This is a genomic window from Cellulophaga omnivescoria (genome assembly GCF_001999725.1).
In the GTDB taxonomy this organism is placed as follows: Bacteria; Bacteroidota; Bacteroidia; order Flavobacteriales; family Flavobacteriaceae; genus Cellulophaga; species Cellulophaga omnivescoria.
This window is the reverse complement of the sequence record NZ_MDDP01000018.1, coordinates 57,672-106,793: the sequence shown is the minus strand read 5'-3', so window position 1 is coordinate 106,793 and position 49,122 is coordinate 57,672. Positions and strand designations below refer to the sequence as shown.

51 protein-coding genes (1 of these 51 cut by a window edge) are annotated in these 49,122 nt (G+C 32.3%); 29 read left to right on the top strand and 22 right to left on the bottom strand.

Annotated features, from left to right (window positions below; all coding sequences use genetic code 11):
• Window positions 1-245 precede the first annotated feature (245 nt).
• A complete protein-coding gene (locus BFJ87_RS10255) occupies window positions 246-794 on the top strand; it encodes a hypothetical protein (protein WP_077403756.1) in 549 nt (182 codons plus the stop codon).
• 1 nt (window position 795) lies between these two features.
• Here BFJ87_RS10255 and BFJ87_RS10250 read toward each other — a convergent pair whose 3' ends face one another.
• From BFJ87_RS10250 to BFJ87_RS10235, 4 genes are all read right to left on the bottom strand, one after another.
• Window positions 796-1,173: a hypothetical protein gene (locus BFJ87_RS10250; RefSeq protein WP_139344231.1), complete on the bottom strand. Its 378-nt coding sequence runs from the start codon at window positions 1,171-1,173 to the stop codon at window positions 796-798.
• Window positions 1,174-1,225: 52 nt separating this feature from the next.
• Window positions 1,226-1,987: a peroxide stress protein YaaA gene (gene yaaA, locus BFJ87_RS10245; protein ID WP_077403750.1), complete on the bottom strand. Its 762-nt coding sequence runs from the start codon at window positions 1,985-1,987 to the stop codon at window positions 1,226-1,228.
• Window positions 1,988-2,077: 90 nt separating this feature from the next.
• Entirely contained in the window at window positions 2,078-3,112 is a 1,035-nt protein-coding gene (locus BFJ87_RS10240; RefSeq protein ID WP_077403747.1) for an RluA family pseudouridine synthase, read from the bottom strand.
• A gap of 27 nt (window positions 3,113-3,139) precedes the next feature.
• A complete protein-coding gene (locus BFJ87_RS10235; RefSeq protein ID WP_077403770.1) occupies window positions 3,140-3,694 on the bottom strand; it encodes a PASTA domain-containing protein in 555 nt (184 codons plus the stop codon).
• 102 nt (window positions 3,695-3,796) lie between these two features.
• Between BFJ87_RS10235 and BFJ87_RS10230 the strand changes: the two genes are divergently transcribed.
• The 3 genes from BFJ87_RS10230 to BFJ87_RS10220 all read left to right on the top strand — a co-directional run bounded on the left by BFJ87_RS10230 (window position 3,797) and on the right by BFJ87_RS10220 (window position 7,083).
• Window positions 3,797-4,771, top strand: a complete 975-nt coding sequence (locus BFJ87_RS10230; protein WP_077403744.1) for a D-alanine--D-alanine ligase — start codon at window positions 3,797-3,799, stop codon at window positions 4,769-4,771.
• Between the two features lie 73 nt (window positions 4,772-4,844).
• On the top strand, window positions 4,845-5,300 hold the full coding sequence (gene coaD, locus BFJ87_RS10225; protein WP_077403741.1) for a pantetheine-phosphate adenylyltransferase: 456 nt from the start codon (window positions 4,845-4,847) through the stop codon (window positions 5,298-5,300).
• 37 nt (window positions 5,301-5,337) lie between these two features.
• Window positions 5,338-7,083, top strand: a complete 1,746-nt coding sequence (locus tag BFJ87_RS10220) for a M14 family metallopeptidase (RefSeq protein ID WP_077403738.1) — start codon at window positions 5,338-5,340, stop codon at window positions 7,081-7,083.
• A gap of 1 nt (window position 7,084) precedes the next feature.
• On the opposite strand, the gene BFJ87_RS10215 is transcribed toward BFJ87_RS10220, so the two are convergent.
• Window positions 7,085-7,672 (bottom strand): NUDIX hydrolase, encoded by a 588-nt coding sequence (locus BFJ87_RS10215; protein ID WP_077403767.1) that lies wholly within the window; start codon window positions 7,670-7,672, stop codon window positions 7,085-7,087.
• 7 nt (window positions 7,673-7,679) lie between these two features.
• On the opposite strand from BFJ87_RS10215, the gene pyrE reads away from it, so the two are divergent.
• Together pyrE and BFJ87_RS10205 are read left to right on the top strand one after the other, a co-directional pair.
• Window positions 7,680-8,321 carry an orotate phosphoribosyltransferase gene (pyrE, locus tag BFJ87_RS10210; protein WP_077403735.1) on the top strand — a complete coding sequence of 214 codons (642 nt, stop codon included), beginning with the start codon at window positions 7,680-7,682 and terminating at the stop codon, window positions 8,319-8,321.
• Between the two features lie 4 nt (window positions 8,322-8,325).
• The gene (locus tag BFJ87_RS10205; RefSeq protein WP_077403732.1) at window positions 8,326-8,718 is read left to right on the top strand and encodes an orotate phosphoribosyltransferase; all 393 of its coding nucleotides are present in this window, start codon (window positions 8,326-8,328) and stop codon (window positions 8,716-8,718) included.
• Here the strand turns inward: BFJ87_RS10205 and BFJ87_RS10200 are convergent.
• Entirely contained in the window at window positions 8,715-9,446 is a 732-nt protein-coding gene (locus tag BFJ87_RS10200) for a biotin--[acetyl-CoA-carboxylase] ligase (protein ID WP_077403729.1), read from the bottom strand. The two genes, BFJ87_RS10205 and BFJ87_RS10200, sit on opposite strands and share 4 nt — an antisense overlap.
• Before the next feature lie 93 nt (window positions 9,447-9,539).
• On the opposite strand from BFJ87_RS10200, the gene rsfS reads away from it, so the two are divergent.
• From rsfS to BFJ87_RS10170, 6 genes are read left to right on the top strand one after another with little or no spacing between them, the layout of a single operon-like run.
• Window positions 9,540-9,917 (top strand): ribosome silencing factor, encoded by a 378-nt coding sequence (gene rsfS, locus BFJ87_RS10195; protein WP_077403726.1) that lies wholly within the window; start codon window positions 9,540-9,542, stop codon window positions 9,915-9,917.
• A 9-nt stretch (window positions 9,918-9,926) separates the two neighbouring features.
• Window positions 9,927-11,909 carry an ATP-dependent zinc metalloprotease FtsH gene (ftsH, locus tag BFJ87_RS10190; RefSeq protein WP_077403723.1) on the top strand — a complete coding sequence of 661 codons (1,983 nt, stop codon included), beginning with the start codon at window positions 9,927-9,929 and terminating at the stop codon, window positions 11,907-11,909.
• A 31-nt stretch (window positions 11,910-11,940) separates the two neighbouring features.
• A complete protein-coding gene (locus BFJ87_RS10185) occupies window positions 11,941-12,552 on the top strand; it encodes an LUD domain-containing protein (RefSeq protein WP_077403720.1) in 612 nt (203 codons plus the stop codon).
• A gap of 2 nt (window positions 12,553-12,554) precedes the next feature.
• Window positions 12,555-13,358 carry a phosphatidate cytidylyltransferase gene (locus tag BFJ87_RS10180; protein WP_077403717.1) on the top strand — a complete coding sequence of 268 codons (804 nt, stop codon included), beginning with the start codon at window positions 12,555-12,557 and terminating at the stop codon, window positions 13,356-13,358.
• Window positions 13,348-14,013 (top strand): phosphatidylserine decarboxylase family protein, encoded by a 666-nt coding sequence (locus tag BFJ87_RS10175; protein ID WP_077403714.1) that lies wholly within the window; start codon window positions 13,348-13,350, stop codon window positions 14,011-14,013. Before BFJ87_RS10180 ends, BFJ87_RS10175 begins: the two co-directional genes overlap by 11 nt.
• A complete protein-coding gene (locus tag BFJ87_RS10170) occupies window positions 14,006-14,272 on the top strand; it encodes an acyl-CoA-binding protein (protein ID WP_077403711.1) in 267 nt (88 codons plus the stop codon). Before BFJ87_RS10175 ends, BFJ87_RS10170 begins: the two co-directional genes overlap by 8 nt.
• Here the strand turns inward: BFJ87_RS10170 and BFJ87_RS10165 are convergent, their stop codons facing one another.
• On the bottom strand, window positions 14,273-15,541 hold the full coding sequence (locus BFJ87_RS10165; RefSeq protein WP_077403708.1) for a sterol desaturase family protein: 1,269 nt from the start codon (window positions 15,539-15,541) through the stop codon (window positions 14,273-14,275).
• Window positions 15,542-15,657: 116 nt separating this feature from the next.
• A complete protein-coding gene (locus tag BFJ87_RS10160) occupies window positions 15,658-18,291 on the bottom strand; it encodes a valine--tRNA ligase (RefSeq protein ID WP_077403705.1) in 2,634 nt (877 codons plus the stop codon).
• A 194-nt stretch (window positions 18,292-18,485) separates the two neighbouring features.
• Here BFJ87_RS10160 and BFJ87_RS10155 point away from each other — a divergent pair, with 194 nt between their 5' ends.
• Window positions 18,486-18,884: a DUF1573 domain-containing protein gene (locus BFJ87_RS10155; protein WP_013620163.1), complete on the top strand. Its 399-nt coding sequence runs from the start codon at window positions 18,486-18,488 to the stop codon at window positions 18,882-18,884.
• A gap of 49 nt (window positions 18,885-18,933) precedes the next feature.
• Here the strand turns inward: BFJ87_RS10155 and BFJ87_RS10150 are convergent, their stop codons facing one another.
• Window positions 18,934-20,262 carry an aspartyl protease family protein gene (locus tag BFJ87_RS10150; protein ID WP_077403702.1) on the bottom strand — a complete coding sequence of 443 codons (1,329 nt, stop codon included), beginning with the start codon at window positions 20,260-20,262 and terminating at the stop codon, window positions 18,934-18,936.
• A 146-nt stretch (window positions 20,263-20,408) separates the two neighbouring features.
• Between BFJ87_RS10150 and BFJ87_RS10145 the strand changes: the two genes are divergently transcribed.
• From BFJ87_RS10145 to BFJ87_RS10105, 9 genes are all read left to right on the top strand, one after another.
• Window positions 20,409-21,599 carry a pyridoxal phosphate-dependent aminotransferase gene (locus BFJ87_RS10145; protein WP_077403699.1) on the top strand — a complete coding sequence of 397 codons (1,191 nt, stop codon included), beginning with the start codon at window positions 20,409-20,411 and terminating at the stop codon, window positions 21,597-21,599.
• Entirely contained in the window at window positions 21,599-22,615 is a 1,017-nt protein-coding gene (gene murB / locus BFJ87_RS10140; protein ID WP_077403697.1) for a UDP-N-acetylmuramate dehydrogenase, read from the top strand. Before BFJ87_RS10145 ends, murB begins: the two co-directional genes overlap by 1 nt.
• A gap of 206 nt (window positions 22,616-22,821) precedes the next feature.
• Complete coding sequence (locus BFJ87_RS10135) at window positions 22,822-23,385, top strand: RNA polymerase sigma factor (protein WP_077403694.1); 564 nt, start codon at window positions 22,822-22,824, stop codon at window positions 23,383-23,385.
• The gene (locus BFJ87_RS10130) at window positions 23,382-24,146 is read left to right on the top strand and encodes an anti-sigma factor (RefSeq protein WP_077403691.1); all 765 of its coding nucleotides are present in this window, start codon (window positions 23,382-23,384) and stop codon (window positions 24,144-24,146) included. The genes BFJ87_RS10135 and BFJ87_RS10130 overlap by 4 nt, the downstream gene beginning before the upstream one ends.
• Window positions 24,147-24,202: 56 nt before the next feature.
• Window positions 24,203-24,412, top strand: coding sequence for a hypothetical protein (locus BFJ87_RS10125; protein ID WP_013620169.1), 210 nt, complete (start codon window positions 24,203-24,205; stop codon window positions 24,410-24,412).
• Window positions 24,413-24,436: 24 nt separating this feature from the next.
• Entirely contained in the window at window positions 24,437-25,006 is a 570-nt protein-coding gene (locus BFJ87_RS10120) for an RNA polymerase sigma factor (protein WP_077403688.1), read from the top strand.
• 57 nt (window positions 25,007-25,063) lie between these two features.
• Window positions 25,064-25,939 carry a lipoyl synthase gene (gene lipA / locus BFJ87_RS10115; protein WP_077403685.1) on the top strand — a complete coding sequence of 292 codons (876 nt, stop codon included), beginning with the start codon at window positions 25,064-25,066 and terminating at the stop codon, window positions 25,937-25,939.
• Window positions 25,940-26,002: 63 nt separating this feature from the next.
• Window positions 26,003-27,013 carry a type I glyceraldehyde-3-phosphate dehydrogenase gene (gap, locus tag BFJ87_RS10110; protein WP_077403682.1) on the top strand — a complete coding sequence of 337 codons (1,011 nt, stop codon included), beginning with the start codon at window positions 26,003-26,005 and terminating at the stop codon, window positions 27,011-27,013.
• Window positions 27,010-29,217, top strand: a complete 2,208-nt coding sequence (locus BFJ87_RS10105) for a response regulator (RefSeq protein ID WP_077403679.1) — start codon at window positions 27,010-27,012, stop codon at window positions 29,215-29,217. The genes gap and BFJ87_RS10105 overlap by 4 nt, the downstream gene beginning before the upstream one ends.
• On the opposite strand, the gene lpxK is transcribed toward BFJ87_RS10105, so the two are convergent.
• Entirely contained in the window at window positions 29,210-30,208 is a 999-nt protein-coding gene (gene lpxK, locus BFJ87_RS10100) for a tetraacyldisaccharide 4'-kinase (protein ID WP_077403676.1), read from the bottom strand. The two genes, BFJ87_RS10105 and lpxK, sit on opposite strands and share 8 nt — an antisense overlap.
• Before the next feature lie 50 nt (window positions 30,209-30,258).
• Here lpxK and BFJ87_RS10095 point away from each other — a divergent pair, with 50 nt between their 5' ends.
• Both BFJ87_RS10095 and BFJ87_RS10090 read left to right on the top strand, forming a co-directional pair.
• Window positions 30,259-31,353, top strand: a complete 1,095-nt coding sequence (locus BFJ87_RS10095) for a Nif3-like dinuclear metal center hexameric protein (protein ID WP_077403673.1) — start codon at window positions 30,259-30,261, stop codon at window positions 31,351-31,353.
• 4 nt (window positions 31,354-31,357) lie between these two features.
• The gene (locus tag BFJ87_RS10090) at window positions 31,358-32,137 is read left to right on the top strand and encodes a zinc ribbon domain-containing protein (protein WP_013620176.1); all 780 of its coding nucleotides are present in this window, start codon (window positions 31,358-31,360) and stop codon (window positions 32,135-32,137) included.
• 50 nt (window positions 32,138-32,187) lie between these two features.
• Here the strand turns inward: BFJ87_RS10090 and BFJ87_RS10085 are convergent, their stop codons facing one another.
• Both BFJ87_RS10085 and BFJ87_RS10080 read right to left on the bottom strand, forming a co-directional pair.
• On the bottom strand, window positions 32,188-33,531 hold the full coding sequence (locus BFJ87_RS10085) for an FAD-dependent oxidoreductase (RefSeq protein WP_077403670.1): 1,344 nt from the start codon (window positions 33,529-33,531) through the stop codon (window positions 32,188-32,190).
• A 163-nt stretch (window positions 33,532-33,694) separates the two neighbouring features.
• Window positions 33,695-34,243 (bottom strand): ClpP family protease, encoded by a 549-nt coding sequence (locus tag BFJ87_RS10080; RefSeq protein ID WP_077403667.1) that lies wholly within the window; start codon window positions 34,241-34,243, stop codon window positions 33,695-33,697.
• Window positions 34,244-34,362: 119 nt separating this feature from the next.
• Here BFJ87_RS10080 and BFJ87_RS10075 point away from each other — a divergent pair, with 119 nt between their 5' ends.
• Window positions 34,363-35,061, top strand: a complete 699-nt coding sequence (locus BFJ87_RS10075) for a hypothetical protein (protein WP_077403665.1) — start codon at window positions 34,363-34,365, stop codon at window positions 35,059-35,061.
• On the opposite strand, the gene kynU is transcribed toward BFJ87_RS10075, so the two are convergent.
• Window positions 35,062-36,336 carry a kynureninase gene (gene kynU / locus BFJ87_RS10070; RefSeq protein ID WP_077403662.1) on the bottom strand — a complete coding sequence of 425 codons (1,275 nt, stop codon included), beginning with the start codon at window positions 36,334-36,336 and terminating at the stop codon, window positions 35,062-35,064.
• Window positions 36,337-36,396: 60 nt separating this feature from the next.
• Here kynU and BFJ87_RS10065 point away from each other — a divergent pair, with 60 nt between their 5' ends.
• Window positions 36,397-37,038, top strand: coding sequence for an O-methyltransferase (locus tag BFJ87_RS10065; protein ID WP_077403659.1), 642 nt, complete (start codon window positions 36,397-36,399; stop codon window positions 37,036-37,038).
• On the opposite strand, the gene BFJ87_RS10060 is transcribed toward BFJ87_RS10065, so the two are convergent.
• The 9 genes from BFJ87_RS10060 to BFJ87_RS10020 all read right to left on the bottom strand — a co-directional run bounded on the left by BFJ87_RS10060 (window position 37,016) and on the right by BFJ87_RS10020 (window position 44,661).
• The gene (locus tag BFJ87_RS10060; protein ID WP_077403656.1) at window positions 37,016-37,576 is read right to left on the bottom strand and encodes a phosphatase PAP2 family protein; all 561 of its coding nucleotides are present in this window, start codon (window positions 37,574-37,576) and stop codon (window positions 37,016-37,018) included. The genes BFJ87_RS10065 and BFJ87_RS10060 overlap by 23 nt on opposite strands.
• Window positions 37,577-37,579: 3 nt before the next feature.
• Window positions 37,580-37,861 (bottom strand): Sec-independent protein translocase subunit TatA/TatB, encoded by a 282-nt coding sequence (locus BFJ87_RS10055; RefSeq protein ID WP_034646275.1) that lies wholly within the window; start codon window positions 37,859-37,861, stop codon window positions 37,580-37,582.
• A gap of 99 nt (window positions 37,862-37,960) precedes the next feature.
• Complete coding sequence (locus BFJ87_RS10050) at window positions 37,961-40,270, bottom strand: M1 family metallopeptidase (protein WP_077403653.1); 2,310 nt, start codon at window positions 40,268-40,270, stop codon at window positions 37,961-37,963.
• A 59-nt stretch (window positions 40,271-40,329) separates the two neighbouring features.
• Window positions 40,330-40,830, bottom strand: a complete 501-nt coding sequence (locus BFJ87_RS10045) for a DUF6702 family protein (protein ID WP_245799620.1) — start codon at window positions 40,828-40,830, stop codon at window positions 40,330-40,332.
• Window positions 40,831-40,913: 83 nt separating this feature from the next.
• Entirely contained in the window at window positions 40,914-41,672 is a 759-nt protein-coding gene (locus BFJ87_RS10040; protein ID WP_077403646.1) for a carboxypeptidase-like regulatory domain-containing protein, read from the bottom strand.
• Window positions 41,669-42,409, bottom strand: a complete 741-nt coding sequence (locus BFJ87_RS10035; RefSeq protein ID WP_077403643.1) for a carboxypeptidase-like regulatory domain-containing protein — start codon at window positions 42,407-42,409, stop codon at window positions 41,669-41,671. The genes BFJ87_RS10040 and BFJ87_RS10035 overlap by 4 nt, the downstream gene beginning before the upstream one ends.
• A 7-nt stretch (window positions 42,410-42,416) precedes the next feature.
• Window positions 42,417-43,136, bottom strand: a complete 720-nt coding sequence (locus tag BFJ87_RS10030; protein ID WP_077403641.1) for a carboxypeptidase-like regulatory domain-containing protein — start codon at window positions 43,134-43,136, stop codon at window positions 42,417-42,419.
• Window positions 43,137-43,152: 16 nt separating this feature from the next.
• Window positions 43,153-43,884 carry a carboxypeptidase-like regulatory domain-containing protein gene (locus BFJ87_RS10025; protein WP_245799619.1) on the bottom strand — a complete coding sequence of 244 codons (732 nt, stop codon included), beginning with the start codon at window positions 43,882-43,884 and terminating at the stop codon, window positions 43,153-43,155.
• 39 nt (window positions 43,885-43,923) lie between these two features.
• A complete protein-coding gene (locus BFJ87_RS10020; protein ID WP_077403636.1) occupies window positions 43,924-44,661 on the bottom strand; it encodes a hypothetical protein in 738 nt (245 codons plus the stop codon).
• A 149-nt stretch (window positions 44,662-44,810) separates the two neighbouring features.
• Here BFJ87_RS10020 and pepE point away from each other — a divergent pair, with 149 nt between their 5' ends.
• The 3 genes from pepE to BFJ87_RS10005 form a co-directional block, all read left to right on the top strand.
• Window positions 44,811-45,503 (top strand): dipeptidase PepE, encoded by a 693-nt coding sequence (gene pepE / locus BFJ87_RS10015; RefSeq protein ID WP_077403633.1) that lies wholly within the window; start codon window positions 44,811-44,813, stop codon window positions 45,501-45,503.
• Between the two features lie 129 nt (window positions 45,504-45,632).
• On the top strand, window positions 45,633-48,632 hold the full coding sequence (locus tag BFJ87_RS10010) for a beta strand repeat-containing protein (protein ID WP_077403630.1): 3,000 nt from the start codon (window positions 45,633-45,635) through the stop codon (window positions 48,630-48,632).
• A gap of 3 nt (window positions 48,633-48,635) precedes the next feature.
• Window positions 48,636-49,122, top strand: partial view of a T9SS type B sorting domain-containing protein gene (locus tag BFJ87_RS10005; protein WP_077403627.1) — the beginning only. 671 nt of this gene lie beyond the right edge of the window; 487 of the gene's 1,158 nt are visible here — the first part of the coding sequence; the start codon lies at window positions 48,636-48,638; its stop codon lies beyond the right edge, outside the window.

Sequence of the window (49,122 nt, the reverse complement as noted above, 5' to 3'; positions counted from 1 at the left end):
ACATATGGAGCCAGAAGAAAAAGAAAAATTAAAAAACAGCCAACTTTACAAGAAAAAATTAGCCCAGATAAAAAGAAGTAAGTCAACAACTTATGCTTTTTATCTATAAAAACTTACAGTTTAACCGATATAAAAAGCGTTTTTCACCACAACTTTGCTTATGTTTACCACATAACTTTTAATAAAAGCCAAAAATAAACCAACTTTGTAATTCATAATTACAAACAAAACCAACCCCCAAGATTATGTTTAAAAGTGCATTTGTATTTATTTCTCTTGTAATAACAACAGGTTTTACAAGAACTCCAGTATCTAACTGTGATAATGCTTACTCTGCAAGCTCTTACGCCCTAAATTATGCCAAAAAATCTTTAAAGGCAGATAATTTTGATCATCAAAAGTTTTATGCTAACAAGGCTTACATTGCTTTAGAGAAAACAAATAAGTTAATGAAAGATTGTAATTGTGCAGATGCAAAAAATTCGGTTCTAAAAGGATTAGAAAATATTGATAAAGCTACTGCTCCAAAAGATTGGGATTTAGGTAGACATTACGCAAAATTAGCTTTATTAAATGTTGAAAACACGATAACAGCATTAGACATATTTACTCAAAACGGTATTAATACAGTATCATCTGAATTAGAGCTTAAAGACAATGCCTTATTACTAGAAGCTGCGGAATTAGAAAAACAACGTGTTGCTTTAGAAGCTGAAATTGAAAGATTATTATCTAAAAAAAGAGCTTTAGCAATAAAAATTGCTGAAAATATACAAATGCAAAGACAAAATTAAATTAGTCTACCACTAAATTTAACACTACTCCATTACCTTCTTCAGTGATATTTAGCTCATAGGTATAAAAACCTAATGGTAATGGTGTTTCCCCAACGTAATCTATTGGTTGTAAGGTATAGGTTTGTCCATCTGCCTCTATTACTACAGCCGCATATGCATATGCCGTTTCATATTCAAAATACTCAGATACTTCCCCAGAAGCTACGTCGATATGCACATTTTCTGTATCACCATTTATTTGTACTACATCATAAGCTACCGCACTAACATTTTTTATTCTAATATTTACCGCTTCAAGGTTATCATCCCTGTCATCACAACTTAATAATGTGAACAGTATAACTATAATAGAAAAAAATAGAGTTTTATTTTTCATAGGAAACATATATTATTTGTCTACTATAAAAAACGGTAATTTAAAGATATTATTATCTAATAAAAACTGGCATATTTTCTTTTTCTGTATGCTCTTCACTAAAAGCATAGCCGTCTGTGGTAAAATTTTTAATATCGTTTAAGGTTTCTGCATTAGTATCTACAATATAACGTACCATAGATCCTCTAGCCTTTTTAGCGTAAAAGCTAATTACCTTTAGCTTATCATTTTTCCAATCTTTAAAAACAGGTGTAATTATGGTAGACTTTATACCTTTTTTATCTACTGCACTAAAATACTCGTTACTTGCAAGGTTTACAAAAATTTCATTTTCCTGTAACTCTTCATTTAAGTACGCTGTTACATCTTTCTTCCAAAATTCGTGTAAATTTTTATTACTACCCACTGCCATTTTAGTTCCCATTTCTAGGCGATAAGGCATTATTAAATCTAACGGTTTAAGAATACCATATAGACCAGATAATATTCTTAATTTATCTTGTAAAACCTCTAGTTTATCCTCTTGTAAAGAATAAACATCTAACCCTTGGTAAACATCGCCATTAAATGCAAATACTGCTGGTCTGGCATTTTTAGTTGTAAAAGGCGTTGTAAAGTCCTGATTGCGTTGCCAATTTAGTTGTGCCAAATTATCAGAAATACTCATAAGCTCAGATATATCCTTAGGAGACTTCTTTTTTAAAACATCATTCAACTTTGTTGCTTGCTCTAAAAATTTAGGTTCTGTGTATGTATCTGTTGGCAGTTTAGATTCAAAATCTAACGACTTAGCTGGTGAAATAACAATCTTCATCTTATTTTTTATTTAATGCTAAAATTAAGAATCATTTTTTATGTTTTTCACAAAACACAAAAGAGATTTTTAATACCACTATTGTAAAAACTAATTCTCGGCAGAATGTTTGGCATAATGCCTCCATTTTTCTATAACGCTAGCCATATCTTCAGGAATTTCTGTATTAAACTGCATTAACTCCTTAGTAACCGGATGCACAAAGCCAAGAGTTTTAGCATGCAGGGCTTGCCTTGGTAGTATTTTAAATGCATTTTCTACAAACTGTTTGTATTTTGTAAAGGTTGTACCTTTTAAAATACGCTCGCCTCCATAGCGTTCATCATTAAACAAAGTATGACCAATATGCTTCATATGCACTCTAATTTGGTGCGTTCTTCCCGTTTCTAACTTACAAGAAATTACGGTAACATAGCCTAAACGTTCTAAAACTTTGTAATGCGTAATAGCTTCTTTTCCTTGGTCTCCTTCAGGAAAAACGTGCATTTGCAACCTATTTTTTGGGTGCCTACCTAAATGTCCTTCTATAGTACCTTCATCTGCCTCTACATTTCCCCATACAATAGCTACGTATTCTCTTTCCGACGTTTTATCAAAAAACTGTTTAGATAAAAATGTCATTGCAGCTTCTGTTTTTGCAACTACTAAAAGTCCAGAGGTATCTTTATCTATACGGTGTACCAAACCTGGCCTATCACTACTGTTGTTTGGCAAATCTACCTTGCAATGGTGTAACAGTGCATTTATTAATGTACCAGAATAGTTTCCATGACCCGGATGAACTACCATACCTGCGGGCTTGTTTACTACCAAGAGAACATCGTCTTCATAAACAACATCTAAAGGAATATCTTCTGGTTGCAGTAAAAATTCATACGGAGGATGGCTAAACATGACACGGATATCATCACCGGCTTTAACTTTATAGTTTTGTTTAACAACAACATTATTTACCCAAATATGACCATCTTTTGCGGCTTTTTGTATTTGGCTACGCGTTGCGTTTTCTATAAAATTTATTAAAAATTTATCAATACGCAGGGGCTCTTGCCCTTTAGCAGCAACTACTTTATGGTGTTCATAAAGTTCATCATCATTGGCTTCTGGTCCAAATTCTTCACTCATAAATATGTAGCTAAACTATTATTTTTTTTAGTGGTTACCATTACCACACACCAACTCTACCTTAGAGGTTTTAGGCAATTTTTCTCCGGCTTTAATTACTTTGCCTTTGTACTTAATTTTTAGTACCATATCTTGCCCTATATCATCTACATAAGTTACCTTTAGGACATCTAAACCTACTGCACGCAACATAGATGTTGCATTACGCTTTGTTTTTTGTATTACTTGCGGTACAGATACCTTTTTGTAACCAGATGGATTAACAGTAAAATAAATTTTTCTGTTTTCTTTTACTTTATTGCCCGCTGGCGGATTTTGCTCTATAATAGAAAATCTAGGATAATTAGGGTTATAGTTAGCAGAATCTAAAATCTGAGAACGCAACCCAGCTTTATCTATTTCATGCTTCATTTGTGAAACCGTCATTCTAGAAAAATCTGGCACCTCTACAAACTCTCCGTGGTTGGTAGTAGACTTAAGCCATTGTAAAACAACAAACACCAAAACTACTATTACACCAAGAGCTATACCTAATTGTATTATTAATGTTTTACTCTTTAAGAAGTTGAAAAAATTTCGCATAACTATAATATTATCGCACAAATATATAAAACCCAATGCTTTTTTCTTTAATTTAAAAAAATGATATTTGTTATTTGCATTTATGACCCTTATTAATTTATCATGAAAAAAAATATTGCCATAATTATGGGAGGCTACTCTAATGAGTATAAAATATCCTTAAAAAGCGGAAACGTAGCATACAAACACCTAGACTCCAACAAGTTTAACCTATACAGAATTCATATTTTAAAAGATAAATGGGTTTATGTAAATAGCAATAATGAAGAAACCGTAATTAATAAGAGTGATTTTAGCATTACTGTAAACGAAGAAAAAATTACTTTTGATTGTGTTTTTAACGCTATTCATGGCACACCCGGGGAAGATGGGTATTTACAAGCATATTTTAACTTAATAGGAATACCACAAACTGCCTGTGGATTTTACCAAGCTGCATTAACTTTTAATAAAAGAGATTTACTAAGCACATTAAAGCCTTACGGAATTAAATCTGCAACCTCTTATTATTTAAATAAAGGAGACGCTATAAATGAAGACGAAATTATAAATGCTGTAGGCTTACCTTGCTTTGTTAAAGCCAATAAAGCTGGTAGTAGCTTTGGCATATCTAAAGTACATAAAAAACAAGATTTAGCAAAAGCTATAGATAATGCATACCTAGCTGATGACGAAATTATTATTGAGGCTTTTTTAGACGGTACAGAAGTCTCTGTAGGGGTTATAACTTACAATGGAAAACCTATGGTTTTACCCATAACCGAAATTACCACAGAAAATGACTTTTTTGATTATGAGGCAAAGTACGAAGGTAAATCTCAAGAAATTACTCCTGCTCGTATTACTAAAGAACAAGAAGAAAAGGTTAGCAGTATAGCACTACGCGTGTACAAAATTTTAAAAATGAAAGGCTACTCTAGAAGCGAGTTTATCTTTGTAGGTAACGAGCCATATATGTTAGAAATGAACACAACACCCGGACTTACAGAAGAAAGTATTTTACCACAACAAGCTGCAGTAGCTGGTATATCTTTACCTCAGTTGTTTGAAAGTGCTATAACTGAGGCTTTAAGATAAATTAAGTAACTTTAACGCTTGTAAAATTTGTTATACAAACTAACATTTTTACAAGAATTAAAACCAAAACTATATGAAACGTGCCATTTTCCCTGGGTCTTTTGACCCTTTAACTTTAGGCCACACAGATATTATTAACAGAGGTATTACTCTTTTTGATGAAGTAATTATTGCTATTGGTATTAATGCCGACAAAAAATATATGTTTACGTTAGAACAACGTATGCAATTTATTAGTGAAGCTTTTAAAGAAGAACCAAAAATAAAAGTAATGACTTACGAAGGTCTTACGGTTGAATTTTGCAAAAAAGTAGATGCCCATTTTATTTTACGTGGCCTACGTAACCCTGCAGATTTTGAGTTTGAAAAAGCAATAGCGCATACAAACAGAAAATTATCTGAAATTGAAACTGTATTTTTACTAACATCATCTGGAAAATCATATATAAGCTCTTCTATAGTTAGAGATGTAATTAGAAACAATGGAGATTACACGAGCCTAGTACCAGACACGGTTAGAGTTATATGAGCCACACAACCTTTTTAATCCCCAAAATATTTAGAGAATGAAAAAAATTATAGGTCTTTTTAGCTTACTGTGCGTAATTGCTTGTAGCGAAAAACCCGAAGACAAGGAAAAAGATTTTCAGACTTTTTTTGAAACTACCAACGGGTTAGAGACACCTACATATACACAGGTAATTGACTTTTATATTAAACTTGCTAAAGAGTTTCCGCAAATAAACGTACTTACTATTGGCGAAACAGATAGTGGTTTGCCTTTACACTTAGTAACCTACAATCCGGACGGAGAGTTTAACTTTAATAAATTAGAAGACAAAACCGTAATTTTAATAAATAACGGCATTCACCCAGGCGAAAGTGATGGTATAGATGCCACTATGCTTTTATTTAGAGATTTAGTAGTAAACAAAATTGGAGCTCCAAGAAATACTGTACTCACTACCATTCCTATTTACAACATTGGCGGTGCATTAAACCGTAATTCTACCTCTAGAACCAACCAAAACGGACCTAAAGAATATGGGTTTAGAGGTAATGCTCAAAATTATGACCTTAACAGAGATTTTATAAAAAACGACACCAAGAATGCAAAAACTTTTGCCGAGATTTTTCATTTAACAAAACCCGATATTTTTATAGACAACCACGTTAGTAATGGTGCAGATTACCAATACACATTAACGCACTTATTTACGCAACATAATAAATTAGGTGGTGATTTAGGCAATTATCTTCATACAGAAATGATGCCTACTTTGGAAAACTCTTTAGAAAACATTAATTGGCCTATAACACCTTATGTCAATGTATTTAACAGTGTTCCTGAGCAAGGTTTTTCTCAGTTTATGGATTACCCAAGATACTCTACAGGCTATACCACACTTTGGAACACCTTGGGACTAATGGTAGAAACACATATGCTTAAACCATATAAAAAACGAGTTATGGGCACCTATTACCTTATGCAAAAGATGATAGACATATCTGAAAAAGATGGCAAAAAAATAAAAGAATTAAGAGCAAATGCATTTGCTGCTGATCAAGAAAAAATCACCTATCCTGTTAAATTTACAATAGATACTACTAAGGCATCTACATTAAAATTTAAAGGATATGAGGCAGAATATATAGAAAGTGAAGTTACAGGTTTAACCAGATTAAAATATGACAGATCTAAACCATTTACAAAAGAGGTTAATTATAATAACTATATGGCTCCTACAAGTTTTGTGACTATTCCAGAGGCATATATTATTCCAAAAGCATGGAAAAAAGTAATACCTCATCTTGAGGCTAATAAAATAAGTTACACTCAATTTGAAAAGGATACACTAATAACGGTAGAATCTTACAAGATAAAAGATTATGATACTCGCAAATCTGCCTATGAGGGACACTATCCACATAGCAATACAACTGTTACTACCAGTACACAAAGCGTGCAGTTTTTTAAAGGAGATTACTATATTCCAACAAGCCAAAGAGGTTTACGCTACCTTTTAGAAACTTTAGAACCAGAAGCAGTTGACTCATTTTTTAACTGGAATTTTTTTGATACTATTTTACAGCAAAAAGAAGGTTTTTCTCCTTATGTTTTTGAAGACGTGGCTGCAAAATTATTAAAAAACAACCCTAAATTAAAAGCTGAGTTTGACACCGTAAAGGCTACAGATGAAAACTTTAGCAAAAGTTGGTATGCACAATTAGATTGGTTACATAAAAAATCTGCTCATTATGAAAAAGCCCACTTACAATATCCAATATATAAATTGATGAAGAGTAATTAAATTACTCTTCAAACAATATTTTAATATTAGCATAAGAATTCTCTAAGGCCTTAGCTATTTTGCTTGGGCCTTTCCATTTTACCTTTTCTATACCTTCCTCTAATTGCCCTGTAAGTTCACCTTTAAAAGATGTTTTCATTGCAAACCAATGCACTTCTTTCAATTTATATTTACCATTACGTTTAAAAATATGGTAGGTAATTTTTAAAAGGTTTTCAATTTTTAAACCCTGTACACCTGTTTCTTCCTCTACCTCTCTAATGGCACATTGCTCTATGGTTTCGCCTTTATCTAACTTTCCTTTAGGTAAATCCCATTTATCATTTCTGTAAATAAACAGCACTTTACCCTCTTTATTAGTAACAACACCACCACCTGCAACCACAATAGGTATTTTTTTAGAGAATTTTTTTAAAATCTCCTCTTTATTTGGATGGTAAATATAAGCCCTTGGCAACTTATTCTTAGATAAGGCCTTAATTGCCTCATTAATTGCCTCCTCATTTAATAAAAAATATTTATTATCCGCTATGTCTGACAGTTTATTTGTCAAAATCAAGGGCAATTCATTCACAAAAACTTTATACATTTGCGCTATGGTTTTAAATAAAGACACTGCAAAAAAAACAGCCGAACTTTTATTGCAAATTAATGCAATTAAGTTGAAACCAGAAAATCCTTTTACGTGGGCTTCTGGATGGCAATCTCCAATTTATTGTGATAATAGAATAATCCTATCTTATCCTATAATTCGTAACTACATACGAGAAGAAATGGCTAAGCAAGTAGAAGAACTATACGGCAAACCAGATGTTATTGCTGGTGTAGCCACTGGTGCTATTGGCATTGGTATGCTTGTTGCCGAGTATTTAGGACTTCCGTTTGTATATGTTAGGCCAGAACCAAAATCTCACGGAAGACAAAACCAAATTGAAGGTCAATTATCTGCCAACCAAAATGTAGTAGTAATAGAAGATTTAATTAGTACCGGAAAAAGTAGCTTAAATGCTGTTAAAGCATTAAAAGAAGCTGGCGCTAATGTTAAGGGTATGATTGCTATTTTTACTTATGGATTTGATGTTGCCGATAAAAACTTTAAAACAGAAGACATTGAATTACACACACTTAGTGATTACCCTAACCTAATACAACAGGCATCGGACACCAACTACATTAAAGAACAACAATTAAACACACTACTGCAATGGAAAAGTAATCCTGCAGTTTGGAAACCATAACAATATGCATATAGAAGCACCTAAAAAAACAGTATTAAAAAGCGACAAAGAAGTTTTTGATTTTTTAATTGATATTAAAAACTTTGAAAAATTAATGCCAGAAAACATTAGTAAGTTTGAGGTATTAAGTGAAGATAAATTTCTTTTTGCCTTAAAAGGAATGCCAGAAATTGTTTTAAAACTAAAAGAGCAACATCCTAACAATAAAATAATATTAGGAGCAGCTAGTGATAAGCTTCCGTTTACTTTAACTGCAGATATTAATAGCATTGCAGCAACAGAAACAGAAGTTACTCTTAGTTTTGAAGGCGAATTTAACGCTATGATGGCTATGATGATTAAAGGTCCTATCACTAAGTTTATAGATACTTTATCAAACAACTTAATTGTTATTTAATACAGTAATTGTATTTCTTTTAAGTTATATTCCTTAAAAATATTATCCTCTAGCAGAACAATTAATTTTCCGCTAGAGGATACTCCTTTTATAAACCCCATAAACATCTTCCCTTCTTTATCTTTAAAGGTTGATGGCTTATGTATTCTAAACATAATTTCTTGATATAAAGTTCTTAAAACATCCGGACTATTTAAATAATTTGACGTAAGATACTTTTTTAACTTTACTATAATTAACTGCAAAACTTCATCTAAATTAAAAGTTTCTCCTTTTAACAATTTTAAAGAAGATACATTGGGCAAATTATTAAATGATAACTGGTTTACATTTAAGCCTATACCAATAATAGAAGACTGTATTTTACTGCCAGTCAGTATATTTTCAATTAAAATTCCACATATTTTAGAATTAGCTGACAGAATGTCGTTTGGCCACTTTACAGTTAAATTTGGTATATTGAGCTCTTTTAAAGCCTCATACATAGCCAAAGATACACACATATTTAACAAAAACTGATCTGCAACCTCCAAAGCTTCGCCTTTTTTTAACACACTAAAAGTCAAGTTTTTACCAGGTTCTGCCAGCCATTTTGTGCCCATTTGGCCACGCCCCTGCTCTTGATTTTTAGTTGTAACTACCGTAAAATCATCCACTTTTGTAGACATAATTAACTCTTTTAAATACTGGTTTGTAGAGTTGGTGGCATTAAGTTTGATTATCTGCATATGTAGATTATAATAATATTCTGCAATCTTATGTTAAAAACAATAGTTAAAAAAACAAAAAAACAATAACTTTGTATAATCTAAAATTTTTGAATGCAAAAAAAGACAGCTAGTGCAGACGAACTTATAACTTTAATTTTACAAGGAATTGAAGATGTAAAAGGGCACGATATAAATTTACTAGACCTTAGAGAAATAGAAAATACAGTATGCGACTACTTTGTAGTTTGTAACGGTACCTCTAACACGCACGTTAATGCAATAGTAAGCTCAATACAAAAAACCGTTAGTAAAGCTATACAGGATAAACCTTGGCACGTAGAAGGGTCAGACAATTCTGAATGGGTTTTATTAGACTACGTTAATGTTGTGGTACACGTTTTCCAAAAACAAACAAGAGACTTTTATGACATAGAAGGACTTTGGGGAGACGCAAAAGTTACCGCAATAGAAAGTAGTTATAACCAGTAAATAAATAGAATGGCAAAAGACAATAATACAAAACCTAACAAACCTAAATTTAACTCATGGTGGATTTATGGTATTTTAGTAGCATTAATCATAGGATTTCAGTTTTTAAGCAGTGACGGCTTATCTTCTACCAGAAAAAAAACTACATCAGATTTATTGGAGTACATTAAAAATGGCGATGTAAAAAAAGTAATGATTATATCTAATGCAGGCTACGCAAAGGTATATTTAACTGAAGAGGCTTTAGAAAAAGATTCGCACAAACCTGTATCTAAACCTAGTTTTTCTTTAAACCCTACAGAATCTCCTAGCTATGTTGTAAACTACGCTTCTCTAGAAATTTTTGAGAAAGAAGTTAAAGATGCAAAAGCATTAAACAATGTAGATACTATTATAGATAGCGAAAAAGAATCTAACACGTTTGAAAACTTACTATTTACACTATTACCATTTGTACTTATTATAGGTATTTGGATATTTATGATGCGTAGAATGTCTGGCGGTAGTGGCGGTGGTGCTGGCGGCCAAATATTTAATATTGGCAAGTCCAAAGCAAAACTGTTTGACGAAAAAACAGACACACGTACTTCTTTTAAAGATGTTGCTGGTTTAGAAGGTGCTAAAGAAGAAGTTGAAGAAATTGTTGAGTTCTTAAAAAACCCTGAAAAATATACCTCTCTAGGTGGTAAAATACCAAAAGGAGCTTTATTAGTAGGCCCTCCTGGTACTGGTAAAACATTATTAGCTAAAGCTGTTGCTGGCGAAGCTAAAGTACCTTTCTTTTCACTATCTGGTTCAGATTTTGTAGAGATGTTTGTAGGTGTAGGTGCATCTAGAGTACGTGATTTATTTAAGCAAGCCAAAGACAAATCTCCTGCAATTATTTTTATTGATGAGATTGATGCTATTGGTAGAGCACGTGGTAAAAACAACGTTACAGGTTCTAATGATGAAAGAGAAAACACATTAAACCAATTACTAACAGAAATGGATGGTTTTGGCACCAATACAAATGTTATTGTATTAGCTGCAACAAACCGTGCAGATGTTTTAGATAAAGCATTAATGAGAGCTGGCCGTTTTGACAGACAAATTTATGTAGACTTACCAGACATTAGAGAACGTAAAGAAATTTTTGAAGTACACGTTAAGCCTATTAAAACAGCTGAAACTTTAGATTTAGATTTCTTAGCTAAGCAAACGCCAGGTTTTTCTGGAGCAGATATAGCAAACGTTTGTAATGAAGCTGCATTAATTGCTGCACGTAAAGAGAAAAAAGCCGTAAACAAGCAAGACTTTTTAGACGCAGTAGACCGTATAGTTGGTGGTTTAGAAAAGAAAAACAAAATAATTACTCCTGGAGAAAAGAAAACTATTGCTTACCATGAAGCAGGGCACGCAACAGTTAGTTGGATGCTAGAACATGCTGCGCCATTAGTTAAAGTTACCATTGTACCAAGAGGACAATCTTTAGGAGCTGCTTGGTATTTACCAGAAGAACGTTTAATTGTTCGTTCTGAACAAATGCTAGATGAAATGTGTGCAACTCTTGGCGGACGTGCTGCTGAAAAAGTAATTTTTGATAAGATTTCTACAGGTGCTTTAAGTGATTTAGAAAAAGTTACTAAACAAGCAAGAGGTATGGTTACTGTTTATGGCTTAAATGACAAAATTGGAAACCTAACTTATTATGACTCTTCTGGTCAAGACTCTTACGGATTTTCTAAACCTTACAGTGAAGAAACTGCTCGTATTATAGATGAAGAAATTTCTAAATTAATAGAAGAGCAATACCTAAGAGCCATAGATCTTTTAGATAAAAACAAAGACAAGCTTACAGAACTAGCAGAGCGTTTGTTAGAAAAAGAAGTTATCTTTAAAGATGATTTAGAAAAGATTTTTGGAAAAAGACCTTTTGCTAAAGATGTTAAAGAAAATGCTGAAGAAGAAGCAAAAAAAGACGCTACTACTAATTCTTCTGAAGAAGAATAGTACGTACACACCATAAATTTTAAGAATTTTAATGAGCATATTTGGTAAACTTTTTGGCACTAGTAAAAAAAAGAGTTCTGATGCACCCGCAGAAAACCGCGGAGTGCATATGCCAGAACTAGATTTGCCTATAGACGAAAAGTTTACCATTTACTTCAAAAAAAATGGTGGCAAATTTATTTATTGTGATTCAGATGACGAGGTTTCATCTGCTTTACAAAATATTGTAGAAGAAAATGATTGGCGAGATAATTCGTTCTTTTCATTAGATGATAGGCTAGAAAAAAAGTTTGCTAACGAACATATTTCATTTTCAAAATCTGCTAAAAAAAGCACTGTATTTTTTACAACTTGCGAGCATTTAATTGCTCAAAACGGTTCCATTTTAATTTCTTCTAACCAATTAAAAGAAAGAAAAATGAATGAACTTCCAGAAAACTTTATTGTTTACGCTACCACAAGCCAGCTTACCGCTAGCTTAGGAGATGGTTTAAAAAGCATAAAAAAGAAATACCAAGGTAGCATACCTGCCAATATAACTACTATAAAACATTTTCAGTCTAATATAAAAGAAGAAGATGATTTTTTGTCTTACGGAAGTACAGCTAAAAACTTATATCTTATCTTAATGGAAGATTTATAAGTATGAAAGAAATTTACAAAAGAGCAATAACAGGTATTATATATGTAGTACTTTTATTATCAGCTGTATTCTTAAATTCAGATGCATTCGATTTTTTATTTATGGCTTTTGGTTTGGCTTGTTTATTTGAGTATAAACGCATAGTTAAACTAAAAGGATACTACGTTTTTGTAGCATACCTAGCTCTTTGGTGGGCATACATTTATTTAATACAAAAAGAATGGATAATTAATATATTACTTGTAGCAACTTTAGTTACAGACATTCTTTTACTGTACTTTTTGCTTTCTAAAAAAGAGAAAGTGTTTACTCCTATTGAAAAATTTCTTTGTGGCCTATTATTTTTAGGTGGTGGCTGTATTTTTTTAACAATGATACCTTATAGAGGTGGTGGTTTTGAAAAAATATTGATTATGGGTATTTTTATATTAATCTGGGTAAATGACAGTTTTGCGTATTTAGTTGGCCGTAAACTAGGACGCACCAAACTTTTCCCTTCTGTATCTCCAAAAAAAACTATTGAAGGCGCAGTAGGCGGATTAGTATTTGCTTTAATTGCTGCATATATTATTTCTATCTTTGAAAATAATTTAAGTATTATACAATGGCTTATATTAGCAACCGTAATTGTTGTAACAGGCAATTTAGGAGATTTAATAGAGTCTAAATTTAAAAGAAAAGCTAAAGTAAAAGATAGCGGAGCAATATTACCAGGACACGGAGGAATTTGGGATCGCTTAGACAGTTTAGTCTTTGCTGCACCATTTGCATTTTTAACATTAATTATATTTTCACATGTTTCATAAGGAGGGGCTTAAAATTATTATCATCACCTTTATTTTAGTAGTTGCAGCAATAGTATCTGCAGAGTATTTTGTTACATTAAACTGGTTAAAAATAGGGTTACAAGTTACAGCTCTATTTTTTTTAATTTTGATATTACAATTCTTTAGAAATCCTAAAAGAAAAGTAAAAAGAACCTTTGATGACATTTTAGCTCCCGTAGATGGAAAAGTAGTTGTTATTGAAGACGTAGAAGAGCCAGAATATTTTAAAGGTAAACGCAAGCAAATATCTATATTTATGTCTCCTGTTAACGTACATGTTACAAGGTACGCTGCATCTGGCTCTATTAAGTACTCTAAATACCACCCTGGAAAATATTTAGTTGCATGGCACCCAAAAGCAAGCACAGAAAATGAACGTACTACTGTTGTAATAAACACGCCAAAGTTTGGAGATATTTTATACAGACAAATTGCCGGTGCATTAGCTAAAAGAATTGTTAACTACGCTAAAGTTGGTGATAGCGTACACCAAGGAGAAGATGCTGGATTTATAAAATTTGGATCTAGAGTAGATGTTTACTTACCTTTAGATACTGTTGTTACCGTAAAATTAAACCAAAAGGTGGTTGGAGCAAAAACATGCATTGCTACGTTACCGAGCCAAGATGACTAATGACAAACTACATAAAGAGTTTTTAGAGTCTGTAGAGCACGTTAATAACTATACAGAACCTCTGCCTGCAGATTTATTATTAAAACTGTATGCATACTACCGTATAGCACATAAAAACTTTGATAACCCTGGTAGTAGAACACCTTTAATTAATGCTTTTAAAGCCAATGCATTAATACAAGCCAAAAATTTATCGCCAAAACAAGCTATGAAAAACTACATTAGTTTAGTGCATAAAGAAATTATACTTAAAAAGTAGCTAGGCAACAATTTTAGAGTTAAAAAACTCTTTTTCTAATAACGAAAAATAAACTGTAGCAGTTATTGTTATTAAAAAATAACTTAAAATTACGCTTGTAGCACCTGTAAAATAGGTTTGCATACCAAACCAACCGTTTTGTATTATTAAATAAGCTATACCCAATATACTTCGTACAACTTCTATGGTTAACGCATATTTTTTTCTATCCATTAGAGTGGTATAACCATAAATACCAATAAAAATAAATACGCCGTATAAAAGAGCCGCCCCAAACCCTATGTTTTCAAAATTGTAAAACAAAAAAAGCATAAGTCCTAATGTAGCAAACATCTGAAAAAGAATATATCCTTTAAATAATTTTGAAGCTTTTGTTGTATATCTTTCATAAGAATACACATCTTGTATAATTGCTATTGGATATTTCTCTTTAACATCCTGAGGCCTCCAACCTGTTGGCATAAACCAAATTCTAATTTTATCCCATATGCTTTTAGTATACCAAGCATCTTTTACCAATCTCCAAAAGTGTTGAAAGTTTATATGAACAGGATTCCAAGTAGCTGCAGGTTTTAAAACCCCGTATTGCGGTGGAACATCATCTAACTCTTCTTGAAAAGTACCAAACAAACGATCCCAGAAACTAAAAATCTGACCTAAATTTTTATCTATATATTCCGGATTAATTGCATGATGTACTCTATGCTGAGATGGCGTAACAATTACATACTCTAACCAACCCAACTTACCTATATGCCTTGTATGATACCAAAATTGAGCAAACAAATGCAAGGGTGCTAAAACAGCAATTACTTGTTCTGGAACTCCCAAAAGAGCTGCAGGAAGCAACAATAAAGGTACATAACCAATTAAATTAGAAATTGATTGACGTAATGCACAAGATAAATTAAATTCTTCACTACTGTGATGAATTACATGTTGGTTCCAAAAAATATTAATTTTATGACTCAGTCTATGGTTCCAATAGCCTGCAAAGTCTATAAATAAAAAGCCAATGAGCCAAACACCCCAAGAGTTACCAATATTAAATAGTGCTAAGTGTTTAACTAAAAAAGGATAAGACACAATTAATAGTCCTATTCCTAGAGAATCTTTTATAATATTTGTAAAACCAGAACTTATACTAGATACGGTATCTAGGATATTGTACATTTGTTTTTTTACGAAATATCCGTAAGCTATTTCTAGAGCCATTAAAAGCATAAAAAAAGGAATAGCGTACAAAAGAGCAGTAGTATAGCTAATCATAAATGTCTGGTTTACTCAAATATAGTAAAAAAAAGCAAACTCATTACAACATAATTTTTAACAAAAAAAGCTACTCTAACAAGAGTAGCTTTTGCATATTTATCAACATAAAAAAACTATTGTAAGCCTTTTAAACTCTTTTCTAACGTTTCTATTTTTGCTTCTGCGTCTGCTTGTTTTTTACGCTCTATTTCAATAACCTTTTCTGGCGCATTATTTACAAAACGCTCATTACTTAGTTTCTTTTGTACAGAAATTAAAAAGCCTTTAGTGTATTTAAGCTCTTCTTCAATCTTTTTTATTTCTGCTTCAATATCTATTGCACCAACCATTGGTATAAAATACTCATTAGACTTTACTCTAAAAGATAGTGCCCCATCTACAGCTATATCTGTATAAGAAATTGAAGATACATTGGTAAGTTTAGCAATTACCACATCCAACTCTTTAGATACATTTTCTGCATTTAATACAGACAATTCTAAAGCTTCTTTCATTGGTATGTTTTTCTCTTTTCTTATGGTTCTTACCCCAGACACCACTTCGGCAGCAAAATCAAAATTTAAAATTACAGCTTCATCAACCTTTTGCTGTTTTGGCCATTGTGCCACAACTAATGCCTGTTCTGGTGTACGATCCTCTATATGTTGCCAAACTTCTTCCGTTAGGAAAGGCATAAACGGATGCAATAATTTTAAGTTTTGCTCAAAAACTGAAATTAAAGCATTGTACGTAGTTTTATCTATTGGCTTTTGGTAGGCAGGTTTTACAATTTCTAATAACCAAGAACTATAATCATCCCAAACTAATTTATAAATGGCCATTAGCGCATCAGAAATACGATATTTACTAAAGTGATCTTCAATATCTAAAAGCGTTTTATTAAACTTAGCATTATACCACTCTAATCCTATTTTAGAAGCTTCAGGTTGTGCTATATCTGCCACTTCCCAACCTTTTATTAGCCTAAATCCATTCCAAATTTTATTTGCAAAGTTTTTACCTTGTTGACAAAGAGCTTCATCAAACATTAAATCATTACCTGCAGCAGAACTTAATAAAAGCCCAACTCTTACTCCATCTGCGCCATATTCTTCAATTAACTTTAAAGCATCTGGAGAATTCCCTAATGATTTAGACATTTTACGTCTTTGTTTATCCCTAACCAAACCAGTCAGATAAACGTTTTCAAAAGGTTTTTGATCTTTATACTCATACCCAGCAACTATCATACGAGCTACCCAAAAGAATAAAATATCTGGGCCAGTAACTAAATCGTTTGTTGGGTAGTAGTATTTAATTTCTTCGTTTTCTGGTTCTAAAATACCATTAAAAACGCTCATTGGCCACAACCAAGAAGAAAACCAAGTATCTAATGCATCCTCATCTTGGCGAAGATCATCTGCTTTTAATGTAGCATTACCAGATTTTTGTTGAGCTAATTTTAGCGCATCTTCTTTATTTTCTGCTACAACAAAATCATCTGCGCCATCTCCAAAATAATACGCAGGTATTTGTTGCCCCCACCACAATTGACGAGAAATATTCCAGTCGCGAATATTTTCCATCCAGTGACGATAAGTGTTTTCAAACTTTTTAGGAAATAATTTAACCTCAGCATTACCTCCAAGTACAGCCTCTATAGCTGGCTTAGCCAATTCTTCCATTTTTAAAAACCACTGATCTGACAATCTTGGTTCTATAACAGCTTTTGTACGTTCTGATGTACCAACTTTATTTAAATGTTGTTCTGTTTTTATTAAAAAACCTTTTTCTTCTAACTCTTTAACAATCTCTTTACGTACAACAAACCTGTCTTTACCCTCATAATGCAAGCCAAAACTATTTAAAGTTGCATCTGCATTAAAAATATCTATTACTTCTAAATTATGCTTATCTCCTAAGTTTTTATCATTTACATCATGTGCAGGTGTCACTTTTAAACAACCTGTACCAAACTCAAGATCTACATATTCATCCTCTATAATAGGTATAACTCTATTTACAATAGGCACTATTGCTTTTTTACCTTTTAAATGAGTAAAACGTTCATCATTTGGGTTTATACATATTGCAGTATCTCCAAAAATAGTTTCAGGGCGTGTAGTGGCTATAGTTAACGTATCATCAGATCCTTCAATTTTATAATTGATATAATATAGGTTTCCTTGTTTTTCTATATGAATAACTTCTTCATCAGACAAGGTAGTTTGTGCTTCTGGATCCCAGTTTACCATACGGTAACCACGGTAAATTTTCCCTTTATTATAAAGGTCTACAAAAACTTTTATTACAGATTCAGACATATGGTCATCCATTGTAAAGGAAGTACGATCCCAGTCACAAGAGCAACCTAATTTTTTAAGTTGATCTAAAATAACACCACCATACTCATGTGTCCAATCCCAAGCGTGTTTTAAAAACTCCTCTCTACTTAAATCTGCTTTATTAATTCCTTGTTCTTTTAGCTTAGCAACAACTTTAGCTTCTGTAGCTATAGAAGCGTGGTCTGTACCTGGAACCCAACACGCATTTTTACCTTGCAAACGCGCTCTACGTATTAAAACATCTTGTATTGTATTATTTAACATATGCCCCATATGTAACACACCTGTAACATTTGGCGGTGGTATTACAATGGTATATGGCTCTCTGTCATCTGGAGTAGAATGAAAATATTTATGTTTTAACCAATAGTCATACCACTGGTTTTCAGATTTTTGAGAGTTGTATTTTGATGCAAGTTCCATTCTTTGGTATAGTTTTTGTATTACTCTTAGCGTGAGTATTTAATTTTAACAATAAAGCCTGCAAATTTAAAGAAAAATTAAGGATTTTTACTGTGTTTAAATACGAAACAAAAATAAGTAACGTTATTACATAACAAAAGAATTTTTAAAGGTTAAATAGTAAATAGTATATTTGATCTTAATTTAAACCCAAAATGATGAAAAAGATAGTATTAGTATTATTTGTTGGCCTACTAGCATTTAACCTAAGTGCACAAGACAAAAAGGCTAAAATTGAATTTAAAACTGAAACTGTAGACTACGGAAAAGTTGAACGTGGTGGCAACGGTGTTAGAGTTTTTGAATTTACAAATACTGGAGATGCTCCTTTAATTATTAGCAAGGTAAACTCTAGCTGTGGATGTACTATTCCTAAAAAACCAAAAGAGCCTATTATGCCTGGTAAAACTGGTGTAATTGAAGTAAAATATGACACTAAAAGACCAGCTGGCCCTATTAGAAAAGCAATTACTGTTATATCTAATGCAGAAACGCCAACTAAGGTTTTAAAAATAAAAGGTGAACTTGTAGAAGCTAAATCTGTAGCACAATAATTACAACACACCACAAAAAAATAAAAGCATCCTTTTTAGGGTGCTTTTTTTATTTAAACAAGTTTTTAATACGCAAATTAAAAAGTAATTTTTCTCCCCGACGCTCTACTAAAACCATAACCTTTTTGCCTGGCACATCATCTACCATATGTGTTAATTCTTGTAACTTATATTTATGAGCTTCTTTTTTATTTACCTGCAAAATAACATCTCCTACTTTTAAACCTGCATCTTTTGCCGGACTACCCTCTCTAAGATCAGAGACAACTATTTGCGGTACCAAACTTATAACCACTTCATTATCATAACTAACAGTTACTTTAGACGCAGAACCATTTTTACTTACTCCGCTAAAACCTTTTTGCTGCTTTAGCTTACTTTGTTTAATATAGCGCATCCCTCCGTGTTGTAAAGCCATACCACTAGTTCTAAACCAAAAAGGCTTTTTATAGTTAGAATTTTTTTTGAAAGAAACTTGTTGGTTAGGATAGTCAAAAACCCAATTAAATCGTTTTAAAACTTCTCCTCCAAGACTACCATTACGTTCTCCTTTTTTAGCTAAATACTTTACAGATATGCTATCTGGAAAAGCTGTTTTGGTATTATTTATAGTATAACTTCCTAACTTAAACTGATCTATTTTGGTCCTTTTACCATATATATCTCCACTTAAACCTTTTCCTAAAAAGTCTTCAAAATACTTATGTTGCACAGCAATACCTTTTACTTTATTTTCAAAAAGCCAAACAGCGTCACTACTACCCGTGTCTATTAACAATTTTACAGGTACAGTATTTTGTTTTAATAACGCAGCCGCTTCTATATAGGCTTTTTTACGCTCTAAACTTAGCGGTAAATATTCTATTTTTTTATTTTTAGATTGCTTGTAAGTATTGGGGTTGTAAACTTTAATAAAGGTATTTGTGTAATTAATCTCTACAATATGATTTTTAAAAAAGTCGTACCCTAAAATACCGTGTATAGGAACACCTAATTTTGGAGAAAAATTTAAATCTTTTTCCAAAACAATATAAACTAACTGATTAGTGTTTTTAAACGAATTTAACTCTAATAAGTTTCCTTTAGATTTTAGAGCTCTTATTGGCTCACCTCCACCAAGACCTTTAATCGTAATTTCTGATACGTTTTTAATATCTACTGAATCTTGATTAGAAAAATTAAAAAGTATAGGTTTACTTACACCAGTGTCTAATATAAAAGTAAATTGAGCACCATTGATCTTTGCTGGTAAAACAATGAGGTTGTTAATTAATTTAAACTTAATTTTTTCATACTTTTTACCTTCTGGTAACTCAAAATTTTGAGCTCCTGATAAAAAAGGAAAAAGCAGACAAAAAATTAAAGCTTTTAGTTTCATTGGTACTGATTTTCAGCATATACCCATATAAAATACAAAAAAAAATGTTAACCTACTTAATTTATGATCTTAAATAGATAAAAATTAAACATTATGGTGTTGTTTTCTATGCTTGTATTTCTCATTTTTGCCTAAAATATTTTTTTATGCCATCAATTTCAACAAAAGGGCTAGCAATGCCAGAATCACCAATTCGTAAATTGGTACCTTATGCAGAAAATGCTAAGAAAAGAGGAATAAATGTTATTCACTTAAATATTGGTCAGCCAGATATTAAAACTCCCCAAGTAGCTTTAGATGCAGTAAAAAATAATAAATTAGATGTTATTGCCTATAGCAGAACAGAGGGGTCTGAAACATATAGAGAAAAAATAGCTGCTTATTATAAAAAGCAGCATATAAATGTTACCGCACAAGAAATTATTGTGACAACTGGAGGCTCTGAAGCTTTAGCCTTTGTAATGGGTAGCATTGCTGATGCTGATGATGAAATTATTATACCAGAACCTTTTTATGCAAATTACAACGGCTTTGCTACTGCAGCTGGTGTAAATGTGGTTCCTGTTGTATCTAAAATAGAAGATAATTTTGCACTACCTGCAATAGAAGAGTTTGAAAAATTAATTACTTCAAAAACAAAAGCAATTTTAATTTGTAACCCAGGTAACCCTACAGGATACTTATATAGTAAAGAAGAAATTAAAAAACTAGCTGCAATTGTAAAAAAGCACAATTTGTTTTTAATTGCAGATGAAGTTTACAGAGAGTTTACATACGACGGTAAAGAGCACTACTCTATTTTACAGGAAGAAGGTTTAGAAGAAAATGCCATTATAGTAGATTCTGTTTCTAAAAGATACAGTATGTGTGGAGCTCGCATTGGATGCCTTGTTTCTAAAAACAAAGAACTTGTAAAAACAGCACTTAAATTTGCCCAGGCAAGACTATCTCCGCCAACATATGCACAAATTGCTAGTGAAGCGGCTTTAGACACACCTAATAGCTATTTTACAGATGTTATTGAAGAATATGTAGAACGCAGAAACATACTAATAACAGAGCTAGAGCAAGTAAATGGTGTACGCGTAGCTAAACCACAAGGAGCATTTTATTGTATAGCAGAATTACCTATTAAAGACGCAGATAAATTTGCACAATGGCTACTAGAAGATTTTAATATAGATAACGAAACTGTAATGGTTGCTCCTGCAGCTGGCTTTTACGCAACAAAAGGCTTAGGTAAAAATCAAATTAGAATAGCATACGTTTTAGATAAAGAAAGCCTAAAAAGAGCTGTACATATTATTAAAGAAGCCTTAGCTGTATACCAAGATTAATGACTATTAAAGAAAACATATCATTAAAGGAATACAACACTTTTGGTATAGACGCTAAAGCATCATACTTCTGCAAAGTAACATCTGTAGAAGAACTTAAAAAAGCTGTAGCATTACCAAATTATCCTAACAAATTTATTATTAGTGGTGGTAGCAATATGCTTATTACCACTAATATTAGTGCTTTGGTAATACACATTGCAATAAAAGGTATAAGTATCTTAAAAGAAGACAAAAATAATGTTTGGTTAACTGTTATGGCTGGTGAAAATTGGCATAATCTTGTACTTTGGTCTTTAGACCATAATTATGGCGGACTAGAAAATATGTCTCTCATACCAGGTAACACAGGTACTGCTCCTATACAAAACATTGGCGCATATGGCGTAGAACTAAAAGACTCCTTTGTAAGCTGTAATGCATTACACATAAAAACTGGAGATATACATAGCTTTACTAAAGAAGAATGTAAATTTGGCTACCGAGATTCTTTCTTTAAAAATGAAGGAAAGGGAGAATACATTATTACATCTGTAGTTCTAAAACTAACCAAAAAAGACCATAATTTAAAAATATCTTATGGTGCAATAGAAACTGAACTACAAAAAAATAACATTACAAAACCTACTATAAAAGATGTATCTAATGCAGTTATTTCAATTAGACAAAGTAAGCTACCTAATCCTGCTGAATTAGGTAACAGCGGCAGCTTTTTTAAGAACCCAATAGTAGACAAATTATTTTTTGATAACTTTAGCCAAAATAATCCTGAAGCACCGTTTTATACCTTGCCAAATAATACGTATAAAATACCAGCTGGCTGGCTTATAGAACAATGCGGATTTAAAGGAAAAAGATATGGCGATGCTGGTGTGCACAAAAACCAAGCTTTAGTTTTAGTAAACTATGGCAATGCCACTGGAAATGAAATTCTTGAACTGTCAAAAAAAATACAAGACACTGTTTTTAAGAAGTTTAACATCCACATAGAAGCAGAAGTTAACATCATAAAATAACCCCTGAAACCAAAAAGGAACAGGGGTTATACCAAACCAAACTAACCAAAAATAAGTGGCAGTAACCAGCTGCCTACTTAAGTTGTAAATATTTTAATTATCGCAATCATTTTTGTAATCTTGCGTTTAACTATATACGTTAGCAAATGTATATTTGGATGCCGCAGTGTAAAAAAAATTTACAGAAATAGCGTAACACAACTAGAATGAGTACACTACTTGAAAAACATATTGTAGAATTACTACAAGATAGAGATGAAAAAGCAATATCTTTATTGTACGACCATTATGGTGATACTTTATTTGGTGTAGCCAACAAAGTTGTTAGAGATGAAGATTTAGCACAAGACGTACTACAAGAAAGTTTTGTGAAAATTTGGAAAAAAGCAGACTCTTATGACTCTTCTAAGGCTAAACTATTTACGTGGTTATTTAGAATTACCCGTAATACAGCTATAGACAAACTTAGAAGTGTAAACACAAAATCAGATAAGGAAATCCAAATAGACGTTTCAGACGTATATAATTTAGGTACAGAGAGCACTAGACCAGAACTAATGGATGTTAAGGATAACTTACATAAGTTAGAACCCAAATATAAAATAGTACTGGAAGCCTTATTTTTTGAAGGGATGACCCAACAAGAGGCTAGTGAAGAATTAGATATTCCTTTAGGAACTATAAAGTCCAGACTAAAAATTGGACTAAGAGAATTAAAGAAAATATACGGTTCTACCGCATTAACAATTTTTATATCATTTTTGTTATGACAGATAAAATAAAAAAATTCTTAGAATCAGATCTTCTAGAAAAGTATCTTTTAGATGCTACTACTACAGAAGAAACGCTTAGGGTAGAGCGCTACATAGCTATGTACCCAGAGGTAAGCAAAACGTACAATGAGTTGCAAGAAAATTTAGAAATTTTTGCAAAACTTCATGCTATTGATGCACCAGATGGTTTAAAAAATAAAATTTTAGACCGTGTAAAAGCAGAGAAAAAATCACACAGTAAATTTTACAGATACATTGCTATTGCTTGTTCTTTAGCTTTTGTTTTTGCAGCTGCTTCTTTCTTCTTCTGGAACCAAAACAAATCCTTACAAGAAGAAAACACTATTGTTAACAATAAAATGAAGACTATTGAAAACAATATGAAGCAACAATTAGAGGATGTTAGAAACCAATTTATTGTACTTAATAACCCTAAAACAAAAAGGTACAATGTAAAAGGTAATACAAAAGCTAAAGAATTAAAAGCTGTTGCTTACATTAACCCTGTTAAAAAATTATCATACATAAATGTAAAAAATATACCCAATTTACCAGAAGACCAATGTTTACAAATGTGGGCAGAGGTAGATGGCAAAATGATTAACATTGGTGTAATAAAAGACATTACTGATAAAGATAAATTACTAGCATTACCTTACGGAGAAAATGCAATGGGTTATATTACAATAGAACCTAAAGGTGGTAACAAAACACCAACAGTAGAAAATATTGTAGCTAATATATCATACGCAAACTAACGTTAAAGTGTATACATATAAAAGCTATAATTAGTATCTTTGCCTAAAATTTAATTATGAAACTAGTTTTATTAACCATAGGCCTTTTAAGTCTTGGTTTTGCAGGAATTGCAATTAAAATTTGGGCAAAGAAAGATGGCAAATTTGCAGGGACGTGTGCTAGCCAAAGTCCTTTTTTAAATAAAGACGGACAAGCTTGCGGTATGTGCGGCAAACTACCTGCGGAGCAAGATTGCAAAATGGAGGCATCAACAGAAATACAATAGGCAAATGAAAATTTGCCTTTTTTTATGAAATTATCTGAAGAAGAACTTAACGCAAATTTAACTAAAGCTAAAGCAGGTAACCAAATTGCTTTTAGCAACCTTTTAGACACCTTTTGGAATGATGTTTATGGATTTTTACTTGTAAGAACTGAAAACGAAAACGACGCAGAAGACCTAACAATACAAACTTTCTCTAAAGCTTTTGATAAAATAAATACCTATGATGGTAACTACAAGTTTAAAACTTGGTTAATTACTATTGGTAAAAATTTACACGTAGATTTATTTAGAAAAAGAAAGCGTAGCGTACTTGAAAATATGAATTATGGCAATGACGATGTTATAAAAGTATTAGATGACGCACCTACCATAGAAGACCAATTAATAATAGAACAAAATTTAGCCAATTTACTACAAGACATAAAAAAGCTAAAACCTGCTTACCAAAGAATTATAAATTTACGCTACTTTAATGAACTTAGCTACTCAGATATTGCCACAGAGCTTAATGAACCTATAAATAGTGTAAAAGTAAAATTACTACGCGCAAAAAAACTACTTGCTCAAATTATAACAGCAAAACCAAAATCTTGACCTCTACTCTATTATAACTAACGCTATTTTGTTTGTATATTTGTACAAAATATTTTTATGAGTATTAACACTGTAGATAACGTAAAACCGCCTAAGGGAAAACCAAAATGGTTACGAGTAAAACTACCTACTGGTAAAAAGTACACACAGTTAAGAGGTTTAGTAGACAAATACAGCCTTAACACTATATGTACATCAGGTAGTTGTCCTAATATGGGAGAATGTTGGGGAGAAGGTACAGCTACATTTATGATTCTTGGTAACGTATGTACAAGATCATGTGGTTTTTGCGGTGTAAAAACAGGAAGACCGGAAGATGTAGATTGGGAAGAACCAGAAAAAGTAGCACGTTCTATTAAAATAATGAGTATTAAACATGCTGTTATTACATCTGTAGATAGGGACGATTTAAAAGATATGGGCTCTATTATATGGGCAGAAACCGTTAAGGCCATACGCAGAATGAACCCAGAAACAACTCTAGAAACTCTTATTCCAGATTTTCAAGGAATGGGTACTCACCTAGATCGTATTATAGAAGTTAGTCCAGAAGTAGTTTCTCACAATATGGAAACCGTTAAAAGATTAACAAGGGAAGTACGTATACAAGCTAAATACGAGAGAAGTTTAGATGTTTTACGTTACCTAAAAGATAATGGTGCCAGAAGAACTAAGTCTGGTATTATGCTAGGATTAGGAGAACAAGAAGACGAAGTTATTAAGGTTATGGAAGACCTTAGAGCTGCAAACGTAGATGTTGTAACCATTGGCCAATACCTACAACCTTCTAAAAAGCACCTTCCTGTAAAAGAATTTATTTTACCAGAGCAGTTTAAAAAGTATGAAGAACTAGGACTAGAAATGGGTTTTAGACACGTAGAAAGTGGCGCACTGGTTCGCTCATCATACAAAGCACACAAACATATTAATTAATTTTAGCCTACATACAATTGGCTAAAACTGCTTTTTATTAAGCATTATTTTTTCGTATTTAAAATGAAAAAAATAAACATTGGTATTAACGGTTTCGGCAGAATTGGCCGTACCTTATATAGGTTATTAAACCAATACCCAAATTTAAATGTTGTAGCTATTAATGATTTGGCAGACGCTAAAACATTAGCTCACTTGTTAAAGTATGATAGTGTACACGGTATTTTTAATGAAAATATATCTAATACAGAAAATACTATTGTAGTAAACGGTAACACTATAAATATAACAAATGCTAGCACGCCTAAAGATATTCCTTGGCACAACAGCAATGTAGACTTGGTAATAGAGTCTTCAGGTAAATTTAAAACCAAAGAGGATTTAAGTTATCATTTAAAAAACGGAGCCAAAAAAGTAATTTTATCTGTTCCACCAACAGATAATGCTATAAAAATGATAGTTTACGGCATAAATCATACAGACATAACTGCAGAAGACCACATTATCTCTAATGCATCATGCACAACAAATAATGCGGCTCCTATGGTAAAGGTTATTAATGACCTTTGTGGTATAGAGCAAGCGTATATTACAACCATACACTCTTACACCACAGACCAGAGCCTGCATGACCAACCTCATAGAGATTTACGTAGAGCAAGAGCTGCAGGGCAATCTATAATACCAACTACAACTGGTGCTGCCAGAGCTTTAACTAAAATATTTCCAGAGTTAGCAGAAGTAATAGGTGGTTGTGGCATTAGAGTACCGGTGCCAAATGGCTCATTAACAGATATTACCTTTAATGTAAAAAAAGAAACCTCAATACAAGAAATAAATAATGCATTTAAGTGCCACGCAGACAACAACTTAAAAAAAATACTGCATTATACCGAAGATCCTATTGTTTCTATTGATGTAAACAATAGTTCTTATTCTTGTACGTTTGATTCTCAGATGACTTCTGTTATTGGTAAAATGGTAAAGGTTATTGGTTGGTATGATAATGAGTCTGGATACAGTAGTAGAATTATTGACCTCATAAATTTGTTGGTTCAAAAAAAATATATTTGAAAAGAATAAAACATAATCTAATTTTTAAAACAGTACTTACTGCTATTTTTAGTTGCTTACTGTTTTCTTGTGCAATTGCTCAAGAATCTCCAACTGCGTTTAAAGATTTAGATTATTACTTTTCTGTTGCCCGAAAAAATAAAAATCAAAACAACATTAAAGCTGCATTAGAGGCCATACAAAAAGCTGCAGATTATGCAGAAAAAAAAGAAGATGAAAAAGGGCTTATAGATTGTTTTCATAAATATGCTTTTCTATATCTAGAACTTGATAATGTACCAAGATCTAAGTTTTATTGGGACAGAACTAGAGTTTTATTAAAAAACATTGCATACCCATACGGCTCTAGTGAAAGCAAATATCTAGAGGCTATTTACTTATACTTAGATAAAAATAATTTTCAGGCAGAAGAAAAATTATCGGAAGCAAAGCAACTAAGTAATGATCGTAATTTACTTAACCGTATGGTTTTAACGCAAGCTAACATCAACTTTCAAAAAACAAACTTTTTAAAAGCATCTAGATTTTATAATGCACTTGTTGTAAATTCTGATATTTACGAAAAAGATTATTTTACAATACAAGGATATTTAGGATTAGCAAAAATTAATTCTTTTGACAACCCTGAAGATTGCATAAAATTTGGTTTAGAAGCATTACCAATCGCCAAAAAGAATGGTTTTATAAATGAAATGCTAGAAATTAACACTCTAGTTGGCAAAGCTTATGAAGATATTAAAGACTACAACACAGCTTTAATTTTTAATAAAAATTTAATTCATTTAAAAGATTCTCTTTACAGTTTAACCACAAGTAAAGCTCATGAAAGAACTGCTAATGATATACATATTGAAGGTTTAGAACAAGACGTAAAAACCTTACTAGAAAAAAATCTAGAACAAGAAGCATCTATAAACAGGTCTGAGAGCACAAATATTGTTGCTTTTGCCATTTTAGCTATCATTTCTTTATTAGCCATTTCTCTATACAGAAACAATCAAATTAAAATTAAAACAAATAACTTATTACAGCAAACAAATAAAGAGTTAGAAATTGCTAAAGATGAAGCGGTTAAAGCTATGGAAGCTAAAACTAATTTTTTATCAACTGTTAGTCATGAGTTACGTACACCATTATATGCAGTTACGGGTTTAACAAATTTACTCCTAGAAGAAAACCCTACAGAAAGCCAAAAAGAACATTTAAAATCATTAAAATTTTCTGGAGACTACCTTTTAAATTTTATAAATGATATACTACAGGTTAACAAAATTGATGCTCAAAAATTAGAAACTTTACAAATTGAGTTTAGCCTAAGAAAAACTATAAAAGATGTTATAGATTCTCTACAGCAAAGTGCAAAATCTAACAACACAAAACTTAATTTAGTTATAGATAAAAAAATATCTAGAGCCCATTTAGGAGACCCAATAAAAATATCACAAATACTAATAAATTTAATTGGTAACGCAATTAAATTTACCAAAAACGGAGAGGTTACCGTTACCATTAATGAGCTTAAAAAAGTTGAAGATATTTGTACTATTTATTTTGAAGTAAAGGATACAGGAATAGGAATATCTAATGAATTACAAGAAAATATTTTTGATAGTTTTGAGCAAGGATCTATACAAATTAATAGAGAATACGGCGGTACAGGTCTTGGATTAACCATTGTAAAAAACCTACTAAGCTTATTTGGAAGCACAATACATTTAGAAAGTACAAAAGGAATTGGATCTATATTTAGTTTTGAAATAGAGCTTGTTTGTAAAGACAAGGGTGTAAATAGTACTGAAGAAGAATATATACCACAAGAATTTATTTTTGAAGGACTTAAACTACTTATTGTAGAAGACAACAAAATAAACCAAGTAATAACCAAAAAAATGCTTTCTAAAAAAGGTATGTCTAGTGATATTGCTAATAACGGTACCGAAGCCATAGAGCTTGCACAGAACAATACTTATGATGCTATTTTAATGGATATTCATATGCCAGGTATAAGTGGTGTAGAGGCTACTATTGAGATAAGAAAGTTTGATAGTGAAATTCCTATAATTGCACTTACTGCAATTTCTTTAGATGATAGTGTAGAGAATTTTTATGCTGCGGGTTGTGATGACATTGTTACAAAACCTTTTAAACCAGACTATTTTTACCAAAAAATTGGGGAAAATATTTTTAATAAAAAAATTACATAATAGTATTTTTTATACTTCTCAATAAAGTTGCTTTGCCGTCTTGCAATAATTTATGTTGCACTTCTATATAACATAAATTACTTAACTTACCTTGTAACCTAACAAAATCCTTTTCTGTAGTTAACACAAAATATTTACTTGCAAAATTTTCTATTTCTGCATCTGTAAAAAAATGATGATCATTGTAAGCAAGGTGCTCAAAATCTACCCCTTGTGAATTTAAAAAATCTACTAAAGGTATTGGATTTGCAATACCAGTTACTAAGGTTATTTTTTTTCCTTTAAAATTATCTAAAGTCAATTGCTTTTTGTTGCCCTTAAGTATAGTCGAATAACTTAAGCTAGCAAACAACAATTGCTGGTGTTTTTTGGGTTGCAATTTTAGCGCTATCTCTTCCTGTTCGTTTATAGTAATAGTATTTGGACATTTTGTTACTATAATAATATTTGCACGTTTGGCCTCAGTTTTAGCATCTCGCAAATTACCTGTTGGCAAATACCAATCATCAGCATACAAACTACCGTATGCAGTGAGTAGTATAGAAAATGTTGGCTTTACCTTTCTATGCTGGTAGGCATCATCTAGCAAAATAAGATCTGGTTTTATATCTTTCTCTAAGGTAGCAATACCATTTCTACGGTCACCATCCACAACCATTGTTGCTACTGGATATTTTTTATATATCTGATAAGGCTCATCACCCAAATCCTCTACGGTAGTTGAAGAATTTGCGACTAACAAACCTTTAGATTTGCGCCCATATCCCCTACTTAAAACAGCTAGTTTGTATTGGTTTTGCAAATTGCGTAATAAAAATTCTATCATAGGTGTTTTTCCGGTACCACCAGCACTTAAATTACCAACACAAATAGTTGGTGTTTTAAACGTTTTAGATGAAAAAAATCCAACGTTAAACAGGTAGTTACGCAAATAAACCACTAAAGCATAGAGTAAGGAAAAAGGAAACGCTAATTTTCTGAGTAGTTGCATAAGAACGAAAGTAAATATTTTATCTTTGAAATTTATAAAAGCAATCAAAAATGACTGTAAAAGATATTACAAACATTATTGAAGATTTTGCGCCGCTAAATTACGCAGAAGATTTTGATAATGTAGGCCTATTAATTGGCAATACCAGTACAAAAGTTACTGGCGTATTGGTTACTTTAGATACCTTAGAAAATGTTGTGGATGAGGCAATTGCTAAAAATTGTAATTTAATAGTAAGTTTTCATCCTATTATTTTTTCAGGTTTAAAAAAAATTACGGGTGCTAATTACGTAGAGCGTGTGGTTTTAAAAGCAATAAAAAATGATATTGCAATTTATAGTATGCACACGGCCTTAGACAATAGTAACAGAGGTGTAAATGCAAAAATTTGTGAAGTACTAGGACTTACCAATACCAAGATATTAATACCACAAAAAGGAACTATAAAAAAGTTAACAACTTACGCTCCTAAAAACGAAGTTAACAAAATAAAAGAAGCGTTATTTATTGCCGGAGCAGGCAATATTGGCAATTATAGCAACTGTAGTTTTACCACCATAGGTATAGGCAGTTTTAAACCCAACCAAAATGCCAACCCAACAATTGGCCAAATTGGCAAAACAGAAACTACTGAAGAGGTTCAAATTAATGTAACTTTTGAGAAAGCTAAACAAAAACAAATTTTACAAGCTTTACTAAAAAACCACTCTTATGAAGAGGTTGCTTATGAAATAACCACTCTAGAAAACACAAACCAAAATATAGGTATGGGAATGGTTGGCGAGCTAGAAAATGCTTTAAATGAAGTAGATTTTCTAAAAGATCTTAAAAATAAGATGAATGTAGCCTGTATTAGACACTCTAATTTATTAAATAAAAAAATAAAAAAGGTAGCTGTATTAGGCGGAAGTGGTTCTTTTGCAATAGCTGCCGCAAAGGCTGTAAATGCTGATATTTTTATTACTGCTGACCTAAAATACCATCAATTTTATGAGGCAGAAAACAAAATATTACTAGCAGATATAGGACACTTTGAAACAGAGCAGTTTACAAAAAATCTTTTAGTAGAGATACTTACAAAAAAAATTCCTAATTTTGCAATCTCTTTATCGGAGAGTATTACAAATCCTATCAAGTATTTTTAAAAATATGGCAAAAAAGAAAGAAGCAACGGTAGAAGAAAAATTGAGAGCATTATATGACTTGCAATTAATTGATTCTAGAGTCGATGAGATAAGAAACGTTAGGGGTGAACTCCCGTTAGAAGTAGAAGATTTGGAAGATGAAGTTTTAGGACTTAAAACTAGATTGGACAAACTAAAAACTGATGTAGAAACAGTTAATTATGAAATAACAGCTAAGAAAAATTTAATTGAGGAATCTAAAGGCTTAATTAAAAAATATGCTGAGCAACAAAAGAATGTAAGAAACAGTCGTGAGTTTAACTCTTTATCTAAAGAAGTTGAGTTTCAAGAATTAGAAATTCAATTGGCTGAAAAAAACATTAAAGAATTTAAGGCGCAAATAGAGCAAAAGAAGCAAGTTATTGCTGATACTAAAGAGCGTTTAGCTGCAAAAGAGTCTCACTTAAAACATAAAAAAGGTGAATTAAGCGAAATTCTAGCGGAAACTGAAAAGGAAGAAAAAGCGTTACTTAAAAAATCTGAAGATTTTCAAAATCAGATTGAAGAGCGTTTGGTAAAGGCGTACACAAGAATTAGAACCAATGTTAAAAATGGTTTAGCTGTTGTACCTATTGAAAGAGGTGCTTCTGGTGGTTCTTTCTTTACAATACCGCCACAGGTACAAGTAGAGATTGCTGCGCGTAAAAAAATTATTACTGATGAGCACAGTGGTAGAATTTTAGTAGACCCTGTATTAGCAGAAGAAGAAAATGAAAGAATGCAAAAAATGTTTTCTAAATTATAGAAATAACATTTTATGATTATAAAAAAGACCGCTAATTAGCGGTCTTTTTTTTATTTAAGCAATTCTATTATTTTATTGGTAACTTCATCACTATCCCATTTTTCTTCTATATTAGGTAGTTGCATAATTTTTTTCATTATAGCTTCTTGTGCATCTCCCAATGCCAAAGCTTCTGCGTAAGGCCTATTACTAAACGTAACTCTAGAATACACAGGCAACCATTTCTCTGGGTGTTCTGCAGCAAATTTTTTCTCAATCTTTTTTTGTAGTAAAAACATTGGATCAGCAGTTTTACTGCTCATTTCTACAAAGTTTCTGTAACTAAGTTCTGCAATTGCATCTGCATTTGGTTTGCGTTCTTTTTCATACTCCTCAAAAGCAAGTGTCCAATTATCTGGATATTTTTTAAGCATATTAACAAGTACAAATATATCTTCAAAACCAGCATTCATTCCTTGTCCGTAAAAAGGTACTATGGCGTGGGCAGAGTCGCCCACAAGTGCTGCTTTATCCCAATAGGTCCAAGGAAAACATTTCATTGTTACCATAGCACTTGTTGGGTTTTTAAAAAAATCTCCAATAAGGTTATCTAAATCTGGCATAACATTAGGAAAATGCTCAGAAAAGAAGTTTTTAGCCTCTTCCTTATTGGTTATACTTTCAAAAGATATATCACCCTCAAAAGGCATAAAAAGTGTACAGGTAAAGCTCCCATCTATATTAGGCATTGCAATAAGCATAAATTTACCACGCGGCCATATATGAAAAGAGTGTTTGTCTAGTTTGTGCGTACCATCTTCATTAGGCAAAATAGACAGTTCTTTGTATCCTACTTTTATAAATTCCTGAGAATAATCAAACCTACTACGTCTTTGCATTTTATGTCTCACACGAGAAAAAGCACCATCACAACCAAAAACACAATCAAACTTATACTCTTCCCAAACTCCTTTTTCTGTTTCTCCTGTATAAATTTTTGCTTCAGGCAAATCTACATCCCAAACTTTTTCAGAAAAACGAAACTCTGTCCCTTCGGCTTCTGCCAAATCTATCATTTTTCGGTTTAAAAGTCCTCTAGATGTAGACCAAATAGCTTCATCCTCCTTGCCATATTTCTGGTAATACAAAGGTACATTATGCACATGCATTGCACGTTGATAAAGTGGTATGGCAATTTTTTTTATTTCTTCTTGCAAACCTACTTGCTGTAAGGCATTCCAACCTCTATTGCTCATTGCAAGATTAATAGATCTTCCTGAAAATTCTACCGTACGTATATCTGGCCTTCTGTCAAAAACAGTAACCTTATGTCCTTCTTTTCTTAAATAAATAGCTAATAAAGAACCAACTAATCCGGAGCCAACTATGGCAATGTCTTTTGGAGATTGTGACATATTTTTTGTTATAAAGAGATGATAACGAATGTTAAAATTATGCAAACAAGCATCTAAACAACTTAGCTTGTACGTATATCTAACACATCCGCTTTAAGCGTCTACATATAAAAAAGTCCTTCACAATTATATTTTTATGAAGGACTTTTTACTTTAGTGAACTTTATTCTATAATTCCGTCTACAATTCCGTAAGCTACAGATTCTTCTGCATTCATCCAGTAATCTCTGTCAAAATCTTTCATAACCTTATCAAAGTCTTGACCACAATTATCTGCTAAGATTTTTGCACTTAACTCTCTTGTTTTAATAATTTCTTTTGCTTGTATTTCTATGTTAGAAGCTTGGCCACCTGCTCCACCGCTAGGTTGGTGAATCATTACCTGTGCGTGTGGCTGAATAAAACGTCTTCCTTTAGCACCAACAGATAATAATATAGATCCCATAGATGCTGCTAAACCAGTACAAACAGTAGAAACAGGACTTTTTAAAGACTTAATTGTGTCATAAATAGCAAAACCAGATGTTACGTAACCTCCTGGGCTATTTATAACCAACTGTATTTCTTCATTACCCTGTAAATCTAAATACAATAAACGATCTATAACGTGTTTTGCAGAGTCATCATTAACCATTCCCCACAAAAACACTTTTCTTTCATTCAACAATTTTTCATCAATTGCTTCTTGAACTTTACCTTTTTTTGAACTCATTGCCTAATTTCTTATTTACATCAAAAATAATCAATTTATTTATAAAGTACGTTGCTAGCTTTCATCAATCTAAAAAACATAGTACAAAACATAGTATCTTTGTTAAAAAAATAAATCTTATGCGTAAAATATTCACTTTTATACTAGCCACAACTCTTTTTATTTCTTGTAAGGAAACAAAAAAAGATACTGTTATTACACCTAAAGAAACTTTAGAACCTGTAAAAAAAGAGCTTACGATTTTAGATTCTGTTGCTAATGCACACGGATTTAAAAATTGGAGAAATATTGTACAAATACAGTTTACTTTTAATGTAGACCGTGGAGAAAATCATTTTGATAGAACCTGGAACTGGCGAACAAAAACTAATGACATTTTAGCAATGTCTGCTACTGATACTATTGCTTACAATAGAGCCTCTATGGATTCTATAGCAAAAAAAACTAATGCAGGTTTTATTAATGATAAATTTTGGCTATTGGCCCCTTTTAACCTTGTTTGGGATAAAAACAATATTACATATAGTACAGCTAAAAACACAGAAGCGCCTATTAGTAAAAAACCAATGAAAAAACTAACTATTGTTTATGGCAATGAAGGTGGTTATACACCTGGTGATGCTTATGATTTTTATTTTGAAGAAGATTATTTAATTAAAGAATGGGTGTACAGAAAAGCAAACGCAGCAGAGCCATCTATGAGTACAACTTGGGATAATTACACAGAACAAAACGGATTAAAAATTGCCTTAGACCATAAGAATGCCGAAGGCAATTTTAAATTATATTTTACAGATGTAAAAAGTATTAGCAAGTAATTATTTACCTTGTAAAATACCTTCTTTTAAAATTTGTCCAAAACGGTACATATCTTCAAAAGAACAATAAAAAGGAGCCGGAGCTAAGCGTATTACGTTTGGCTCTCTCCAATCTGTTATTACTCCGTTTTTCATCAAATAATTAAACAACTCTTTTCCTTGCCCGTGTAACAACACAGACAATTGTGTTCCTCTTTCTTTTGGTGTTATAATCTCAAAAGTAGCTTCATCTACCTCTTTATCTATTTCTTGTAGTACAAACTCTAAATAGCTTACTATTACATCTCTTTTTTTAATTAAAGCTGGCATACCTACTTCTTCAAACATTTCTAAAGATGCTAAATAAGGTGCCATTGCTAAAACAGGTGGGTTACTAACCTGCCAAGAGTCTGCCGTGTGGCTAGACTCAAATTCTGGTTTCATTAAAAATCGCGTTTCTTTTTTAGATCCCCACCAACCTTCTAGCCTAGGAATTGTATCATCTGCCAAATGTTTTTCATTAACATAAATACCAGATGCATTACCCGGACCACTATTTATATATTTATAACTACACCATGATGCAAAATCTACATTCCAGGCATTTAAATTTAACTCAATATTACCAGCTGCATGGGCTAAATCCCAGCCTACAAAAGCACCTGTATCTTGGCCAGCTTTAGTAATAGTTTCCATATCAAAAACCTGACCGTTATAGTAATTTACACCTCCAATTAACACTAATGCCAACTCATCTCCTACTTCATTAATTTTTGCAATTACGTCTTCTGTACGCCAAAAATGTTCTCCTTCTCGTTTTTTAACCTCAACAATTGCATCTGTTGGGTTATAACCGTGAAATTTAACCTGACTAGTTAACATATATTGGTCTGACGGAAATGCTTTTTCTTCACAAATAATTTTAAATCTCTTAGCGTTAGGTCTGTAAAAAGAAGCCATTAAAAAATGAAGATTTACAGTTAATGTATTCATTACACAAACTTCTTTAGTTTTTGCTCCTAACAATGTAGCCATTGGCGCTGCTAAACGCTCATGATAATCCCACCATGATTTTTCTGCATAAAAATGCCCTTCTACTCCAAGTTGTGCCCAATCTTGCATTACATCATCAACAAATTTTTGTGCTGTTTTTGGCTGTAACCCAAGAGAATTTCCTGTAAAATATATAGCATCTTTACCATTAATTTTAGGGAAATAAAATTGATCTCTATATTCTTTTAAAGCGTCATTAGCATCTAATTCTTTGGCAAACTCTAAAGTATTTTTAAACTGCATCTATTTAATTTTTATTCAAAAATAAGAAATCAAAATAACTATTTTTGCAAAAACTTTTTTATGCATTTTTTATCATCATTATTAGAAAACTACATTGCTAACAACTCTGAAAATGAACCTACAATTTTAACAGAGCTTACTAGAGAAACTCATTTAAAAGTTATACAGCCAAGAATGTTAACTGGACATTTCCAGGGACGAGTGCTTAGTATGCTATCTAAAATAATTTCTCCAGAAAATATTTTAGAAATTGGCACTTACACAGGATATTCTGCCATTTGTTTAGCGGAGGGCTTGCGTAAAAATGGAAAATTACACACTATAGATATTAATGAGGAACTAAGCCATATACAACAAAAGTATTTTGAAAAAAGTGGTTTTTCAGGTAAGATTGATGCACACGTTGGCGATGCCTTAGATATTATTCCAACGTTAGACGTTACTTTTGATTTGGTTTTTATTGATGCTGAAAAAAAAAGCTATCCTAAGTATTTTGAAGCTGCACTAGCCAAAACAAGACCTGGTGGTATTATTTTGTCTGACAATGTATTGTGGTCTGGTAAGGTAGTAGAACCACTAAATCCAAAAGATGTAACTACAAAAATATTATTAGATTATAACCAAAGTTTAAAAGCAGACCCTAGAGTAGAGACTGTTTTATTGCCTATTAGAGACGGACTTACGTTAAGTAGGGTTTTGTAACCTTTTTACTTAATTTATAAAGCAAATAAGCAGAAACTGTACCTACTAACGCACCTACAGCAATATCTAAAGGATAATGTACACCAACATATATTCTGCTCATACAAAACAACAAAGGCCATATATAAGCCAAATAAATCCATTTATAGTTGTTTCTTAATACTAAAACTACAATTGTTGTTAGTGAAAATGAAGATGAAGCGTGACCAGAGAAAAAACTAAAGCCATGGGCTTTGGTTACAACACGTATTAAATTGCTTAATGTAGTATCACTACTTGGCCTTAACCTACCTACAAAATCTTTAGTTAAATTGGTGAGCAATAATACAAACAAAAAAACTAAAACAACGGTAACAAAATCTACCAAAGCTTGTTTTTTTGGTCGTTTGTAAAAAATTAAAATAAAGAATAGTAAATAAAGTGGAATCCAGCTATTAATATTGGTTACAAAAGACCAAAAAGAATCATACTCCTCTATACCAAGATTGTTTAAGTAAATAAAGATATCCCTATCCCATTGCAATAGTTTATCTAACATAAATTACTTTCTCTTAATAACACCAGCAATATCTTCTACATCATCTTTTACCTTTGTAACACCATCTTTAATGTCTTTAGTAAAACTTGTATCTATACCTTGCTTTTCTGCGCTTTTAGTAATTTCTTGTTTAATATCTTCGGTAGCATCTTTAAGCTGACGCATACCTTTGCCCAAGCCCTTTGCAATGTCAGGAACTTTATCTGCGCCAAAGACCATCACTACAATAAACATAATGAAGAAAATTTCGCCTCCGCTAATAAATAAGATAAACGTTGAATACATACTACAAATATAATGAGAAGTTTTATTTGCACCATAAAAAAAGTCCCACATCTTGAATAATTAACAAGTGTGGGACTTTCTATTATTTTAGAATGGAAACTATTGCTTCATATTTCCTTTAAATTTATCAAAACCAGACTTAGTTTCTTTAGCTGGCCAAGTATTATTTGTTGTATCTATATCTGCAGTTTCTGCTTTAGGATCTACAACTATACCTACAAGTTCTTTTTGAGAAGAAATTACTTTTTTAATTTCTTTATCACTCATTCTCCAAACTTCTGCTGGGTAAGTAACATTTTCTTTAGAACCATCTGCATAAGTATATTCTACAATTAATGGCATTGGTATACCACCTGGCTTATTAAAAGTAACCTCATAAAAGAATTTTGGCTCTTTAACTGCTGCTCTTTCTGCTGCTGTTAAATTATCCATCATATACTCTTTTAATGTAGAAGAAACTTCTGATGGGTTTTTACCTTTTAAACTAGCATCAAAATCATCACTCTCTAAATCTGCCAAGAAAACCATTGGAGGTAAGTCACTCATTTTTAAGTTTCTTTGCTCCATAATGTCTCTAATTTGTTTTGGCGGCTTATTAGATACTTGGTATTTTTTAACCTCTTTAACTCCCATATCTACATAATCTGTAGTATAGAACCAACCTCTCCAGAAGTAATCTAGATCTACAGCAGACGCATCTTCCATTGTACGGAAGAAATCTTCTGGTGTTGGGTGCTTAAACATCCATCGGTGAGAGTAGGTTTTAAAAGCATGATCAAACAATTCTCTACCCATTACAGTTTCTCTTAAAATATTTAAAGCTGTAGCTGGTTTACCGTAGGCGTTAGCTCCTAATTGGTAAACGTTTTCTGGGTTAGACATAATTGGAGCCATAAAGTTTTGGTCTCCTGCCATATAAGGTACTATTTTAGAAGGCTCTCCTCTTCTAGATGGGTATTTAGCATTTGGTGCAATAGCCTCTGGATATGCTTCTCCAAACTCTTGCTCTGCCATGTACTGCATAAAAGTATCTAAACCTTCATCCATCCAACCCCATTGACGCTCATCTGAGTTTACAATCATTGGGAAGAAGTTGTGACCAACCTCGTGTATAATTACACTAATCATTCCGTACTTAGTTCTGTCTGAGTACTCTCCTTTTTCATTTGGTCTTCCGTAGTTCCAGCAAATCATTGGGTACTCCATACCTTGTTGTTTTGCATGTACAGATATTGCCTTAGGATAAGGATAATCAAAAGTATGGTTAGAGTAAGAACGTAAAGTATGCGCTACTGCTTTAGTAGAGTACTCTTCCCATAATGGGTTACCCTCTTTAGGATATAAAGAAACTGCCATTGCTGTTTTACCACTTGGCAATTTAACATTTTGCATATCCCAAATAAATTTACGAGATGTTGCAAAACCGTAATCTCTAACGTTTTTAGCTACAAACTTCCATGTTTTTTTATCTTTAGAAAAACCTTTTTCGGCAGCTTCCGCTTCTTTTTGCGAAACAATAATTACTGGCTTATCAAAAGACTTTTTAGCCTTTTCATAACGCTTCATCATTTCTTTAGAGAAAACCTCTTTTCTGTTTTGTAACTCTCCTGTAGCATCTAAAACATGATCTGCAGGTACGGTAATATTTACTTCATAATCACCAAAAGGAAGTGCAAATTCTCCACTACCCCAAAATTGGTGGTTTTGCCATCCTTCTACATCATTATAAACAGCCATTCTTGGGAAGAACTGTGCTATAACATATGCTCTGTTTCCGTCTTTTTCAAAAAACTCATAACCAGATCTTGCTCTGCTTACTGTATGGTCTGGTACATTGTACCACCATTTAATAGAAAAAGAAACCTCACTTTTACTTTTTAACGGTGTAGGTAAATCTACACGCATCATAGTTTGGTTAATTGTATATGGTAAATCTTTACCGTTTGCATCCTTTACATGCTGAATTTTAAATCCACCATCAAACTCAGCACCTTTCATATGAGAACCAGCAAATTGACCAACTGGCATAGCTCCTTGTAATGTAGAACTGTTTCTTAAAGCAGATTTATTTCCTTTTTCGCGTACGTTTTGGTCTAACTGTACCCATAAAAATTCTAAATCATCTGGAGAATTGTTTACGTAAGTAATAGTTTCTTCTCCGTATATTTTTGCGTTTTTATCGTCCAACTCAATATCCATTTTGTAGTTGGCTTGTTGTTGGTAATAATCTGGTCCAGGTGCTCCAGAAGCAGATCTGTAGGTGTTTGGAGTAGAAAACTCCTGGTACATTTGTCTAAATTTACTCTGGTTGGTGTGGCCAGCTTGTCTTTCTGTTTGTTCTTGTGCTTGCACCATTACAGTAGCAAACAAAAATAGAACAGCAGCTAAATAGTAGTTAATTTTGTTCATTTTCTATTGTTTTAAGTAGGCGAAAATTAACACTTTTTTAGCGATTTGTTAAAGCAGCTCTAAAACTTTAACATTCCTTTATTATTTGCGCGGGTTAAGACTACACTTTTTTTATTTTTTAAGAATTTAAAATGTATAATATTCTTTTGTTCTTCGTAAATATCTGTAAGTACTGTGCTTTCTACCTCTACTGTTTTTAAATCCTTATTATTAATATTTTGCACCTCTAAATAAAGTATCATATTGTCTGTGTCATACTCCTTACCCAAATATGTAATTTCTACTTCCTTTTCGTTTACGTAAATATGAAACTTTTGTTTTACATATTTTTTAATGTAATCTTCTGCTAAGGGATTCTCGTTTTTAGTTGCCAAGTTAGATTTTATACCATAACGTTGTTTTAAAAGCTCATCAAAATCATCTATAAACACTCTAGACGTAATTTGTAAAGTATGCTCTTTATCAGAATATTTTACACTAGTTACACTCACATAATATTTATGTATGGCAACAAAAGCAAAAAGGGGTAACAACAATAATAAAAATCTTTTTTTAAGCATGATATGTAATTTACAATTACCAAAAGTAAGCAATTGGCGTGCCAAATATATAGTGTAGTTATTTATTTTATAGGGTTATGTTTTTATTTTTTTGATCTAAATTCTACACTCATTTTACGTAAGTAAGCCCAAATTTTTAACTGGTCTTTGGTATTTATTACAACCTGAAAATCGTCTTTAAACTCACAGTACCACATAAACAAGTCTATCTTATCCTTTTCTATCTTTAATTCATTTACAAATAAAGAGTCTGCATAATATCTTTTAACGCGCATAGTTTTCTGGTATCTATTATTACGCTTTACTATTTTTTGTAACCGTTTAGTTTCTCCGTTTAATGCATTTATTAATGATAAGATTGGCCCACCAGACATTGATGAATACAGTGCACGTTCATCTGAAGATAGTATTTTAACATTTTGATTAGGCAGCCCCAATGACCTACCGTCTACCACTGGTTTTAAAGGTAAATTATTTAAATCTGTAGATAAGTCTCCAGACAAATTAAAGGGCTTTACTACAACTTCATTTAAGGTTGTTACAGACTCATCTAAAGGCACTATATAATTGCTAGTTTTTAACATAGTTTCTGTTACAACTACAACTTTATTTGTAAACTGTATTGCAGAAAACTCTAAGGTATCTTTTACACGAACAGTAATAGAAAAGTAACCATTTAAATTGGTTATTGTTCCTTTTTCTGTAGTTCTGTTTAACACATACACACCAACAACTTCTTCTGTTGTACTAGTTACAGTGCCTTTTAAGTCTACCTGTTTTTGCTGTGCCACAGTAGTAAAAGTAATAATAACTAAAATACTGAAAAGTAATAATTTACTCATTGCTTATCATTTAGCACTAAAAAAGTTTTACTTTTCATTTTAAAAAAAGCCTTTATAATTATTTCATTAGTTTGCTTAGAAAAGGCATCAAAATCTTCATCTTGCTCACAATATAACACAAACTCTTGTACTCTATGCTCTGGTATTTTTAGTTCTTTAACAAAAGTAGAATCTAAGTAGTTTTTATATAGAAATTGACCTGCTTTATAGCGTTTGTTACGCAATGCTCTTGCTTTGTACTTAGCTGTATTGCCTAACAAATAGTTTAAAATAGGATCTATACTAAAAACAGTATCACTTGGAGACCAATTTGTTGCTGTATCATAAGCCCTTTCATCAATATCTAAAAGTTTTACATCTGCTCCTGGCAACCCTAATTTTTTAGCTGTAATTAATGTTCTATTATCTAAAACAACCTCATCTAACTCTTCTAAGGTTTCATCTAAATTAATGATGAAGGTATTGTAGTCTAATATTTTTTTTGTGATGATAATTTCTCTGTTTTTAAACTGTACTGCAGAAATAAACAATGTATCATGTAAACTAACTGGCACAGAAAAATCTCCGTTTGGATTGGTAATAGTAGCCTTTTTTTTAGACCTGTTTAACACATACACACCAACAACTTCTTGTTTACTGCTTACTACACGACCTTTTAATGTTTCAACTTTTTTGTTTTGTGCTATGTTTATTTGACTTAGCATAATAAAAAACAATAATAGTTGAAAACGTGTCATATCTACCTTATTTAAATTTTAAAAACAATTCGCTTTTTTGCCTTAAAAAATCCCAAACAACAAGCTCATTTTTATTCTGCGTTATTCCTTTAAATCTTGGGTCGTACTCGCAATACAACATAAACTCCTCTATTCTGCTTGCTGGTATTTTTAAATTTTCAGAAAAAATAGAGTCTACAAACCTAGTCCTAAGCTCTTTACTACGCGCATACAAATCATCTCTTTTAATACGATCTTTTAACATTTTTGTACGTCCGCTTAAAAAGTTTATTAGCGGATCTAGACTTAAGTAATTATCTCCGTTATTAGCCGCAAACAATTCTCTTTTTGTTAATGGTAAAACTTCTACATCTGCATTAGGCAAGCCCAAACTTTTAGCTGTTATTAAAGTTCTATTATCTAAAACAACTTCATTTAGCTCCTCTAAGGTTTCATCTAAGTTTACCAAAAAGGATTTATAATCTAGTATTTTTTGAGTAACAACAATCTTTTTATTTTTAAACTGAACGGCAGAAAACACTATAGTATCTTTTAAACTAACCGGAATAGAAAAATTTCCGGTTTTTGATGTAATTGTTCCCTTATTGGTTGTTTTGTTTAGCACATAAACCCCAACCACATCTTGTGTTTTACTAACAATACGCCCTTTTAATGTTTCTATTTTTGCTTGTGCGCTTGTGTTTTGCGCCGCCACAACTAAAAGCAATAAAGTGCATATGTATTTCATAAAAATATAGGGTAAGTTATTTATTATCTTCTTTAGCTATTTTAAGCTCTTTATCTTCTTTTAAAAAAGTAATGCTTTTACGGGTTAAAAAGTCCCAAATAATAAAACTATTTTTTTCTTTTGCAATAGAGTTAAACTCACTGTCATACTCACAATACAGCATAAACTCTTCTATACGGTTTTCAGGAATATTAAGGTCTTTTACAAAAACAGAATCTGCGTAAGAGTTTCGCATTTGCTGACTTTCTAAATATTTCCTATCTCTTGCCACACGTTTTTTTAGCATTTTAGTGCGTCCGCTAATTGCATTTAGCAACTTATTTACATTTACACTTAATCCTCCAAACATTGGTCCGTGATCTGCATCATGTAACAAACGCTCACTTTGTGGCAAAACCACTGCATCTGCATTTGGCAGGCCTAAACTTTTGGCATTTATAAAGGTTCTGTTATCTAAAACAACTTCATTTAACTCCTCTAAAGTTTCTTCTAGATAAATAAGATTGGTCTTTTTTTCTAAAATCTCTTGGGTAACTATTAATTGTTTCTTTTTAAACTGCACTGCAGAAAAAATTAAAGTATCTTTTTCTTTGGCAGGCATTACAAAATACCCATTAGCATTTGTTATAGTTGCTTGGCCACTAGTAGTATTAATTACATATACACCGTTTACTTCTTGCGTATTACTTACCACTGCACCTTTTACAGACTTGTAATAAACTTGCTGTGCATTTGTAAAAAAACACACACTTAAAAAGCTTAAAAAAAGTATATATCTCCTCAAACTTTATAGCTTTTTATATTCTTTGCTATGGGTAACTAAAAAATCTATAAGCTGAAATTCATTAGACTTTTTAAGCAATGTTTGTGATGGTATTTTATCATCACAATACTGCAAAAAGTTATCTATTTTATCTTGTGGTATTCCTAAATCTTTAACAAAAAAATCATCTTCATAAACCTGTCTTAATACTCTACTAAGCTTAATTTCTGGCACCTTAGCATTAGGATCTTTTTTCTTTTTAGACTTGGTTAATGCTTTAAAAATATTTACAAAATTAATACCGTTTTCCATACCACGTTCTATTTGAGACTGTGCTATGTTAGTAACAGTTGTTGTACGGTCTATTTCGTATTCTACCTCTTTAAATTCTTCGTTTTTAAGCTCTACAAACTTTTCTTGATCTTCAGGACTAACCACAACCTCATCTAACTCTGTAACTTTTTCATTTACATCTACTACTAATCTGTTTTTCTTTAAAATATCTTTAGTAATAAAAACAATTTTTATTTGGTAATTAAAAGATGTAAACACCAATTGGTCACCTATTTTTACATCTATAGCAAAATCTCCATCTTCATCTGTTTCAGTAGCATCTTCTGCAGTTACATTAATAACATCTAAGTTAGGTACATTTATATCTCTATAAATTACGGTTCCGCGTAAAAGTGTTCTATCATTTTCTTGGGCAAATAAAGACACCGTGGTAAGTAATAAAAAAAGTGCTAGTAAATTATTTTTCATAAAGGTTAGTTTTAGGCCCCAGAAAATTGTTTTCTAAGTTTCTTTTAAATATAATGAAAATGCAATTTACATTCAAAAAAAATAGAGTACCATTAAACTTTTGTTAATTTGTATCCTGTTAACTAAAAAAATTGAAAAGCGTATACTGTATGAAAAATCTATTATTAGCAAGCACATCTACCTTATTTGGAGAGAATTACTTGGAGTACCTGTTAGATGATGTTGCTTTATTTTTTAAAGATGTAGATACAATAACATTTATACCTTATGCTAGGCCTGGTGGTATTAGCCATGACAATTACACTGCTATTGCTGCCAAAGCATTTGCAAAAATTGATAAAAAAATAGTTGGCCTACATACTTACACAACTGCACAAGAAGGTATTAACCAAGCACAAGCTTTTTTCTGTGGTGGCGGCAACACTTTTTTACTAGTACAACAATTGTACAACCAAAATGCTATGCTGCACTTACAAGAGCATATTACCAACGGAAAACCTTATATGGGAACAAGCGCCGGCAGCAACATTGCAGGTGTTAGTATGCATACTACTAATGATATGCCTATTGTTTACCCTCCTAGTTTTGAAACTATGCAACTGGTTCCTTTTAACATAAATGCACATTATTTAGATCCGGACCCTAATAGCAAACACAACGGTGAAACTAGAGAAACACGCATAAAAGAGTTTCATACGTATAACACTACGCCTGTGGTTGGACTAAGAGAAGGTAGTTTTTTATTAGTTAACAATAACACTATTAACCTAAAAGGAAATTTTACCGCGCGTATTTTTGAACCACAAAAAGCTGCCTACGAGAGCAAAACAATTCAATTTTAAACTTTAAGTATTACATAGATGTCTTTTATAGGACAAAAAATGTCTTTTAACCACTGTTTTAGGTGGTAACACATCTTTACTATATTTTTGTTTGCAATGCATAATTGCATTTTAAAACACCTCTACTATATGAAAAAATTAATTTTTGGATTATTTTTAAGTACCTGCCTATTTACTAGCATACAAGCACAAGTAAAAATTGGCGAAAATCCTGAAAACCTTCATTTTAACTCGGTTTTAGAGCTAGAGAGCACAAGTAAAGCTTTAGTAATTACTAGAATGTCTACCCTACAAATGAATGCTATTACACCACTTAACGGTGCCGTGATATACAATACAGATACCAGATGTTTGCACTATTACAATGATAGTGAGTGGGTAAATTTATGTGAAGCAGAAAATGCTGGAAATATTAACTTGGTAGATAACGGTGATGATACGTACACCTTTACAAACGCAGCTGGCGACGATATTACATTTGAAACCCCTGCTTTTACAAGCAACCATACAGGCAGTTTTGGAGCTACTTTCTCTAGCGGAATAAAAATAACTGATGATGGAAATACGGTGAACATAGAAGTAGACCAAATACACGGAAACTCTATACTAAACAAAACTATTGATAGATCCAAAATTGCAAATGATGCTATTGGTGTAGATGAGTTAGGAGATACAAGTGTAAATACAAATAATCTTATAGACGAGTCGGTTACACCTGTAAAAATAGAACCAAGTGCAACACCAAACCAAGTTTTAAAGACAAACAGTACTGGCACTAATGTAGAATGGGGAACGTTAGACGCTACTAACATTGCAGGGCAAGATTTAACTACAGACGATGCTTCAATTACTTTTACAGGAACTCCCACTGGTTCTTTATTAGAAACTGTTGGCATTTCTGTTGCTGATGGCGGAATTACCGATGCTAAATTAGCTCCAGACGCAGTTACTACAGCTAAAATAGTAGATGCAAATGTTACTACTGTTAAGATTGTAGACGATGCAATAGATAATACCAAAGTAGCAGATGATGCTGTACAAACTGAAAATATTTTAGATGGTACAATAACAACACTAGATATTGCTGATGATGCTATAACCGCTATAAAAATGAATGCAGATGTTGCCGGTTCTGGATTAACAAAAAATGCAACTACTGGTGCCTTAGATGTAGATGTTGCTGCTTTAACAGGTGATGGTAACATTACCTCTACAGACTTAAATATAACTGGCGGTGCAAATGCAGCTTTAAATGACGTTACTTTAGAGATTAACCCAAGTGCTGTTGGTGCAAACGAACTTGCTGATGGTGCAGTAACAACTACCAAAATAGTAGATGCTAATGTTACTACTGTTAAGATTGCAGATGATGCCATTGAAAATACTAAACTAGCGGATGATGCTGTACAAACTGAAAATATTTTAGATGGTACAATAACAACACTAGATATTGCTGATGATGCTATTACTATAGATAAAATTGGAAGCGCAGGTGCTGTAGATGCTAACAAAATTCTTGGAACCTCCGCTGCTGGAGATCCAGAGTGGCAAAATGCTAGTGAAGTTGCAGCTAGTCTAGGCGAAGATGTAATTTCTAGTAATGGTTCTATTTCTGGTGTTACTGCAAATGCAGCTTTAGCTACAATGGATTTAGAAGTAAATGTAGATAATACAACTATTGAAGTTGACGCTACAAACGGCTTGCAAATTATTGCTGGTTCTATTGACAATACTAAGTTAGCTAATGACGCAGTAACAGGTGATAAAATTTTAGACGCATCTATAGAAAGTAATGATATTGCCGATAAAAATATTACACTAACAAAATTAGCGGATGGTACAGCCGTTGGACAATTAATGCAATGGGATGGCACAAATTGGGTTTTAGTTGATGCTGCTACCTTAACTACTGCAGAAGCAGATGGTATAATTGGTAACGAAGTTACTGGCCCAACAGATGGCACACTTGCTGTTTCTGGTGCAGGAACTGTTGCAGACCCATTAACTCTAGATGTTAGTGCAGGCGGAATTAATACAGCAGAGCTGGCTGACAATGCCGTAACAACAGTAAAAATAGCTGACACAAATATTACTAGAGACAAAATTGCAAACGCAGCAATTGATGACAATAAATTAGACAAAGCAAATATTTCTCTGTCTGGTTTTGCTCTTCCAACGGGCGACTTATCTATGGGATCACAAAAACTAATTAACGTTTTAGACCCTACTGATGCACAAGATGCTGCTACTAAAGTATATGTAGATGATGCAATTGCTACCGCAGGAACAGCTGCAGCAACTGCTTTAGCTGCAAAAGAAGATTTAACTAATAAGTCTGATGCAACTGATTTAGGAGCCACTTCACCCTCATCAACATTATATCCTACACAAAATGCCGTTAAAACCTATGTTGACACTGAAGTTGCTGCATTAGGAAATTTGGAGACAAGAGATATGACTCAAACAGCTTCAACAAGAACTTATAATTTAAATGGAAATGATCTATTCTTTAGTGGCCCTGGTAGTATGGTAATAGGGACTAATGCACCAGGAACAAACAAATTGAGAGTTGATGGCGTTATAAGAGCTACTGGATATCAAGCACCTAATAACGGTAGTACCGCTACTCCTGCTTATCGGTTCTCTGATGATTTAAACACTGGTATTTCTAATCCAGCCGCTGATGAAATTGGTTTTTCTGTTGGTGCAGTTGAAGCACTTAATATTGATGAAACATCCGGTAGCACTACCGTTACTATTCGTGAAAAACTAAAGCTAGATGGTACCATTGAAGATATTAACAACTCGGTTGGTACAACAGGACAGGTTTTAACCTCAACAGGCACAGGAACCGAATGGAAGAACCCAGCAACATTTGTTATGGGAAAAGCTAACGGGGCTAATGCAATAAAAGTAAATGGAGCTACTGTTGGCGGAGGTGGAGGTATTAACACAGTTACCTTTGACTCCGCAATGCCTGATAATAACTATATAGTAAACTTAACAGTTGTTGGAAATAATAGAATATATATAACCGCTCAGACTATTAATGGTTTTACTGTTGAAATTAAAGACACTACTGACGCCCTTGTTGTTTCTCAATGGTTCTTTACAGTAACAGACTTTTAGACTATGAAAAACTTTCTTTACATATTTTTATGTTGTAGTTCTGTTGCCGTAGCACAAAATGCTATGTACAACAACGGTAGCATACGCATACACGATACGGGTACTCTTGGGCTGCACACCAACCTTATTAACGATGCTACATTTGACCAAAATTTGGGTACACTTGGTTTTTATGGTCAAGTAACCACTAGTGTTACTGGCGCGTTTATTCCTGTTTTTTATGATGTAGAAATGTACAAGCCTTTTAGTGCAACTATTTTAGAGACTTCTATTACTGCTACTAATGCTTTAAATTTAGTAGATGGCGACTTTGTTACCTACCGCAACAACCCATTAGAAAACTTAAAACTTACTCAAAATGCTTTTACGGTTGGCGAGTCTAACCTGTCTAAAGTAGATGGGTATATGCTAGTAGAACAAAAACAAAATTTCTTTTTTACCGTTGGCGATTCTGGCTACATTAGACCTTTAACATTGCAGTCGCAAAGCG

What these genes read in the sequence shown, in the direction of transcription:
- BFJ87_RS10255 (WP_077403756.1), top strand. Translation starts at nt 246, where the DNA reads ATGTTTAAAAGTGCATTTGTATTTATTTCTCTTGTAATAACAACAGGT.
- BFJ87_RS10250 (WP_139344231.1), bottom strand. Translation starts at nt 1,173, where the DNA reads ATGAAAAATAAAACTCTATTTTTTTCTATTATAGTTATACTGTTCACA.
- yaaA (WP_077403750.1), bottom strand. Translation starts at nt 1,987, where the DNA reads ATGAAGATTGTTATTTCACCAGCTAAGTCGTTAGATTTTGAATCTAAA.
- BFJ87_RS10240 (WP_077403747.1), bottom strand. Translation starts at nt 3,112, where the DNA reads ATGAGTGAAGAATTTGGACCAGAAGCCAATGATGATGAACTTTATGAA.
- BFJ87_RS10235 (WP_077403770.1), bottom strand. Translation starts at nt 3,694, where the DNA reads ATGCGAAATTTTTTCAACTTCTTAAAGAGTAAAACATTAATAATACAA.
- BFJ87_RS10230 (WP_077403744.1), top strand. Translation starts at nt 3,797, where the DNA reads ATGAAAAAAAATATTGCCATAATTATGGGAGGCTACTCTAATGAGTAT.
- coaD (WP_077403741.1), top strand. Translation starts at nt 4,845, where the DNA reads ATGAAACGTGCCATTTTCCCTGGGTCTTTTGACCCTTTAACTTTAGGC.
- BFJ87_RS10220 (WP_077403738.1), top strand. Translation starts at nt 5,338, where the DNA reads ATGAAAAAAATTATAGGTCTTTTTAGCTTACTGTGCGTAATTGCTTGT.
- BFJ87_RS10215 (WP_077403767.1), bottom strand. Translation starts at nt 7,672, where the DNA reads ATGTATAAAGTTTTTGTGAATGAATTGCCCTTGATTTTGACAAATAAA.
- pyrE (WP_077403735.1), top strand. Translation starts at nt 7,680, where the DNA reads ATGGTTTTAAATAAAGACACTGCAAAAAAAACAGCCGAACTTTTATTG.
- BFJ87_RS10205 (WP_077403732.1), top strand. Translation starts at nt 8,326, where the DNA reads ATGCATATAGAAGCACCTAAAAAAACAGTATTAAAAAGCGACAAAGAA.
- BFJ87_RS10200 (WP_077403729.1), bottom strand. Translation starts at nt 9,446, where the DNA reads ATGCAGATAATCAAACTTAATGCCACCAACTCTACAAACCAGTATTTA.
- rsfS (WP_077403726.1), top strand. Translation starts at nt 9,540, where the DNA reads ATGCAAAAAAAGACAGCTAGTGCAGACGAACTTATAACTTTAATTTTA.
- ftsH (WP_077403723.1), top strand. Translation starts at nt 9,927, where the DNA reads ATGGCAAAAGACAATAATACAAAACCTAACAAACCTAAATTTAACTCA.
- BFJ87_RS10185 (WP_077403720.1), top strand. Translation starts at nt 11,941, where the DNA reads ATGAGCATATTTGGTAAACTTTTTGGCACTAGTAAAAAAAAGAGTTCT.
- BFJ87_RS10180 (WP_077403717.1), top strand. Translation starts at nt 12,555, where the DNA reads ATGAAAGAAATTTACAAAAGAGCAATAACAGGTATTATATATGTAGTA.
- BFJ87_RS10175 (WP_077403714.1), top strand. Translation starts at nt 13,348, where the DNA reads ATGTTTCATAAGGAGGGGCTTAAAATTATTATCATCACCTTTATTTTA.
- BFJ87_RS10170 (WP_077403711.1), top strand. Translation starts at nt 14,006, where the DNA reads ATGACTAATGACAAACTACATAAAGAGTTTTTAGAGTCTGTAGAGCAC.
- BFJ87_RS10165 (WP_077403708.1), bottom strand. Translation starts at nt 15,541, where the DNA reads ATGATTAGCTATACTACTGCTCTTTTGTACGCTATTCCTTTTTTTATG.
- BFJ87_RS10160 (WP_077403705.1), bottom strand. Translation starts at nt 18,291, where the DNA reads ATGGAACTTGCATCAAAATACAACTCTCAAAAATCTGAAAACCAGTGG.
- BFJ87_RS10155 (WP_013620163.1), top strand. Translation starts at nt 18,486, where the DNA reads ATGATGAAAAAGATAGTATTAGTATTATTTGTTGGCCTACTAGCATTT.
- BFJ87_RS10150 (WP_077403702.1), bottom strand. Translation starts at nt 20,262, where the DNA reads ATGAAACTAAAAGCTTTAATTTTTTGTCTGCTTTTTCCTTTTTTATCA.
- BFJ87_RS10145 (WP_077403699.1), top strand. Translation starts at nt 20,409, where the DNA reads ATGCCATCAATTTCAACAAAAGGGCTAGCAATGCCAGAATCACCAATT.
- murB (WP_077403697.1), top strand. Translation starts at nt 21,599, where the DNA reads ATGACTATTAAAGAAAACATATCATTAAAGGAATACAACACTTTTGGT.
- BFJ87_RS10135 (WP_077403694.1), top strand. Translation starts at nt 22,822, where the DNA reads ATGAGTACACTACTTGAAAAACATATTGTAGAATTACTACAAGATAGA.
- BFJ87_RS10130 (WP_077403691.1), top strand. Translation starts at nt 23,382, where the DNA reads ATGACAGATAAAATAAAAAAATTCTTAGAATCAGATCTTCTAGAAAAG.
- BFJ87_RS10125 (WP_013620169.1), top strand. Translation starts at nt 24,203, where the DNA reads ATGAAACTAGTTTTATTAACCATAGGCCTTTTAAGTCTTGGTTTTGCA.
- BFJ87_RS10120 (WP_077403688.1), top strand. Translation starts at nt 24,437, where the DNA reads ATGAAATTATCTGAAGAAGAACTTAACGCAAATTTAACTAAAGCTAAA.
- lipA (WP_077403685.1), top strand. Translation starts at nt 25,064, where the DNA reads ATGAGTATTAACACTGTAGATAACGTAAAACCGCCTAAGGGAAAACCA.
- gap (WP_077403682.1), top strand. Translation starts at nt 26,003, where the DNA reads ATGAAAAAAATAAACATTGGTATTAACGGTTTCGGCAGAATTGGCCGT.
- lpxK (WP_077403676.1), bottom strand. Translation starts at nt 30,208, where the DNA reads ATGCAACTACTCAGAAAATTAGCGTTTCCTTTTTCCTTACTCTATGCT.
- BFJ87_RS10095 (WP_077403673.1), top strand. Translation starts at nt 30,259, where the DNA reads ATGACTGTAAAAGATATTACAAACATTATTGAAGATTTTGCGCCGCTA.
- BFJ87_RS10090 (WP_013620176.1), top strand. Translation starts at nt 31,358, where the DNA reads ATGGCAAAAAAGAAAGAAGCAACGGTAGAAGAAAAATTGAGAGCATTA.
- BFJ87_RS10085 (WP_077403670.1), bottom strand. Translation starts at nt 33,531, where the DNA reads ATGTCACAATCTCCAAAAGACATTGCCATAGTTGGCTCCGGATTAGTT.
- BFJ87_RS10080 (WP_077403667.1), bottom strand. Translation starts at nt 34,243, where the DNA reads ATGAGTTCAAAAAAAGGTAAAGTTCAAGAAGCAATTGATGAAAAATTG.
- BFJ87_RS10075 (WP_077403665.1), top strand. Translation starts at nt 34,363, where the DNA reads ATGCGTAAAATATTCACTTTTATACTAGCCACAACTCTTTTTATTTCT.
- kynU (WP_077403662.1), bottom strand. Translation starts at nt 36,336, where the DNA reads ATGCAGTTTAAAAATACTTTAGAGTTTGCCAAAGAATTAGATGCTAAT.
- BFJ87_RS10065 (WP_077403659.1), top strand. Translation starts at nt 36,397, where the DNA reads ATGCATTTTTTATCATCATTATTAGAAAACTACATTGCTAACAACTCT.
- BFJ87_RS10060 (WP_077403656.1), bottom strand. Translation starts at nt 37,576, where the DNA reads ATGTTAGATAAACTATTGCAATGGGATAGGGATATCTTTATTTACTTA.
- BFJ87_RS10055 (WP_034646275.1), bottom strand. Translation starts at nt 37,861, where the DNA reads ATGTATTCAACGTTTATCTTATTTATTAGCGGAGGCGAAATTTTCTTC.
- BFJ87_RS10050 (WP_077403653.1), bottom strand. Translation starts at nt 40,270, where the DNA reads ATGAACAAAATTAACTACTATTTAGCTGCTGTTCTATTTTTGTTTGCT.
- BFJ87_RS10045 (WP_245799620.1), bottom strand. Translation starts at nt 40,830, where the DNA reads ATGCTTAAAAAAAGATTTTTATTATTGTTGTTACCCCTTTTTGCTTTT.
- BFJ87_RS10040 (WP_077403646.1), bottom strand. Translation starts at nt 41,672, where the DNA reads ATGAGTAAATTATTACTTTTCAGTATTTTAGTTATTATTACTTTTACT.
- BFJ87_RS10035 (WP_077403643.1), bottom strand. Translation starts at nt 42,409, where the DNA reads ATGACACGTTTTCAACTATTATTGTTTTTTATTATGCTAAGTCAAATA.
- BFJ87_RS10030 (WP_077403641.1), bottom strand. Translation starts at nt 43,136, where the DNA reads ATGAAATACATATGCACTTTATTGCTTTTAGTTGTGGCGGCGCAAAAC.
- BFJ87_RS10020 (WP_077403636.1), bottom strand. Translation starts at nt 44,661, where the DNA reads ATGAAAAATAATTTACTAGCACTTTTTTTATTACTTACCACGGTGTCT.
- pepE (WP_077403633.1), top strand. Translation starts at nt 44,811, where the DNA reads ATGAAAAATCTATTATTAGCAAGCACATCTACCTTATTTGGAGAGAAT.
- BFJ87_RS10010 (WP_077403630.1), top strand. Translation starts at nt 45,633, where the DNA reads ATGAAAAAATTAATTTTTGGATTATTTTTAAGTACCTGCCTATTTACT.